This window comes from Paenibacillus wenxiniae, from assembly GCF_039822605.1.
In the GTDB taxonomy this organism is placed as follows: Bacteria; Bacillota; Bacilli; order Paenibacillales; family Paenibacillaceae; genus Saccharibacillus; species Saccharibacillus wenxiniae.
In genome coordinates this window covers 230,686-288,356 of record NZ_JBCGUH010000006.1, presented here as the reverse complement: position 1 = coordinate 288,356, position 57,671 = coordinate 230,686, and the positions used below count along the sequence as shown (strand labels likewise).

The 57,671-nt window shown below is 45.7% G+C and carries 46 protein-coding genes (2 of these 46 only partly in view); 11 read left to right on the top strand and 35 right to left on the bottom strand.

Translation table 11 applies throughout. The features are described 5' to 3' along the window. Positions 1-225: the 5' portion of a ribonuclease PH gene (gene rph / locus AAHF22_RS13555; protein WP_347325552.1), read on the bottom strand. Its footprint begins 534 nt before the window's first position; only the first 225 of its 759 coding nucleotides appear in the window; the start codon lies at positions 223-225; its stop codon lies beyond the left edge, outside the window. 189 nt (positions 226-414) lie between these two features. Between rph and AAHF22_RS13550 the strand changes: the two genes are divergently transcribed. After that, positions 415-993 (top strand): phosphatidylglycerophosphatase A family protein, encoded by a 579-nt coding sequence (locus AAHF22_RS13550; RefSeq protein WP_347325551.1) that lies wholly within the window; start codon positions 415-417, stop codon positions 991-993. 473 nt (positions 994-1,466) lie between these two features. Here AAHF22_RS13550 and AAHF22_RS13545 read toward each other — a convergent pair whose 3' ends face one another. From AAHF22_RS13545 to AAHF22_RS13535, 3 genes are all read right to left on the bottom strand, one after another. Next, positions 1,467-2,120 carry a hypothetical protein gene (locus AAHF22_RS13545; protein WP_347325550.1) on the bottom strand — a complete coding sequence of 218 codons (654 nt, stop codon included), beginning with the start codon at positions 2,118-2,120 and terminating at the stop codon, positions 1,467-1,469. A 407-nt stretch (positions 2,121-2,527) separates the two neighbouring features. Next, positions 2,528-3,520 carry an MBL fold metallo-hydrolase gene (locus AAHF22_RS13540; RefSeq protein WP_347325549.1) on the bottom strand — a complete coding sequence of 331 codons (993 nt, stop codon included), beginning with the start codon at positions 3,518-3,520 and terminating at the stop codon, positions 2,528-2,530. Positions 3,521-3,728: 208 nt separating this feature from the next. After that, positions 3,729-4,160: a hypothetical protein gene (locus AAHF22_RS13535; RefSeq protein WP_347325548.1), complete on the bottom strand. Its 432-nt coding sequence runs from the start codon at positions 4,158-4,160 to the stop codon at positions 3,729-3,731. Positions 4,161-5,240: 1,080 nt separating this feature from the next. On the opposite strand from AAHF22_RS13535, the gene AAHF22_RS13530 reads away from it, so the two are divergent. Next, positions 5,241-5,993, top strand: coding sequence for a DeoR/GlpR family DNA-binding transcription regulator (locus tag AAHF22_RS13530; RefSeq protein WP_347325547.1), 753 nt, complete (start codon positions 5,241-5,243; stop codon positions 5,991-5,993). A 486-nt stretch (positions 5,994-6,479) separates the two neighbouring features. Here the strand turns inward: AAHF22_RS13530 and AAHF22_RS13525 are convergent, their stop codons facing one another. The 6 genes from AAHF22_RS13525 to iolA all read right to left on the bottom strand — a co-directional run bounded on the left by AAHF22_RS13525 (position 6,480) and on the right by iolA (position 15,299). Further along, positions 6,480-8,462, bottom strand: coding sequence for a DUF2961 domain-containing protein (locus AAHF22_RS13525; RefSeq protein WP_347325546.1), 1,983 nt, complete (start codon positions 8,460-8,462; stop codon positions 6,480-6,482). A 254-nt stretch (positions 8,463-8,716) separates the two neighbouring features. Beyond that, positions 8,717-9,598 carry a class II fructose-1,6-bisphosphate aldolase gene (gene fba, locus AAHF22_RS13520; protein ID WP_347325545.1) on the bottom strand — a complete coding sequence of 294 codons (882 nt, stop codon included), beginning with the start codon at positions 9,596-9,598 and terminating at the stop codon, positions 8,717-8,719. A 324-nt stretch (positions 9,599-9,922) separates the two neighbouring features. Continuing rightward, positions 9,923-11,836, bottom strand: a complete 1,914-nt coding sequence (gene iolD / locus AAHF22_RS13515; protein ID WP_347325544.1) for a 3D-(3,5/4)-trihydroxycyclohexane-1,2-dione acylhydrolase (decyclizing) — start codon at positions 11,834-11,836, stop codon at positions 9,923-9,925. A gap of 37 nt (positions 11,837-11,873) precedes the next feature. Beyond that, positions 11,874-12,863, bottom strand: coding sequence for a 5-dehydro-2-deoxygluconokinase (gene iolC, locus AAHF22_RS13510; protein ID WP_371834066.1), 990 nt, complete (start codon positions 12,861-12,863; stop codon positions 11,874-11,876). A gap of 93 nt (positions 12,864-12,956) precedes the next feature. Next, the gene (gene iolB, locus AAHF22_RS13505; RefSeq protein WP_347325543.1) at positions 12,957-13,778 is read right to left on the bottom strand and encodes a 5-deoxy-glucuronate isomerase; all 822 of its coding nucleotides are present in this window, start codon (positions 13,776-13,778) and stop codon (positions 12,957-12,959) included. 45 nt (positions 13,779-13,823) lie between these two features. Further along, a complete protein-coding gene (gene iolA, locus AAHF22_RS13500; RefSeq protein WP_347325542.1) occupies positions 13,824-15,299 on the bottom strand; it encodes a methylmalonate-semialdehyde dehydrogenase in 1,476 nt (491 codons plus the stop codon). Between the two features lie 365 nt (positions 15,300-15,664). On the opposite strand from iolA, the gene AAHF22_RS13495 reads away from it, so the two are divergent. Beyond that, entirely contained in the window at positions 15,665-16,414 is a 750-nt protein-coding gene (locus AAHF22_RS13495; protein WP_347325541.1) for a DeoR/GlpR family DNA-binding transcription regulator, read from the top strand. 778 nt (positions 16,415-17,192) lie between these two features. Here the strand turns inward: AAHF22_RS13495 and iolG are convergent. From iolG to AAHF22_RS13475, 4 genes are all read right to left on the bottom strand, one after another. After that, positions 17,193-18,230 carry a bifunctional inositol 2-dehydrogenase/D-chiro-inositol 1-dehydrogenase gene (iolG, locus tag AAHF22_RS13490; RefSeq protein WP_347325540.1) on the bottom strand — a complete coding sequence of 346 codons (1,038 nt, stop codon included), beginning with the start codon at positions 18,228-18,230 and terminating at the stop codon, positions 17,193-17,195. A 269-nt stretch (positions 18,231-18,499) separates the two neighbouring features. Then, positions 18,500-19,405, bottom strand: coding sequence for a myo-inosose-2 dehydratase (iolE, locus tag AAHF22_RS13485; RefSeq protein WP_347325539.1), 906 nt, complete (start codon positions 19,403-19,405; stop codon positions 18,500-18,502). Positions 19,406-19,868: 463 nt separating this feature from the next. Next, a complete protein-coding gene (locus AAHF22_RS13480) occupies positions 19,869-21,239 on the bottom strand; it encodes an Nramp family divalent metal transporter (protein WP_347325538.1) in 1,371 nt (456 codons plus the stop codon). 860 nt (positions 21,240-22,099) lie between these two features. Next, the gene (locus tag AAHF22_RS13475; protein ID WP_347325537.1) at positions 22,100-23,227 is read right to left on the bottom strand and encodes an NAD(P)/FAD-dependent oxidoreductase; all 1,128 of its coding nucleotides are present in this window, start codon (positions 23,225-23,227) and stop codon (positions 22,100-22,102) included. Positions 23,228-23,695: 468 nt separating this feature from the next. On the opposite strand from AAHF22_RS13475, the gene psiE reads away from it, so the two are divergent. Next, entirely contained in the window at positions 23,696-24,121 is a 426-nt protein-coding gene (gene psiE, locus AAHF22_RS13470) for a phosphate-starvation-inducible protein PsiE (protein WP_347325536.1), read from the top strand. A 91-nt stretch (positions 24,122-24,212) separates the two neighbouring features. Here the strand turns inward: psiE and AAHF22_RS13465 are convergent, their stop codons facing one another. Continuing rightward, positions 24,213-25,097: a fumarylacetoacetate hydrolase family protein gene (locus tag AAHF22_RS13465; RefSeq protein WP_347325535.1), complete on the bottom strand. Its 885-nt coding sequence runs from the start codon at positions 25,095-25,097 to the stop codon at positions 24,213-24,215. 698 nt (positions 25,098-25,795) lie between these two features. Between AAHF22_RS13465 and AAHF22_RS13460 the strand changes: the two genes are divergently transcribed. After that, positions 25,796-27,160: a dipeptidase gene (locus AAHF22_RS13460; RefSeq protein ID WP_347325534.1), complete on the top strand. Its 1,365-nt coding sequence runs from the start codon at positions 25,796-25,798 to the stop codon at positions 27,158-27,160. 475 nt (positions 27,161-27,635) lie between these two features. Here the strand turns inward: AAHF22_RS13460 and AAHF22_RS13455 are convergent, their stop codons facing one another. From AAHF22_RS13455 to AAHF22_RS13445, 3 genes are all read right to left on the bottom strand, one after another. Further along, on the bottom strand, positions 27,636-28,862 hold the full coding sequence (locus tag AAHF22_RS13455) for a MalY/PatB family protein (protein WP_347325533.1): 1,227 nt from the start codon (positions 28,860-28,862) through the stop codon (positions 27,636-27,638). A gap of 620 nt (positions 28,863-29,482) precedes the next feature. Continuing rightward, positions 29,483-30,121: a beta-phosphoglucomutase gene (gene pgmB, locus AAHF22_RS13450; RefSeq protein WP_347325532.1), complete on the bottom strand. Its 639-nt coding sequence runs from the start codon at positions 30,119-30,121 to the stop codon at positions 29,483-29,485. A gap of 393 nt (positions 30,122-30,514) precedes the next feature. After that, positions 30,515-31,357, bottom strand: coding sequence for an IucA/IucC family C-terminal-domain containing protein (locus AAHF22_RS13445; RefSeq protein ID WP_347325531.1), 843 nt, complete (start codon positions 31,355-31,357; stop codon positions 30,515-30,517). Between the two features lie 205 nt (positions 31,358-31,562). On the opposite strand from AAHF22_RS13445, the gene efeO reads away from it, so the two are divergent. The 6 genes from efeO to nagA all read left to right on the top strand — a co-directional run bounded on the left by efeO (position 31,563) and on the right by nagA (position 39,879). Beyond that, positions 31,563-32,483, top strand: a complete 921-nt coding sequence (gene efeO, locus AAHF22_RS13440) for an iron uptake system protein EfeO (RefSeq protein ID WP_347325530.1) — start codon at positions 31,563-31,565, stop codon at positions 32,481-32,483. Positions 32,484-32,487: 4 nt separating this feature from the next. Further along, positions 32,488-33,855 (top strand): iron uptake transporter deferrochelatase/peroxidase subunit, encoded by a 1,368-nt coding sequence (efeB, locus tag AAHF22_RS13435; RefSeq protein WP_347325529.1) that lies wholly within the window; start codon positions 32,488-32,490, stop codon positions 33,853-33,855. Between the two features lie 159 nt (positions 33,856-34,014). Continuing rightward, positions 34,015-35,958 (top strand): FTR1 family iron permease, encoded by a 1,944-nt coding sequence (locus AAHF22_RS13430; protein WP_347325528.1) that lies wholly within the window; start codon positions 34,015-34,017, stop codon positions 35,956-35,958. An 895-nt stretch (positions 35,959-36,853) separates the two neighbouring features. Further along, positions 36,854-37,714, top strand: a complete 861-nt coding sequence (locus AAHF22_RS13425; protein WP_347325527.1) for a MurR/RpiR family transcriptional regulator — start codon at positions 36,854-36,856, stop codon at positions 37,712-37,714. A gap of 3 nt (positions 37,715-37,717) precedes the next feature. Further along, entirely contained in the window at positions 37,718-38,449 is a 732-nt protein-coding gene (gene nagB / locus AAHF22_RS13420; protein WP_347325526.1) for a glucosamine-6-phosphate deaminase, read from the top strand. Next, on the top strand, positions 38,446-39,879 hold the full coding sequence (gene nagA, locus AAHF22_RS13415) for an N-acetylglucosamine-6-phosphate deacetylase (protein WP_347325525.1): 1,434 nt from the start codon (positions 38,446-38,448) through the stop codon (positions 39,877-39,879). Before nagB ends, nagA begins: the two co-directional genes overlap by 4 nt. A 438-nt stretch (positions 39,880-40,317) precedes the next feature. Here nagA and AAHF22_RS23890 read toward each other — a convergent pair whose 3' ends face one another. The 17 genes from AAHF22_RS23890 to AAHF22_RS13335 form a co-directional block, all read right to left on the bottom strand. Then, positions 40,318-40,767, bottom strand: a complete 450-nt coding sequence (locus tag AAHF22_RS23890) for a CPCC family cysteine-rich protein (protein WP_371834065.1) — start codon at positions 40,765-40,767, stop codon at positions 40,318-40,320. Between the two features lie 83 nt (positions 40,768-40,850). Then, positions 40,851-41,189 (bottom strand): hypothetical protein, encoded by a 339-nt coding sequence (locus AAHF22_RS23885; protein ID WP_371834064.1) that lies wholly within the window; start codon positions 41,187-41,189, stop codon positions 40,851-40,853. A 60-nt stretch (positions 41,190-41,249) separates the two neighbouring features. Then, positions 41,250-41,648 (bottom strand): Imm7 family immunity protein, encoded by a 399-nt coding sequence (locus tag AAHF22_RS13405; RefSeq protein WP_347325524.1) that lies wholly within the window; start codon positions 41,646-41,648, stop codon positions 41,250-41,252. An 85-nt stretch (positions 41,649-41,733) separates the two neighbouring features. Beyond that, on the bottom strand, positions 41,734-42,099 hold the full coding sequence (locus AAHF22_RS13400) for a hypothetical protein (protein WP_347325523.1): 366 nt from the start codon (positions 42,097-42,099) through the stop codon (positions 41,734-41,736). A gap of 199 nt (positions 42,100-42,298) precedes the next feature. Next, entirely contained in the window at positions 42,299-43,117 is an 819-nt protein-coding gene (locus AAHF22_RS13395) for a hypothetical protein (protein WP_347325522.1), read from the bottom strand. 183 nt (positions 43,118-43,300) lie between these two features. Further along, positions 43,301-43,630: a contact-dependent growth inhibition system immunity protein gene (locus AAHF22_RS13390; protein ID WP_347325521.1), complete on the bottom strand. Its 330-nt coding sequence runs from the start codon at positions 43,628-43,630 to the stop codon at positions 43,301-43,303. 163 nt (positions 43,631-43,793) lie between these two features. Beyond that, positions 43,794-44,066 carry a hypothetical protein gene (locus AAHF22_RS13385; protein WP_347325520.1) on the bottom strand — a complete coding sequence of 91 codons (273 nt, stop codon included), beginning with the start codon at positions 44,064-44,066 and terminating at the stop codon, positions 43,794-43,796. Between the two features lie 86 nt (positions 44,067-44,152). Beyond that, entirely contained in the window at positions 44,153-44,605 is a 453-nt protein-coding gene (locus AAHF22_RS13380) for a PIM7 family immunity protein (protein ID WP_347325519.1), read from the bottom strand. Between the two features lie 131 nt (positions 44,606-44,736). Next, a complete protein-coding gene (locus AAHF22_RS13375) occupies positions 44,737-45,204 on the bottom strand; it encodes a contact-dependent growth inhibition system immunity protein (RefSeq protein ID WP_347325518.1) in 468 nt (155 codons plus the stop codon). A 232-nt stretch (positions 45,205-45,436) separates the two neighbouring features. Then, positions 45,437-45,757, bottom strand: a complete 321-nt coding sequence (locus AAHF22_RS13370; RefSeq protein WP_347325517.1) for a hypothetical protein — start codon at positions 45,755-45,757, stop codon at positions 45,437-45,439. Between the two features lie 228 nt (positions 45,758-45,985). Continuing rightward, positions 45,986-46,408: a hypothetical protein gene (locus AAHF22_RS13365; RefSeq protein ID WP_347325516.1), complete on the bottom strand. Its 423-nt coding sequence runs from the start codon at positions 46,406-46,408 to the stop codon at positions 45,986-45,988. 2 nt (positions 46,409-46,410) lie between these two features. After that, positions 46,411-51,942, bottom strand: a complete 5,532-nt coding sequence (locus tag AAHF22_RS13360) for an RHS repeat domain-containing protein (RefSeq protein ID WP_347325515.1) — start codon at positions 51,940-51,942, stop codon at positions 46,411-46,413. Between the two features lie 57 nt (positions 51,943-51,999). Then, positions 52,000-52,614 carry a hypothetical protein gene (locus tag AAHF22_RS13355; RefSeq protein WP_347325514.1) on the bottom strand — a complete coding sequence of 205 codons (615 nt, stop codon included), beginning with the start codon at positions 52,612-52,614 and terminating at the stop codon, positions 52,000-52,002. Positions 52,615-53,329: 715 nt separating this feature from the next. Then, entirely contained in the window at positions 53,330-54,514 is a 1,185-nt protein-coding gene (locus AAHF22_RS13350) for a DUF4340 domain-containing protein (protein WP_347325513.1), read from the bottom strand. Positions 54,515-54,570: 56 nt separating this feature from the next. Then, complete coding sequence (locus AAHF22_RS13345) at positions 54,571-55,980, bottom strand: GldG family protein (protein ID WP_347325512.1); 1,410 nt, start codon at positions 55,978-55,980, stop codon at positions 54,571-54,573. Positions 55,981-55,985: 5 nt separating this feature from the next. Beyond that, complete coding sequence (locus tag AAHF22_RS13340; RefSeq protein WP_347325511.1) at positions 55,986-56,705, bottom strand: ABC transporter permease subunit; 720 nt, start codon at positions 56,703-56,705, stop codon at positions 55,986-55,988. Next, positions 56,705-57,671: the 3' portion of an ABC transporter ATP-binding protein gene (locus AAHF22_RS13335; protein WP_347325510.1), read on the bottom strand. Its footprint extends 269 nt past the window's final position; 967 of the gene's 1,236 nt are visible here — the last part of the coding sequence; its start codon lies beyond the right edge, outside the window; its stop codon occupies positions 56,705-56,707. Before AAHF22_RS13335 ends, AAHF22_RS13340 begins: the two co-directional genes overlap by 1 nt.

Below are 57,671 nucleotides of genomic sequence, written 5' to 3'. Positions count from 1 at the left end.
CTGATTACGTGTCTGCGTCGCACGCGGAAGCATCGAGTATTCGGCTGTTACCCAGCCTTTACCCTGTCCTTTCATAAAATGCGGAACCCGTTCTTCGACCGATACGGTACACATTACTTTCGTGTCACCGACTTCGATATAGACAGAGCCTTCCGCATATTTATTAACATTTGGGGTTATTTTCAAGGGGCGCAGCTCATTCGTCTGCCGTCCGTTGATTCTCATGATTGTATGCCTCCTGCTTCGTATTCGCATTCTTATTCTAACAAACCTCTCCTGCAAAAGCACTCTAAACCGCAAAATGGCTTGCTGCGGCTTGATAAGCGGTACGGTTGTCGGGTTAAATAAGAGTACGGCTGTATCCAGCCACTTTACCTAGCGTTAGCAGTTTATCCGAAAAAGAGGTGTTCAACTATGGAGCATAATCAACCGGAAAAAGTGCCTTACAGTCTAAGCAGTTTAAATGTAGAACAAGCGACACGGGAATGGCTTGAAAAACGCGGGGTAACGATTCGTGAAATTGCTGAGCTGGTCTTATTTTTACAGCAGAGCTATTTCCCTGATCTAACCATTGAAGAATGCGAAGCAAGCGTCGAAAAAGTGCTGATGAAGCGCGAGGTACAAAATGCCCTGCTGACCGGTGTACAGCTTGATATTCTTGCCGAACAGCGCCAATTGATTTCTCCGCTTCAGGAAATGATCGAAAATGACGAAGGATTGTATGGTGTCGATGAAATTCTCGCGTTTGCAATCGTAAACGTGTACGGCAGTATCGGCTTTACGAATTACGGATATATCGATAAACTCAAACCGGGCGTGCTCGGTCGACTCAATGATAAAAGTCTGGGACCGATTCATACCTTTTTCGATGACATTGTCGGTGCCATCGCCGCTGCTGCCAGCAGCCGTATCGCACACGGACGCAGACTGGATCAAGAACAGCAAGCAGATCGCTCGCATAGGGAGCTACCGGAAGATGATGAAGCTCAGTGATCATCAATTATCGTAATGGTGAAGCACAGCAATACGATATGGGTCACGATCTATTAATTATGATGCGATAGTTATAATAGGTCAGTTATTCAGCCATACTATGTAAACAATGATAGATTCAATCCTGATAGGTTTAATCATAATCGAGATGAATGATGATCTTGTTATGAAGCAATGATGCTTGAGCAGACAAGCAGAACATGACCCATCAACGTATCGCTTGTCGCTATGCTTCAATTTACGCTCCAATTGGTGTTCCAAGCGACTTTAATACAATAAGCCCGATTATGTCGCGATCAAGTGGACAGGATCGGGCTTTTCCATGTTCATTAATGTTCATTAACGTTCATTAATACTCATCAACATTCGGCAACATTCTGCAACAATGTTCATCAACGAAAAAAAGATGTACCGAACATCGTTCGATACATCCTTCATTCTCACTTTATGCTTACCGTCCTCTATCATTTTCCTTAACGAGGCAATGGACGCGACTCTTCCTCATGCGTCTCACGTTCCTCATTTTCAAGACCGGTCAGGCGGATATCTGGACTACGCAAATTAAAGCGACTGCGATGACGTTCACGTTCTTTATCATCACTTGCCAACCAGCGCAGCACCGTCAGCCACACAAGACATACACCGGTAAACACATAAATAAGCAACAAGGGTAGCAGACCCTCATAACTGCGCGTCAACAATCCAGACAGAAGCAATAGACCGAGTGTCGGAAACAGCAGCGCGGATAAAATGCGTGGCGACAAACCTGTACGATTACGGCTAAACAGTAACGTCGGTACAATATAAGCAATCGTTGTATAAAAAGCAATCAGGGCAAAGCCATTACTTAGCCTTCCTGCATAGGTAGTGAACGGAATAAGCGCCGCCGACCACCCCTGATAATAGGCAATATTAAGTACGCTAACCATCCCCTGAAGTACAGTAAGCATCACACCACCGTACACCAGAAGTGTACGTGTTCGATACCACGAAGAACGCCGGTTTTCATGCAGCATCGCCAGTCCACCAAACAGGCCAATAATGGCACTGACTAACAGTGACAGGTAAGCGATCAGACGGACGCCTTGTATTGTAATATCGATCCATGTGCTGTCTGCATTGTTCATGATGAAGGCCCCTTTCATCCTCGGGCTAAAATAAAACAAACGTTGGCTACGAATTAATTGCATTATAAATGCGTTAGCTTAATATCTGATGAAATTGTTGTTAATTCCAGTTAAATCTCGTATGCCTTGTTCCAACATTCGTTAGTGAAACAAGCACTGTTTGCAGTCTATCATTCGACAGACTGAAATTCAACTTGTCACTACTACGCTTCATAGTGACAACATCAGCACAGATATGATAAAGAGCATAATGACAGCATGGATCATTGAGGCTTGATGTTGTACCGGCACATATGGATCATTCAGACTTGGTGTTATACCAGCTCATATGGATCATTCAGGCTTGGTGTTGTATCGGCTCCTATGGATCATTCAGGCTTGGTGTTGTATCGGCTCCTATGGATCATTCAGGCTTGGTGTTGTATCGGCTCATAATATAGCAGTCCGTCACGTTCAGTCGCTATAGCGCGCCCCGTCCGCTCCAGTTCTACCAGATGTGCCAGCGTCTCCGACATCGCAAACCGCAGCTGATGCAGCGTAAGCTTACTACTGAATATGCTGGTGCAGATGTCATATCCGGTACGCGGCTGTTCTTCCAATCTTTGCAACATCGCATGCAAACGTTCCTCATGATGCTCCAACAGCTTGACCGTACGTTCGCGAAACCCACCAAATGGGCGGCGATGACCTGGAAGCGCGTGCTCTACTTCATACGTCCCCAGCTTGCTCAAGCCATCCAAATACGAAGCAAGCGGCTGCGGATCACTGCCAGGCACCAGACTAATATTCGGCGAAATTTGTGGTAAAACCGCATCTCCACATAGCATCACTTGATGCTGCGGATCATATAACGATACATGTCCAGCAGCATGACCTGACGTTTCAATCGTCTGCCAGCTTCTTCCGCCCATTATGACCGGCTGTCCGGGCATAATAAATGAAGGCAACGGCGGTGGCGTCACCTGTGCCACAAAGCTGTCCAGATGCTCTGGCAACTGATCGGTAATCTCATCTGGCATACCATGCTTGCTAAACAGAGTCACCAGATCCGTTGCCGCTGTATTGCCAGTCCCCCATGAACGTACAAATTCACTCCAGGCGATTTCCGATATCCAGACAGGCACACCGGTACGCTCTTGAAACCAGCCTGATAAACCGGAATGATCCGGGTGATGGTGAGTCAGGACAACCGATTCCAGTGTCGACCACGGAATGTCCAGTTGTTGTAGCACCTGTTCCCAGGCAAGCTCATTTTCTGGGTTACGTGGTCCTGGATCGACCACGCTCCATCCAGCTGCTCCACCAATTAAATAGCTATTCACCCAGCGTAGCGGGTAGGACATCGCGATTTTCACCTGAATAACATCATCATCTAGCTTTGTGATTTCGGGTAATTGCATTTCATCCAGCCTCCATATAGTCAAATGGTCAATTTCATTATGTAGATTGATTGTTCATTTCACCTTTTCATTTTAGATGGCATGCTTATTATATGCATACATGCCGTATGTTACACAAAAACCCTCCCGTTGCACAGTCTACAGATGCAGACTACCGCAACGAAAGGGCTTGTTGTCGTTCAAGTACGGATGTATCCGTAACGATCAATCAATAGCTTTCTTCCCAGGGATTGAACATTTCGTGCTTGAAGTACGTCGTGTCTGCGGATTTGTCTTCCCAGCTCCACATTTTTTGGCTTGCTTTTTCCATCTCTTCGCTTTTGATTTCGCGAATTTGATCGAGGATGGTGTATTGTTTGCCCATCTCTTTTTGGTGCTCCCAGATGACGAACATCATGCCATCCAGGTTTTCACCATAACCAACCAGAGATACACGGCCAGCCGGATCATTCAGTCCTACATTCAGAAAGTCATTGGTTACGATGTACTTATCATTCTCTTTATGATAAATAGCAGCCCATTGTTCTGGCTCATTGGAATTTTTAGTCGTTTCAGTGCTTTCTACAAATCGGAACCAACCACCAGAAACCGGTTTTGCTTTCTCCATAATTTTCACGTCAGTCAATTGATTATAATTCATAAGGTTAGCCCCCTTGATTGGCATCATTTTATATTATTGATAGTCAGGTGTTCACTTTACTTGTCTCGTCATGTGCTTGTTACTATCTTTATCGGAAAAAATTGCATATTCTTTATAGCTTCTTCCTCTTTTTCGTCTTTTTCCGACATTTTATTTGGCGAATCGTGTTTTTGTTTGTGACTTAAGTATGCCTCCAGAACCATAGTTTCTACAATAGGAAATGGTTCTTAATACTTAATAGTAATTAAATGGCTTTATCCTACCTTTTTCCTTTGCAGCGCGTTTGCGTTATTACTATATTTATAACCAGCATGAGTGAAATCAATCGATTTCAGCGCTTTTCACGCTGTAAACAGGCTTATTTCACGTATAATTAAAGCTATACATCAGCCAATATGAAGGGGATTTATGAGTATTTTCGCATTTTTTTCAAATTAGGTTCACTTTTAAAGGTGGAATCATGTCGACATTTTACATCCTATTTGCATTGTTGGGGTACTACTTACTTTCTCCCTTTTTCGACATTTCGCAAAAAAGCTATTATTTTTATGCGAATGACGAGGAATCGCTATCTATATTTTTTGCTAAAAAAGTGGATTAGAGCGTGTTTATTGGGGGGGACGGGTAACAACTAGCGATATAAGCTGAAAATGAAAGGCGAAGTAGGACAGAAATGGCGTTTAAAGCGATGAAGTAGGAAGGGAGCACACCGTTAGCAGACCATCGGCGACTCAAACTGTCTATTGCAGGTCCTATTGCGAGATAGGATACTAAAGAGAGATGAAGTGGATAGAGTGAGACGCTATGAAGGAAGAGGAAAATGCAGCATTATATCACGTAATGGTACGTTTTTAGAGCATAGCAATGTGTATGCTCCTTCTATCCAACGTTTCCTATACGATATCTTTGATTTCCTATATTAAAATATACATATATTTAATGTCATATAGATAGAGAGCCTGTGCACTCACCTGTAGGATAGATAGGATAGTCTTTGCCATTTGTCCAATAACGTTTACAATAATAGCGGACAGCATTACGCATTCCATTTCGTCACATTGACCATAGGAGAATCAACACATGATCAAATCACAACGTATTAATCAGATCAAAGAGTATGTATTCGAGCATGAGTCCGTTTCATTGGAAGAGCTAGTAGCGCATTTTGGTGTGTCGAAAAACACGATTCGCCGTGATGTGCGTACTCTGGTCGATTCGGGCATTTTAAATAAAGTATATGGCGGTGTATCCGTCAATCATTCGACCCTTGTCGGCTTTAACGAGCGTAAAGATCGCAATCTGACTAAAAAGCAGAAGATTGGACAGCTGGCTGCACACTTTGTCGAGGATGGCGATGTGATTTTTGTCGATTCCGGCACGACGACGCTGGAGCTATTGCCTTATATTTGTGAGCGCCAGGTTACGATTGTAACGAACAATTTTGATTTTATTCATGGGGCGAAGCCTTATGCAAATCTGACCATCTTCTCGACAGGCGGCATGTTTGAGCGTCGTACCGACTCTTTTGTAGGATTCCAGAGCATTGAGTTGCTGAGCAAATACAATATTAATAAAGCGTTTCTCGCTTCAACAGGCATCTCAATTACAAATGGAGTGACCAATTCATCACCGCTGGAAACGGATATTAAGAGCACGGTAGTGAAAAAGAGTTCCAATGTGCTGCTTATGGTCGATGACAGCAAATTCGATAAATATGCGCTAACGACGTATTGTGCGCTCAGTGATATCGATTATTTGATTACAAATAGCGAGCCTGGTGAGGAATATCGGCAGTATGCAGGACAACACGGTATTCGTATCGTTACGCCTTGAGATAGTGCGTTAAGGTAGTGCGTTGAGGTAGTGCGTTGAGGTAGTGCGTTGAGGTAGTGCGTTGAGGTAGTGCGTTGAGGTAGTGCCTTAATGTGGTACGTTAATGTGATTATCGCTTATCTTTTGGGTATGGTATCCAGTTCAATAGCTATATCTGCTTAAGGTGCTGTCATGACTTCTCTGGATTCAGTGTTAAGAAGACTTTATTATATAGAGGATTGTGTTGATAGCACTTCGTTGTGGATATTTCTTCAGCGTAAAGTAGCTATAGAGGAATAAGAGCACAAACTTCGTGGAACCCACAATGTTAAACCACTTTGATCCAAATAAGAGATTGCAGCTACGATCATCTATCACAGAGAAGTCTATCTATCGATGATCGTAGCTGCCAATAGCGCCAACCTTTGATGTACTATTGAGAATGATTGCTGTTCAAGCACTTATCGTTGCATTATTCCGCTCATCCTAGATTAGCCTGCCAATCAATCATTTCAGACTATAGATCCAATAGTAAAATTCATTCCAAACCCGTGTCTCGCCTTCCTGCACGTATTCCAACCGAATCGTCAACTGCTCTTTATCTGCCGTATACGTAACCGGAATTTCAAACTCATCCTCCAGCCAGCGTTTATATGGGTTGCGGTCAGCGACATACCAGCTCCGCTCTTTTACCTGCTGATCATCCACATATACGATTGCCCGTTGCCGTCCGGTGATCTGATCGGAACGCCGACGCAGTCGCACACCGGCATTATCCGGCGAGATCGATACGACGAATTGACTCCACCCTTCTGTTTCATGTCCTTTATCCGTAATGAGTACATCGTCGGCATCGCCTTCGTAGCTCGATTCCAGCGCATAATATCCCCGACTGCCTGCCGTATGATACTCATGAATACTTTCAGATGCCGGATTACCCACATCCAACTCATCGGTCAGCGTCATGCCCTCTCCATCCTGCCCGTAATAAAACAAAATGCCGGAATGCCGCAAATACTGATTGTTATATTCGCCCGATTCGATGCCAAATATCAATTGCTGCCGAAACGGATAACAATCGCCACTGCATAGCCGTACCATCGACCACGGATTGTCTGGCAAACCATCATAAGCCGTAGCTGGATTCATCTCCGGCGGTGTCGGAAAGCCCCAGCCGTAATTAACCCAGCTCTCTGATCCATCGCTTTCCACCTGCGGTGTCGCATTGCCATCAATATACACACGCACATCACCTTCACAGCTAATGATGCCCACTGTACGCGCAAATGCCGTCACCTGCCCTGCTACCAGATGCCCACGCCCGCTAATCTGTCCGATAATACTATCCTGCCCATGACGAGCTTGCAGCGGATAATAGGCAGACGTGCGGAAATAGCCGGTGTCATGCTGCGGATACAGATGTTTATTGGCTGTTGTATAACGAATCTCCCACTGTGCAAAATCGACATCCTCGGTTCCTCGATTGTGCAGCCTGATATGCGCTCCATTCCAATACGGCATTGGGAAATACTGATACCATTGCCCATCTTCACGCTGTCCATGCGACAAAATCCCGATTCGATTATAGCCGAGTTCATTGCCAAAAAAAGCGCCCAGTGGACATTCCACATCCGGCTGCTGATGATCATCCCAGTGTGCCACAATCCAGATGTCATGTAGCAAGGAACGGGGAATGTCCATTGCTGGATCATCATGCCAGCGTGCTTTGATCGATACGATATTGCCCGATCCGGTCTGCTCTAGTAGCATTATAGCCTGCCCAGCAGGAAGATGTAGCTGTGCCAATGATACCGTTTCGCTTTCCGTCTGTGGCTTCGGATCATTGCCCACATCATTCCACTGGTGTAGCAGCTCGCTCCAATTCTCTGTTCCAGTAAACGTTTCAACGCCCTGTGCATCGGCATATGTATGGTACATCACATGCCCCCAGCCGCCATCGCCTTTGGCAGCGCCTTTTAAACGAATATCGGTCGTAATCCGGCATGACCGGGCAAACGGCATCGGTACAAAGCTACGCACGACTCGAATCGGCCCTCTACCGTTATCATTCGGTCCCATATACTGATCCGCTAGCGGCGCAGTAAACGGAGCTTTCTGCCCAAACTCCGAATGCCGAATCTGAAAACGAGGTTCTGTTTCCCCGTCAAAATAAAAGAAAAACGTCGGCTCCTCACTATCTGGATACCGATGCTGCACCAGATTGTAAATGCACCCCGGCCCATCCACATCAAAAATGACCCATTCCCTGCCTTCCTTATACAGCCACCAATCCCAATCCGCATTAAAGCCCTGCTTGTCGATACTGCCTTCATAACGCACCTGTACATCATTGCGCAGGCGAGGCAGCAGATCAAAGCGCAGCAGGCTATCGATACCTGCTGCTACGGTTGGAAATTGATGCAAAATAGACGGATTTTCCTTGAATGGCTGGCTGATTTGTTCATTTATATTCTGTAAAGGTTCCTTCATCATTCATCACCGCTTTTCTTCATATAAACGCAACATCGCCGCAGAGCACATCCGCAGCCAGTGGAATGGCAGCGAATCGCTGGGCGGCGATGGCTTTATCGCTCATTATAAAGAAGGAAGCGATGAGCGGGATTGAACGATTTTCAGATTAAATTGAAAATTCTGCTGGTTTTGCACGATATGTCGATTGCTCAGCCGTGCAATCATTCACATTCATAATGATGAATTACTATTGTTTCATCTGTTCGTTTCCATCAATCCACCAGCTGGGTGAATACCGCAGCAGCTTTGCCGGTGGAGCGAAATTCGCGAATTTTGGCGCGAACGCTATCCTCAATCGCCTGACGTGCTGGTGTGAGGATGATGCGTGGTTCAGTTGTTTCCGGATGATCTGCCAGCGTTTGGCGCAACTGGAGCGACCAGGCGGTAACGCTCTCGGTGTTAATGTTCACTTTGGCGTGACCTAGTTCGATCGCGCGGGTGAGCTGATTTAATGGAATGCCGGATGCGCCATGCAGCACGAGCGGGATGCCGATTGCCTGTGAGATCAGTTCCATTTCGGCAAACCCAAGCTTTGGCTCGCCGATGTATTTGCCATGCACCGAACCGAGTGCAGCGGCAAGCGCATCGATGCCAGTTTCCTCGACGATGCGTACACATTCGTGCAGATCGGCGTATTGGATACCGCCCACCAGTCCGTCTTCTACACCGCCTACGGTGCCAACTTCAGCTTCAACGGAAATGCCATGTGGTGCCGCATATTCGACAACCTGACGGGTGTGCTCGATATTTTGCTCAATCGGTCCGTGAGAGCCGTCGAACATGACGGACGTGAAGCCCGCATCGATCGCGCGTAGACAGCTTTCAACCGATTTGCCATGATCCAGATGCAGGGCGACCGGTACGGTGATACCCTTTTCCTCAACCAGTACACGAACGAGTGTAGCAATCGTACGATAACCACCGAGAAAGTCGATCAGGCGATCTGATGCTGCTACAATGACTGGCGCCTGTTCCGACTGCGCCGCATCCAGTATCGCATGGACCCACGACAATCCGTTGACGTTAAATTGACCAACTGCATACTGTTGCTCGCGTGCCTGTTGCAACATTTCTTTCATGGATACCAGCGTCATGCATGAGCCTCCTCTGTACAGCACAGGCGCAGGTAATGTTTACCATGCGCCTGTCTGTATACAATGAATTTGTCGCTTTTCCTCAGTAATACTTAAATGATCAATAGCACAAATCGTTAAACCGCACTGAAAGGACTGCCGTTCACGCTTAGCGTTATATAGCCATTCGACATGTCATGTATAGTATAGGGTTTAACTTTCAATGAAAGACACGCTTCTATGATCATGCTTGCCGCTATCATTGTATACGATCGTTGATCGCGTCACTGTATGCAGCCAACATGTATAGGATCGTTTGCTCCTATAATAAGGTTGTTCGTCCGCTTAGTACTGCTTCGCCTTTTCCAGCATGTGCTGCTTGCTGGCATGCGCCGCTTGAATACTTTCACGCTCGGAAACGGCAGCTACACCGACATGCCACCAGCTTTCATAGCCATCGGTCATCGTTTTTGGCAAAACTTTCATTTCGATCAGCGTGCAGCCATCATGACCTTTCGCATCCTCGATCGCAGCACGAATCTCGTCTGGCGTATTGGCGCGATATACTTTCGCTCCATAGCCTTCCGCCACTTTCGCATAATCGATATTCATAATGCGATTGCTCGTATCGCGGAATTCGCAATAGAAGCTACCGCCACCGTTACCCATTTGCAAATTGTTAATACAGCCAAAGCCGGAATTGTCGAACAGCACAATATTGATTTTGTAATCGTACTGCATCGCTGTAATTAGCTCGGTATGCAGCATCAGGAAGCTACCGTCGCCAACGAGCGCATACACTTCGCGGTCGGGATGAGCGATTTTGGCACCGAGTGCACCGGCAATTTCATAACCCATACATGAATACCCGTATTCCAAATGATACGTATTCGGTGTATCCGCCTGCCACATCCGCTGCATATCGCCTGGCAATGAACCTGCGGCTGCAATGACGATGCTATCGCTGTCGACCGCTTCATTCACCATAGCAAGTGCAGTTGTTTGCGTCAGCTCCGTTTGCAATGCGTCAGCATACTCGTTTAACTGTTCCTGTGTAAAATGTCCCTTAATCTCCGGATCAAAGCCTTCGCGCTGGAAGCTAATTTCCGCCAGACGTTGACGCTCAGCAGCCCACTCCTGGCGCCACTCGCCAATCTGACTGCCCCATGCGCTACTATATCCAGTCAGACGTTCCTGCAAACGCTGAATCGCCTGCTTCGCATCTGCAACGACGGTAACGGCATCCAGCTTGTACGCCTGTGCTCGGCTTACATTAATGTTGAGAAAGCGCGTATGTTCTGGATCAAATGCGGTCTTCGATGAAGTCGCAAAGTCGGTATATCGTGTGCCAATTCCGATGATCAGATCGGCTTCACGTGCCGCTTTGTTAGCAGACAATGTGCCAGTCACACCTAAGCCGCCCAGATTATGTGGAAAGCTAGATTCGACTGTCGATTTACCTGCCTGCGTCTCCACAAGCGGAATACCATACGTTTCGGAAATATGAATCAGCTCTTCACGCGCGCCCGAATACTTCGCACCGCCACCCACAACGATCAGCGGCTTTGTGCTACTACGGATCAATTGCTCTGCCGCAACTAGCTCACGTTCGTTCGGCTCGGCACGATCCAAATAATGAACACGCTTCTGGAAAAAGACTTCATCATACTCGTATGCTTCGCCTTCTGTATCCTGACAAATGCAAAGTGTCACCGGACCGCCTTTGGCTGGATCGGTCAGCACTTCAAACGCACGAATCAGACTGCTCATCAACTGCTCTGGACGAGTAATACGATCCCAGTAACGTGATACCGGCTTGAGCGCATCATTCGTCGTCACAGCTGGACTGTAATCCTGTTCAATCTGCTGTAACACCGGATCAGGCTGACGGCTAGCAAATGTATCCGCTGGCAGCAATAGCACTGGAATATTGTTCGCTAGCGCGGTACCAGCAGCGGTCACCAGATTGGCAGAGCCAGGACCTGACGATGAAGTGACAGCGAAAATTTTGCGGCGCAGCTTTTCCTTACTATAGGCGATAGCGGCGTGCGCCATCCCCTGCTCATTTTTACCCTGAAAAATTTTCAAATGTCCTGCGTCCTGCTCCAGCGCCTGTCCGATTCCGAGCACATTGCCATGACCGAATACGCTGAAAATACCTTCAACAAACGGTGTTTCTACACCGTCAACTTCGATATATTGCTGATTCAAAAAGCGGATCAGCGCCTGTGCGGTTGTGAGTCTGATTTTATTTCCCATTAGGAGTCTCCACCTTCGATTCAAATGTATAGGCTACTCAGGACGGAATGACGGGTTGCTGGGCGATGAGCGTCTCAATTTCATCGACAGTCGGCATCGCATCAGAGGAACTATGTTTGCTCACGACGATCGAAGCGGCAGCGCTCCCATATTGCAGTGCTGTGCCGATATCTTTGCCCCGAATCGTTGCATACAGAAATGCTGCTGCATACGAATCGCCAGCACCGAATGTTTTCAGCACTTTGGTTTTGTAGGCATGTCCACGATACGTCTCGCCTGTGTTGGTATACGCATAAGAGCCTTCTACGCCATGTTTGATCACGACCAGACTGGCACCGGATGCAAACAATGTTGAGATCGTTTGTTCGTTTGAGCCGTGACTGCGGTTTTCCATCACATCGTATTCATCGCGTGTACCGATAACGATATCGCACTGTGCGGCGACGAGTGAATAATAGACGGATGTTTCCGCAGGTGATGTCCACGTATACGGACGATAGTCCAGTTCAAACGCAATTTTCACACCATGACGACGTGCATACTGAATCGCCTGTACTGCCGCTTCACGGGATGGACTTTGCGCAAGCGCCGTACCGGAAATGAGCAACAGACCGGCATCGCGTATATAGCTTTCTTCGATCTCTTCGGGACGTAAGTACAGATCGGCAACATCGTCGCGATACATCAAAATGCTGCATTCCTCCGGGCTTTTAATTTCCGTAAAGGCCAGGCCTGTTTTATGCCCTTCCGTATCGACAACAAAATGAGCTGCATCCACACCTGCATGCTCCATATAGCTACGAATGAAGCGTCCATGCTGATCATCGGCAATTTTACCGATAAAGCCGGTTGTCAGTCCAAGACGTGCGGCTCCAATCGCGATATTAGCAGGCGATCCACCTACATATTTGGAAAAGGTCATCGTCTCTTCCATCGGTCGGTTGTATTCTACTGCATTCAGATCAATACAGGCACGGCCCAGTGTTACCAGTTCAAAACGCGGGGTGCTGCTCGGTATATCCATCATTCGCTTCAACGCTCCTTTATCGATTGGCAATCTGACAGGCGAATAGCGGTGCTGCGACTATCCAGCCACGCTCGCACCGCTTTCCGCTATGGCTCAGTCGCGGTTCAAAATCCACTCGTGATCCGGTTCATTATAAAATTTCCATATCCGCTTTGGCCCAGCCATCACATTCAAATAGTACGATGTGTAGCCATCTGGCACACCGACCGGATGATATCCCGCTGGCACGATAACGACATTGCGATGCTCCACCGCCATCGTCTCGTCGATGCTACGATCATCCGTATACACACGCTGGAACACAAAGCCCTGCTTCGGTGCCAGCTCATGATAATACGTTTCTTCCAGCAGCGATTCCTCTGGCAACAGATCACGATCATGCTTGTGCGGTGGATAGCTGGAGAAATTACCACCTTCTGTATACACTTCGACTACGAGTAAACTGCTAGCAGACGGATCACTATCCGGTAAAATATCATGCACCATGCGCTGATTGTTATATTTCCCACGATGAACGACACCGACACCGGAAGCTGGAAGCAGCTTGGTCGGCCTTGGCTCTAATGCTGGAGAATAGCATAATGCTACTGTCGCAGGCGTCATCGCTTCGACCGTAAAGGAAGCACCACCAGACACAAATACACTGTCAGTCGGCTTTTTCTCAAATACGCTCTCACGTGTACCGATGTTCTCGAAACGATGTTCGCCTTCGCTCACGGTAATTTTGCCAGTTAGTGCAACAATACAACATTCATCCTGCTCTACTGTCTGTTCGTATACAGCACCAACAGCCAGATCGATCAACTTGAAGCCTACATATTCCAGCGGCGAATTAGCGGTCAACACTTCCTGAATTAATGTGATGCCTTCGCCGATGGATTGAGATTGGGGTTTGCGCAGCAGATGACTGGTCACTTCAGTTCCTCCTGTATCGTTCCCGTAGGATGATGGCCTATAGGATTATTGAAAATCGGGTTCTGGATAACGTGCGGTTACAACCTTTTTGCGTGTATAGAAGTCGACGCTGTCTTTGCCGTTTGCATGCAGTGTGCCATAAAAGGACGATTTCCAACCGGAAAACGGGAAGAATGCCATCGGGGCAGGCACGCCCAGATTGATGCCGAGCATACCCGCATCGATATGTTCACGGAAGTATCGGATCGCATTCGCATTGGAGGTGAACAGACATGCACCGTTAGCAAATTCCGATTGGTTGGCAATCTCGATCGCTTCTTTCAAGTTTTTCACACGAATGACCGATAATACCGGTGCGAAAATCTCATCTTTCCAGATCGTCATGTCCGGTGTGACATCTTCAAAGATCGTTGGACCGATAAAGTAGCCATCATCAGACATGCGCTCACGTCCATCCAGCAGCAGACTTGCCCCTTCTTCGATGCCTTTTTCAATATATTGTACGGTACGCTTTTTGTTGTCTTCGCGAATAACCGGACCGAGGAATACACCGTCATCTAGACCGTTACCAATCTGCACCTGTACCGATTTTTCTTTGAGACGAGCGATAAATTCGTCAGCGATCCCCTCTTCGACCGTAACGACTGCACATGCCATACAGCGTTCTCCAGCAGAGCCGAAAGCTGCGGAGACGACGTTTGTTAATGTATCTTCCATATGTGCATCATTTAGCACGATCGTATGGTTTTTCGCACCGGTTAGCGCCTGTACGCGTTTCAGGTTCTCGCTACCTTTTTTGAATACATATTCGCCCACTGGCTTGGAGCCGACAAACGAAATGGCTTTAATTTCGGGATGCTCCAAAATGCCGTTTACGACATCATGTGCACCATATACCATATTGAACACACCGTCCGGCAAACCTGCTTCAGAGAACAGCTGTACCAGTTTCTCTGTCAATAGCGGTGTACGCTCGGATGGCTTGAGGATAAATGTATTACCGAGTGCAATCGCCATCGGGAACATCCAGCATGGCACCATCATCGGGAAGTTAAATGGAGCGATGCCGCCCACCACCCCGATCGGATAACGATAGTTCGCTGCTTCCACATCGGTTGCGATCGATGCAAGCGAATCGCCCATCATTAGCGTTGGCGCGCCGGCTGCAAACTCGACATTTTCAATGCCGCGTCCTACTTCGCCCAGCGCTTCGGTTAGGTTTTTACCGTTTTCCATCGTAATCAGACGTGCCAGCTCTTGACGGTGCTGACTGAGCAATTGCTGAAAGTTAAACAGGATACGTGCGCGTCTTGGCACGGCAACTTGCTTCCATTTTTCAAAAGCTGCCTTTGCTACCTCGGCTGCATGATCGAGATCTTCACGAGTCGAGATCGGTACCTGGCAAATCAATTCTTTCGTCGCCGGATTGTAAACGTCTTCATATACGGTAGTATTGCTCTCTACCCATTTGCCGCCGATATAGTTTTTCAGCTTTCTCGCCGTGCCTGTCAGTGTACTCATACTTCCTGGCTCCTCTCAACATTGCAAATTTGAAATGTTACCGTGCATCGCTGCTTCGGCTTCACGAATCATCATTTGGTTATATTTTGGTTATATTCGTATGATATATAATAAACATTTTATCGTCAACCCTGTTCTATTCGCAAAATAACTCCATTCGTTGACTTTTGAATGAAAATCGCTGAAAAGTATTGCTATACAAGCAAATAAATGACGTTCAATCCGGCAAAATTATCGTTTATTTTCATCTTTTCATTGTTTTAAAGGTGTTCAGTTAACCATCATGTCCATATTTTTAATCATATATTGATTATATTTTGGTTATATTTTATATTATAGTCATCAAAAGTTATAGGAGAATGTGTATGAAAGCGAGACGGCTACAGGATATCGAGGCGTATATTCATACTCGGAAAAATGTGACACTGGATGAGCTGTGTGACTATTTTGAGGTATCCAAAAATACGATCCGCCGCGATATTAATCAAATCGCAGGCAAAGGTTCGATCGAAAAGGTATACGGCGGTGTAACTTCGACAAGCGAACTGGTACCCTTTGAAAATCGGACGACTCGCAACCAGATCAAAAAGAACGATATCGCTCGTCTGGCTGCTGCCTGTATCGATGAGGATGATCTGGTGTATATCGATTCCGGAACGACTACGCGCCATATTGCCGAGCATCTGAACCCGGAGCTGCGGCTGACGGTTTTGACGAATAGTCTGGATGTGATTAATTCAGTTGCCGATATGCCGAATGTGAGTTTGCTTGTGATCGGCAATACGTACAAGGCGAATACGCGATCTTTTGTCGGGATGGATAATCCGCTATCGTTACAAAAATACAATGTGACCAAAGCGTTTATGGCGGCTACCGGTGTGAGCATTAGCCACGGGTTGACCAACTCGGACTTGCTGGAATATGAAATCAAAAAGGCGATTGCCAGCAAAGCGCAACAGCTAATTGCACTGGCAGACAGCAGTAAGTTTGGCAAATCGACATTGCTCACGTATGCGGCGTTGGAGGATGTGGATATTTTGATCTCGTCGGAGGCGCTGGATGAGCAGTATGCTGAGTTTTGTGCGCGGCATGCAATTGATCTACGCTACCCTTAGGAGGGGGCGCGCAAACTGGGTTGCTGGGATGGCAATCCGCTCTGGGAAGGAATAAGGGGACGGGACTCCGGTGGAGCCGCGGGAATCTTTTGGAATGGGAAGGAATGAAGATTCCCGCCCCTCCAAAGTCGCCCTTTCCCCTTATTTCCTTCCCTCCGCTCCGTGCCTATCGCAACAATAGTGTTGACGCGCCTAAGGGCGCGTAGTGGCAGGAAGGTCTTTTATTACTTTTTACTTTGACTGCAATTATTGCTTTCATTGTAAGTAGTACTTTAACTGCAAGTTAGGATGGATTTCCGTCTCGCACAGAAATCTATGGAGTAGGAGTTCATGGTAGATTGCTGTACTCAAAAGCAGTGTGATATTTTACTTCGCAAAACTCCCTTTTTATTGAACCATGTGCTAGGAGATCAATCACACTGTAAGTCGTCCTTTCCCCTTATTTCCTTACTTTCGCTCCGTGCCCATCGCAACAATAGTGTTAACGTGCTCAAGGGCGCGTAGCGGTAGGAAGGTCTTTTATTGCTTCGACTACTTCTATTTACTTCAACTTCAATTAATGCTTTAAATGCGATGGTTACTTTAACTGCATGTTTTTTTTATTTTGAATGGGGTTTTAAAACCTTTTACGGTAAACAAACAGCCTATCTGAGCTAACGGGAATTTCCCTGCTCGACAGGCTGTTTGTTGTCTTTGTTTTTATTTTTTCTTTGTCTTTTATCTTCTCTATGCTTATACTACTCATTTGGCGGCGCACTTAGTGTGTGGTTACTCTACTTTACACACTACGCAGCGCGATGCCGCCGTAAAATTCCGGTTTTTCATCTAGCTCGATCGCTTCCTCTTGACCGGATTCCTGGGCACGTACACAGGCGTCGGCGGTGACGGCTGCGACGTAGCCGTCCCATGAGGTTGGGCCTTGTAGTGTGCGGTTCTGGTTGATGCAGTCGATGAAATCTTGCAGTTCGCGGTCGTAGGAGTCGATGAAGCGATCTTTCCAGTCCATGAGCAGGTTCATGCCCAGCTGAGCGTCTTTGCGGTAGGTGATGCCGGCTACTTCGGGTAGGCGCACGATGCCTTCTTCGCCGATAATTTCGCATTGGATATCGTAACCGTATTTACAGTTGACGAAAATTTCGGTCGTGATCAGGATGCCGCCGCGTGTTTCCAGTGTAATCACCTGTGGATCGCGCAGATGGGGCAGGGCGTTACGTGTTTTTTTCGGGAAAGCGACGCGTGCGGATACGTAATCGTCATTGACGAGCCAGTGCAGGACATCGATCTCATGGATAAACGTATCGGTAACCGCCATATCGGTCGTATACAGGTCTGCTGAGGACGGGTTGCGGTGGGCGCAGCGAATCATAAGCGGTTCACCGATAAAACCGGATTCTACCGCCTCTTTGAGCTGAATATAGCCGCTATCGTAACGGCGCATAAAGCCGACTTGCACGAGTCGTGTACCATGCTTTATCTCAGCTTCCACAATCTCGCGGCAGCCTGCTGCTGTCGTTGCCAGCGGTTTTTCACAAAACACGTATTTGCCTGCGGCAATACCTGCCAGCACACTTTGCTGATGAGCAGGACCCCAGCTTGCGACGAGAATGGCATCCACTTCCGGTGCCGCGATAAGCGACAGGTCATCTGGATAAATCTTCGCACCGCTCAAGCCATAGCTTTCAATCGCCAGCGCTGCTGCGTCTGCATTCACATCCGTCACCGCCACAATCTCAGCCCCGCTCAAATTGCATGTAATCCGGCGAATATGGTCCCGTCCGATCGCACCTGTTCCGATAACTCCAATACGTAATGTCATTTTGCTGGCCTCCTGAATAAAATGGGCTTACGAGTTGTATACCTTTATGTCTGTCTGTCGAAGCAGCGTTACGCTGTTACAGTCTATCGGTATCCTAAAATGAATATTGTCTGCATCCTACATTTTGTCTATACTGTACATTCCATCTATATCCATCCCCTACTAATTTGGAGCGTGACGTTCCAATACATGTGCTTTAACTTGCGTCCAGCGTCTTTCAATCCACACTCTTGTACGGTTAACTTTACCCCATGATTAGTAATCTGTAGTCATTCATGATGTGCTGCCGAGCGTAACAGCTGCTCATCAATATATCGACGCGCAATCAGCGCATATTCCAGCGGATGCGCTACATCCGGGTCTTGCTCAGCCTCGATCACAATCCAGCCGCTATACCCTTGTGCGATTAAAAAGTCATACGCTTCACTGAAATCAATGCACCCATCTCCAGGCACAGTGAACATGCCGCTCAAAAAGCAATCGCGGAACGATCTGCCCTGCTCACGGCAATCGGATAGCACCTGCAAACGTGCATCTTTAAAATGCACATGACGCACCCGGTCGATATGCTGGCGCAGCACAGACATATATTCTCCATCCGACACATAGATATGTCCGGTATCATATAACAGATGCACATGGGCTGCATCCGTACCTGCCATTAGGCGCTCAATCTCTTCCGCCGTCTGTACACCGGTCCCCATATGATGGTGATATACAAGCTTCAGTCCATACTCCTCGGCTACTTTGCCAAGCTCATTCAGACCGCCACAAAGCACATCCCACTCCTCATCGTTAAAATAAGGCTTCTGGGCGAACACATCGCGATCCAGTCCCTGCACACTGTACGTCTGCTCAGAAATGACGATCACACTAGCTTCCACGTCCTGCAAATACAGGCATTGTGCACGAAAATGAGGCAGTACCTGCTCCAATCCATCCCGAATCAAATAACTGCTAAACCATTGACCGGCAATGCGTAACTTACGCAGTTGTAGCTCTCGTTTCAAAATATCAGCTGACGGGAAAAAGCCACCTACCTCTGTCCCCTCAAATCCGGCAACTACAATATCGCTCAGCAAATGCGATAATGTATTGCCTGCCCCAATCTCAGGTACATCATCATTACGCCAGCCAATCGGCGCAATGCCCCAGTGAATGCTCTGTGCGGTCATATCCGTCCCCCTTGCCCTCTATAAATGAGTATATTGGTGAAATAATGATCAACTTTTGATTATAATATGATTAAATATTATTACTAAAAGCGCTTACAGTCAATTGCATTTTATATTTTTTATACGTGTATCCGTCATCACTAATGATAGATAGAAAAAAGACCGCTCTGCATCGATAACAGAGCGGTCTTGGAACGTTATGGAGATGGGTTAGAGATGGGTTAGAGATGGGTTAGAAATAAGTTAGAGATAAGTTAGAAATGGGTTAGATATAGGTTGGAAATGAGTTGGCGACACATTCGATCACACACATTGGATAGGATCTCGATAAGACTTCGATAAGATTTAAAGATGATCTTGATACGGGTTAGAGTTGCTACAGAGATCCATGCTTTCTTGTCTCATCGACAACTTAGATTGTCATTAAGTATTCTATCTCGAAGTATCCTCTCCCGATAATGATTTACCCTAATTGCTCACCGGTCAGGAACAGATAACCAATCAAGAACAAGTTTAGCGCCACGATCACGCCAGTCGCTGTCCATGCTAGCCATTTGGTTGTATGCGAGTTGGCGAAGCTTCCCATTTTCCGCTTATCACTCGTAAAGCGCACGAGCGGAATAATCGCAAATGGAAGCTGTAAACTGAGTACAACCTGACTCCATAACAGCAAATTACCAGTACCGCTTGAACCATACAACCAGGTCACGATAAAAGCAGGCACGACCGCCAGCAATCGCGTAATGATCCGGCGCAGCACTGGCGATATCCGTAGCTGTACAAAGCCTTCCATAACGATCTGCCCTGCCAATGTACCCGTAATGGTCGAGTTTTGACCGGATGCGAGCAGTGCCACAGCGAATAATGTGCTGGCAATGCCGACTCCAACGGATGGGCTGAGCAACTGGTACGCTGCTTCGATTTCGGTCACTTGCAGTCCACTACCGTAAAAAGCAGCTGCACCGAGAATCAAAATAGCCGAGTTAATCATAAACGCCACGGTTAACGACGTAATCGAATCGAGACGGGCAAACTTAACGGCTTCTTTTTTGCCTTCTAATGTACGTTTGTATTGACGCGATTGGATAATTGAAGAATGCAAATACAGATTATGCGGCATTACCGTTGCACCGAGAATACCGAGTGCGACGAACAGCATCGATGAGTTGGTCACCACTTCAAGCTTGGGTATATAGCCGCCAAACAGTACAGCCACATCTGGACGCGCAGCGATCATTTCAAAACCAAAAATAACGAAGATCGTTGCCATGAGCACGATAACGATTGATTCAATAATCCGAAAACCTTTTTTCTGCAATAATAGCAACAGTAATACATCAAACGTTGTGATCAAAATGCCCCACAGCAGTGGAATGCCAAATAACAAATTTAGCGCAATCGCAGAACCGATCACTTCTGCCAGATCGGTAGCGATGATTGCAAGCTCTGTTAATATCCATAAAAAGACGGCGGTCTTTGGCCCGGTCGCATCCCGTGTCGCCTGCGCCAGATCTTTCCCTGTCACGATTCCAAGCTTGGCAGCGAGTGTTTGCAGTAACATCGCGACCAGACTGGAAATCAGTACGACGGATAGCAGCGTGTAACCGAACCTCGAACCGCCCGCAATCGATGTTGCCCAGTTACCCGGGTCGACATAACCGACCGCAACAAGTGCCCCAGGGCCAGCAAACGCAAAAAATTTACGCCAAAATCCAGCATTGTGTGGAATTTTGACCGTATTATTCACTTCCTCCAGACTGATCGATGAACTGCTACGCAGCCAACCATTCTTTTTCAGACCGGATGTTGGTTCCAATTCGACTTCTGAATTCATGTTCTCTCCCTCATTTCTATCTCTGTGTATAATGCTATTTATGTCGATTCATCATCATAATTTAGATCAAAATATACATAAAATTGTTTCTGCCCATATTTTGCATCAGGGAAACTTATTTGTCAACGGGTAATTTTTATGGTGGTTGGCAATTTATAGAGCACTATGTTTAGAGCACGATGTATAAGTGCGTAGGAATGATTCTCTAGTTTGTTTAACCGTTATTACAGATTTTGTATATGTAAGTTAAAAATATAGCTACATTTTATCGATACATCGATACAAATGATCGATCCGAAGTCAATCCAACTCCCCTACCAGCCAGTGTAAAACTGAATAGATTTCCAAATAAATATCGATAAAATACAATAATGCAAGCAAATGATAACCAGCTGAAAATAGATCGTACTTATAGAGTAAGATGCTAAATATGGATACGTTAACCTTTACGATTCGTTATGATCTATTTTCAAAATAAAAAAGACGCTTCCTGATCCATATCAGAAAACGCCTTATCGGCATATAAGAGCATAGCAGAGATGGTTAACACATTTGTTGATTCTATAATCTATTGAGGTCGACGTGCGTAGTCGATTCAAGACGATTAATAACATATTTGGTAATCTATAGTTCTCATGATTGACTTTGTTTACAAGATTATTTGCACTCATTCACAGTTACGCATAGCCTGTATTTAAGCATTCATGGAGCCGCTATATATTCTACGATCATATCATTCTAATATCCTGTCGCTGAATCAGCTATTCATAACATACAAGCCACACGATTTGCGGTCAGATCACGTATGACTCAGGCAGACATACTCATCCATCAAGCAAACAGACCGATCATCAGCATCATCAGACAAGCGCCTTCGCCACCGTATAATCCTCTACCGGCAGCTCTGGCTGCTCGCCAAGTACGAGCTGGGCAAGCAAATAACCGATATACGGTCCCATCGTCAGACCAGAAGCACCTAATCCGTTCGCAATGAACAGTCCCTTCCAGTCTGGCATGGCACCAAATACCGGTAAAAAATCCGCCGTAAACGGTCGAAAGCCGACTCGCATCTCCATAAAGGTGCTATCTACAAGTGCCGGTGCCAGCTCCAATCCTTTGTTCAGCACCTCCTGCATACCGCCCGGTGTCACCCTTGTATCATAGCCAGGCACATCATTTTCATGCGTGGCTCCAATGACGATACGCTGCTGTTCAAAGGCAAGCACATACTGGTCGGTCGGCGGCATTACCACAGGCCAGCTTCCTGTATCGTCTTCACTTTCCAGTTGCACATGCATAATTTGCGCTTTCTGATAATGCATATGAAATGGGATTCCAATACGCTCAAGCAGCTCCGCTGCCCACGCTCCAGCACAGACGACGACCTCATCTGCCGGATGGAATTGCCCAGCTACCTGCACACCTGTAATGCATTGTCCATTGTGCTGTAATTCAGCTTCGCTATGCAGCAGTATCGCTCCATTATGCGTTGCCGCACGAAGTAGCGCATCTCGCAATAATCGCCCATCGATTCGCGCTGCACCACTCACATGCACCGCCTCATAGCCCTTATCCAGTAACGGAAATTGTTCACGTACCTGATCTTCACGAAGCAATGTAATCTCACCGATCTCCGGTGCAGCCTCCAGTCGCTGGAGCGCACGCTTTTGCATGCCAAGTATTTTGTCATGATCACGATGCAAACTGAGTGCACCTACACGCGCATAGCCTGTGTTGTGCTCGCCATGCTGCTCTGCCAGTTCATTGATTAAACCAGGGTAAAAGCGTGCGCCTCCACTTGCTAATCGATACCATGTCTGATTACGACGCTGGGACAGCCACGGGCAGATGATTCCTGCTGCCGCATCGGTTGCCTGCCCATCATGTTGCCGATCGATTACAATCACATCGACATCTCGTTTACTTAATTGATACGCAGTTGAAGCGCCTAGAATACCGCCTCCAACTACAATGATCGTTTTGCGCATACCTGTATTCCTTTCCGTACTGTGCCCTGTCACATTTGCTACACAATCCTAATTGATCTTCAGTAGCATAAATTCATAAATCGCTACCTCTCATTCCATACTTTGTAGCGTTTCAATATCAATATACGTTGTATTTATTGAAAGATGTAGTACAACTCCCCGTCTACTTGGATCAATCATCTTTACCATTATACAGCATGAAGCGTTAAAACTACCGCTTGGCCGAAGCATAACATCCAATTCGCCAGAGATACTTGGAAAAGAAAACCAGGACACACGAGCGACAAATGGCTAAGCTACACTAGCTCTATTCACCAGCAAGCGACCGAGATGTTCACCCTGGCTACATCACGGTTCGTCTGCTAACAGCCGTTTCTCCGCTTGTTAAGCTAACCGCGAAATGGCGTGTAATAGCAAAAAGTTGCACAGCGATGCTAGGCTCATTTTCAACAGTAAAGAGGGATTACAATGACAATCAAAGATTTATCCACTAAAATGCGTATGCACCATGTACCGGTTGTTTTGCAAATGGTATTGAATGTATGTCTGGTCGGAATGGCACTTGTGCTCAGTGTATTACTTATTTATGAAACATGGTCGATCTTTTCGCTTATTTTCCTGACCGATACGACGACCAGTTATTATCAGTTTACCGATGAGTTGTTAGTGTTCTTTTTATACTTTGAGTTTCTAGCGTTGATTATTAAATATTTTGAAGCGAAGTTCCACTTTCCGTTGCGTTATTTTATTTATATTGGCATTACCGCCATTATTCGCCTAATTATCGTCGATCATGATGATGCGATGCATACACTGGGCTGGTCGCTCGCAATTCTGGTGCTGATCGGTGCATTGTTCTTATCAAATTTGCGGCAAACGAAAGAAAGTCACTGACCCGCATACTTTCACTTGTGGCAGCATCTTTCTACTTCTATAGATGAAATAATTACTTTAGATGAACGAACTAATAGACGTGTACTCACGATTAAGCTTGTAAACGAACTCGATTACGGACAGTCTCTACTAAGGGCTGTCCTTTTTTATCCAAAATTGAGCAACCGACCGTATCTCCATCACGGATGACGACTGCACCCGGTGTTCCCGTCATAATAATATCGCCGGGCAGCAGCGTCATCACCTGCGATAGAAAAGATACGATATACCACGGACGAAACTTCATATAATAGGTGCGATTATGATGTGCTAGCTGTTCATTATGATGCGTTTCTACCGTAAGTTCTAATAGATCGGGCACCTCATCCAACGTAATGAGCTGCGAACCTAATCCAAAAAACGTATCAAAGCTTTTCGCCCGTGCCAGAAAACGAGGATGGCGTGCATGAATATCTGCTGCTGTCACATCCAGTGTGGCGGTTAATCCTGCTACATAAGCAGATGCTTCCTGTTCGGTTACATGACGACAGGTTTGACCGATAATAAGTGCCAATTCGCCTTCTGCGGTCACCTTTTCAGACTGTGGTGGCAACTCAATGTGATCTTCTGGCCCGATGATCGTCGTATCTGGCTTCATAAAGCTGACGGGTTCTTCATTGTCATCCGCTGCAACCAGTTCGGCTTCATCGGCTACATAGTTCATACCAATACCCCAAATTTTGCGTGGATGACGATACAATGGTGCATGCACGATTTCTTCCGCAGGTAGTGCTGACAACTGCTCAAGCTGCTGCGATGTGATTGTGCTGACACGCTGTGCCAGTTGTTCTAGCTGCGTACTGGTAATCAGTGTGAACATATCGGTGGCCCACTGTTCTCCCCAGATCGTATTTATATCTTCCAGCAATATGTATTTCCCCTCTAGTACGACGGCGACTTGCTCCCTGCCATAAGCGTTAACGGTTGCCAGTTTCATTGGATCTCCTCCTAATTTGTTCGTTCAAATTGTTAGTTCACATAATGTAGCGGCGTGTACGAAGCGATTAGGCGTGTATGTTTTAATGCTGACGTACTAAAGCGCACGCTCATTTAATTGAACTGCGAACGGGTGACCAGCGTAAACATATTGGTTATACATTATTTTTGCCGCCCTGTATTTCTTCCAGCAGTATGTATTCCCGTTCAGCATGAGGGCAATTCGCTCCCTCCCGTGAGCGTTAACGATTGACAGTTTCACTTGATCTTCAATGCCACCCTTATTAAACATCGCCTTATACTCCAAGCCAGCCACATAAATTGGAACTATTATAGTACAGCACCGGAGCACAAATATAGCTGCTTCCTCCATTCCCCTTATCCGGCATGATTACCGTCCCATTATTCATGCACGATGACAGTGTAACTCTCTTATATGCTGGAGTGAATAGCATGTTATCAATGGAACAGCTCCGCCAAGCAAGTCGAGATCACTACCAAATAAATCCATCTCCAACCGATGAGTATAAACGAGTTTTTCGCTACGATAGCGGCTTACCTGGATAGGAAAGTCGCTATTTTTGTGTTCTTATTTTCGTCCAGTGGTTAAAAGGTGTACAATGGAATCCATAACGTTTCAAGCGATACTTATCGTCTTGCATGGATTATTGCCATGATCAGTTGAGGAGGAATGAGTAGATGACTAACTATGCTACATATTTTCAGGAGAACCGCGAGCAACAACTCGCTGAGTTGAAAGAATGGCTATCCATTCCGAGTATTTCCGCACTTTCCGAGCACAAGCCGGATATGCAGCGTGCGGCAGAGTGGCTTGCAGATCAATTAACTGCGGCTGGACTGGAAAATGTCAAAATCAATCCGACGAACGGACATCCGATCGTAACCGCAGATCATCTGCATGCGCCAGGCAAACCAACTGTGCTCGTGTACGGTCATTATGATGTACAACCGGTCGATCCGCTGCATCTGTGGCAATCGCCGCCTTTTGAACCGGAAGTACGCGGCGACAAGCTGTTCGCTCGTGGTGCAACCGATGATAAAGGTCAGGTATTTCTGCATGTGAAAGCCGTTGAAGCGATCCTTAAGCAGGAAGGCAAATTGCCGGTTAATATTAAATTTTGCATCGAAGGCGAAGAGGAAATTTCCAGCGCGCATCTGCCTGCATTCCTGGAAGAAAATCGTGAGCAGCTCGCTGCGGATGCAGTTCTCGTTTCCGATACTTCATTGTTAGAGCGCGGCAAGCCAGCGATCAGCACCGGTCTACGTGGTCTGTGCTCACTGGAAGTGGCGATCCATACCGCAAATACCGATCTACACTCCGGTTCATTTGGCGGCGGTGTACCCAATGCGCTGCACGCGATGGTGGAGCTGCTGGCAACGCTGCATGACCGCGATGGCAAAGTACTCGTCGAAGGTTTCTACGATGATGTATTACCACTGTCCGACGAAATGCGTGCTGAATTCCAAAAGCAAGGCTTTAACGAGCAGAAACTGCAACAGGATCTGGAACTGACTGCATTGCACGGCGAAGAAGGCTACTCCTTCGTTGAGCGCATCGGTGCACGTCCAACACTGGAACTAAACGGCGTATACGGCGGCTTCCAGGGCGAAGGCAGCAAAACGGTGATTCCAAAAGAAGCGCATGCCAAAATCACCTGCCGCCTCGTGGCTGACCAGAATCCACAGGATGTACTGGATAAAATCATCACCCATCTGGAAGCGGTCAAACCGAACGGTGCCAAGCTAACGATCACACCGGGCGAGAAAGCACGCGCCTTTAATATCGATCCATCTGAAAATGAACTGCTGCAAAAAGCAGCGGATGCGTACACTTCCGTTTACGGCACACGCGCCCTGTTCACTAAAGACGGCGGTTCGATCCCCATCGTGGAAGAATTTTCCCGTGTGATCGCTCCAACCGTCGTACTGATGGGCTTCGGCTTGCCGGATGAAAATCTGCATGCACCGAACGAGCATTTCAATCTGGAGAACTTCGATAAAGGTCTGCTGACGATTGTCGAGTTCTTGAACAGCATTGACTGAGTATCGGGCAAGTAGGATGATTTTATTGATTCATACACCAATTGCATAAATTAAGTTACTAGTACGTATAGTGACTATATGAACTATAGGTTTGGATGATATGCCAATATCGCTAATGTGCACAACTTCAATGATCTTCAACACTTAAAGGGATCATGGTCAGGGAAGTAAGCAATATCACTCGTATGCTTAAGTATGCACAGTGCACCAGTCACTCTATTAGTCACTCTACTTCTCACGTCACGACTTATTTGTGACTTATTAAAACAAAAGTGCCCTTCGTTCCACGATCTGTGGATCAAGGGCACTTTTTCATTTTAAAGAGGGGGGAGTGTGAATGGGCATGCCAATTTCGGTCATTCTGCATGCCAACTTTATTTACACTTCATATAGCTCTATGGAATAGATCTTTTACCGTTTGACTACAGCAAAATGAATAGATCCGTTACTCTCTCAGGCAACATAGTAAAACACATTAGTTCGATACCGTTTCTACCAGTTCAGCGCCATTGTCATGCTGACGACGCGCAGCAATGGCACGCTGCATCCGATTCATCGCTTCTTCCAACAACTTACGCGAGCAAGCAACGTTCATACGCAGGAAACCTTCTCCCATTGTACCGAAGGCGCGACCGTCATTGAGTGCAACTTTGGCTTCATGCAACATAAAATGAACCAGATCCTTTTGCTCCATCCCGAGACGGCTACAGTCGATCCAGAGCAGATAAGTCGCTTCTGGCATCCATACCGACAGTTCTGGCAAATGCTCTGCAATATACTGCTGCACATAGTCCATATTGCTGCGTGTATACGCAAGACACTGTTCCAGCCACTCTTTACCTCCATTATAAGCTGCCTGCGTAGCGACCACACCAAACTGACTAATATGGCCGGTGCCGAATTTGTTCACTTGCAGAGCAAACGCATTGCGCAGTTCTTCGTTCGGAATAATAATATTGGACGTGTTCAAGCCCGCAATATTAAACGTTTTGCTCGGTGCTGTACAGACAATGCTACGATTACGTGCACGTTCAGATAGCATGGCAAACGGAATATGCGGCTCCTCTCCGTACACCAGATCACCATGAATCTCATCGGAGACGACCAGAATATCGTGCTTCGCACAAAGTTCTTCCAATCGCTCCAGCTCTGCACGTGTCCATACCCGTCCAATCGGATTGTGCGGACTACACAAAATGAACATTTTGATGCTATCATCCAGCGTGCGTTCCAGATGCTCAAAATCCATCGTATAACGACCATCTGCATCGCGTTGCAGCGGATTTTCCACCACTTCACGTCCGTGTCCGGTAATTACGCTATAAAAGGGCGGATATACCGGCGTCTGAATCATCACGCGATCACCTGGCTCCGTAAACGTATGCACCGCAAAATTAAGCGATGCAACGACGCCCGGTGTGAATACGACCCAATCTTTCTTAATATCCCAGCCATGTTTGCTACGCATCCAGCTTTGCAGCGCTTCATAATAAGCGTCCGTTTGGAATGAATAGCCAACTACGCCATGTTCAGCACTTTGCTTGAGTGCATCCTGTACAGGCTTAGGTACAGCAAAGTCCATATCGGCTACCCATAACGGCAGTGCCTCTTCTGTCCCAAATAAATATTGCAGCTTGTCCCATTTCTCCGAATTGGTGCCTGTCCGCTGCGGCGGGTGATCAAATTGTTCTGTATAGTCCATTGTATGGCCTCCACTTCTTTTATGCGTATGTGACGCGAGCAGGTGTCGCGATTTGCGCATCGTTCTGTCATTTGGATACGTTAGGGTTGGATCGTACACGTTGGTATCGCAGTCATGTGGCGTTGTGCGTTGAGATTTCATTGGCAAGCGGTGGATGTTGTATGGTGTTTTTCATCGATGTCGTAAGGCGCTTAATCCCAAAATGAAATCAAGAATATACCCATCATAACATGTTTATGAGATGGGGCAAGTGGCTTAATTCCGGTAGGAATAGTCAACTGTACGGGGATATTGGGCGTAAAATAGTGGACATTAAGATACACCGCTATAGCAAGGAATAGGGAAACCTCTATACCAGTCATCATATTTAAGCAGCCTAAACATCTGTCGATGTTTCGCATCATTTTTACGTACCTATGTACTGCATCAACGCATTCATACATGATGCACTGCTTTTTGCATATACCTCATCATAAGCTGAAATAAAACATATGGCCTGCTACAAAATAACGCAAGCGTACCATAATACATAAATACACAAAAGCCCCTCTCCACCATACATGGCGGTAGAAGGGCTTTAGCAAATATCTCTACATTATATTCGTAGCCGATCAGATCGATTAGATCAAATCCAGAATCTCATCTACACGCTCCAGACGATAGTCGGCGTCCTGGGAGTGCAGACCAGCATCGCCGACAGCGGCGACATTCATACCGCCTGCGATGGCTGCCTGAACGCCGGCTTCGGCATCTTCCACGACCAGACATTCTTCAGGTGGGATGCCCAGCTTGGAAGCGGCTAACAGGAATACTTCGGGATCGGGTTTGCTGTGGGTAATATCGTTACCGTCTGCTACCGCATCAAATGCGTCCGCCAGACCGATTTGTTTTAAAATGGTCGGTGTATTTTTACTGGAGGAACCGATGGCGATTTTAACTTTGCGCCGTTTTAGTTCGTCGATTGTGTCCTTCGCACCAGGCAACAGATCGTCCGGGGTCAGGTTGACGAGTGATTGTTTATAATATTCGTTTTTGCGTTCGGCAAGTGCCTGCTTTTCTTCAGCCGTATACTCGCGCTCGGCACGCTCCAAAATAATGTTTAAACTTTCCATACGGCTTACGCCGCGTAAGCGATTGTTAATCGTGTGATTGAACGAAATGCCCTCTTCATCACTCATCTTTTTCCATGCCTGATAGTGAAACTCATCCGTCGATACAATAACGCCATCCAGATCGAAAATTACTGCTTTGATTGCCATCATTGCTTCCTCCTCTGTATCGGTTATCGCCAAAGCGACCGTTCGTTCATTGAGCCACATCGCTGCGGATCAGGGCATCACCTGCATGACACAGGCATACCGGAAGTCTCTCAGCTATTTATAAACCGAAACGGCAGCTTCTGCATCCGGTAATTGCAAAAAAGTATTTCGCTTGCTCCTAGACAGACCGTTATACAAGTGATATGCCATGCCATTCAAAGCTGTAAGCGTAACTTTAAAAAATGGTTTCGCCTGCTTCCAGACAAATTATTATACAAGCGATGCGTCATGCTATAAGAAGCTGTAAGCGTAACAACAATTCATTATACGTACAAACAATATAGCGGCTTTATTCTGTACAAATACTAGCTTTATACGACTATAACGCGCTGCTCACGCTTCCCGCTTCGGGCAAACCGAGCAATATCCGGCATCTTCACCTGACAAATAGTACAAACAGCACGTTTTACGAATACGTTTGGGTATGTCTGAGCCGGGTGACCGACGTTTTGGCGTGTTGAAGCGTGCCAGCGGATTCCATTTTTCCCCGAATACAGAAGGGGGGGCTTGCTCGGTCAAATAGGCAAAATCCGCTTCAATCCGCGCTCGATACGTATCGTGGATCGGATCAGCCAGTAAGGTCTCATACACATAATAGACATAGACGGCTGCATTCTCCCATAGGATCGCACGCGATACACCTGCGGCTCGCGCCAGACTATGCCATACCGGTTGCAAATGTCCGGCAAAGATCGTAGTCAGGTACTGCTGACGTTGATGCTGAGCTGCCTCGTGATTTGCACATTCGCATTGTTGCTCGGATAATGCTGGCTGGGCTTCTGGCTCCAAGTGTAGCGCTATCGCTTCCGGCTTGTCCAGTCTCACCTGTGGCAACCAGATATCTCCTTTAAAATGGGATTCCAGTGTGCACTGCTCTGGTGCCCAATGCAGACCTTTACCATATACTGTCATCGCATACAGCGCAGGCGCTACGATCATATAGCTGTAGCGTTTGGCCAGCATCGAGGTGATAAATGGCAAATCATCACTCTCATAAAGATCGCGTAGTTGCTCGATATAATGTAGCGCGCCCTGTTCGTTGAGCAACTGTGAAACCGGCACACTGTGCTGCGGATCATTGGATGGTACGGTCGTCAATCGTAGCTGTTCCGTTAATACTTGCCACTGCTCTACTGTCCAGCCATGAGGTGGCTGTTGATTATGTATCTCATTCATTGCATCACCCTCCTTCATTCCCTGCAAACGTATACTTGTGAGCAAGTATAGCGGCTATCACCGGAACTGTCTAATTTAGAGGCTCATATGAACGCTGTGATACAGTCGCTTTTGACATAAAATAATGATTGACGGGATGCAGGTTCGCCCGTATTATATATACATTATTGAGAACGATTATCATTATTAAGGAGTGTCCCTATTCATGAAAGCACGTTATACATTACCGGCTACATTATTGTTATCTTCTGTACTGTTCGCTGCCTGTGGCAACCAGCAGCCAGCTGCTACGGCTACCGATGGAGCAGCAACTTCTGAATCGGCTGCATCCAGCACGTCTGCCGCTCCCACTGCGGAAACGACAACATCGAACGAAGCTGCATCTACAGCGACCAAAGCGGATTTCTCCGCTGAGGTCGAGCAATATCGCACGTATGCGATATCGGAAATTGATGCTTTTGTTACGCAAACGGAAAAGTTCACCGATGCGGTTAAAGCAGGCAAGCTGGACGAAGCGAAAAAGCTATATGCACCAGCACGGATGCATTATGAGCGGATCGAGCCGATCGCTGAAGCACTTGGCACACTCGACCCGGATATCGACGCTCGTCAGGGCGACGTAGCCGATGCCGACTGGCGCGGATTCCACCGGATCGAACAAGGACTATGGGAAAAGAAATCGACAGACGGCATGAGCGAATATGCAGATCGCCTGTTACAGGATGCCAAGCTGCTGCGTGCTAAAGTTGAAACCGTTAATATCGATGCTAGCCTGCTCGTTACTGGTGCAGTCGAGCTGCTGAATGAAGTTTCTTCCTCTAAAGTTACAGGTGAAGAAGAGCGTTATTCCCATACCGATCTGTATGATTTTGTAGCAAATGTGGAAGGCGCACAGAAAATCTATGAAATTTTGAAGCCAAGTCTGGCAGCCAAAGACCCATCACTGGAAAAACAAATCGGTGAGAAATTCGATGCTTTAAATAAAGAACTCGCTCCGTTTGCAACGAAAGATGGCGGATACGTGACGTATGACAAGCTGTCCAAGCAAGATATCCGCACACTGAGTCAAAATCTGGATGCACTCGCTGAGCCATTGTCACAAATGGGAACGATTCTGGGAGTGTGAGACGATGAGTAAGGATAAATTAACACCCCCTTCTTCCAAACCATCGTCGACGGAACAGCAGACTTCCGAGCAATCTCCATCCGTATTTACAAAACCTGTAAGCCGCCGCGATATGCTGCGGCTTGCTGGCGCGTCTGGCGCTGGATTGCTGCTGGGCGGAACAGGTGTATTTGGCTTGATGAAAGCGACAGGTCATTCGCTACAGCCTGCCTATGACAAACCGGGTAGTGAGGCGAATGTGACGACAGGTGCCGAAGGGTCTGCGAATGATCGGTATGACTTTTACGGACAGCATCAGGCAGGCATTGTGACGCCGAATCAAAATTTTATGTGCTTCGCTTCTTTCGATGTGACCGCTACCGATGCAGGTAGTCTCAAGCGTATGCTACAGGCTTGGACGGTAGCCGCGGCAGCACTCACCTCCGGACAGTTGCTAGATGGACAAAATGAAAATGTAAATTTGCCGCCTGCCGATACAGGCGAAGCAGCTGGCTTATCTCCGTCGCGGATGACGATTACATTTGGCGCGGGACCGAGCCTGTTTGACAGCCGCTTTGGACTGGGCAGTAAACGACCGGCTGGTTTTACCGATCTCCCTCCTTTTAACGGCGACAATTTACAGCCCGAATGGTGTGGTGGCGATCTGGCGGTGCAAGTATGTGCGGATGATATGCAGGTTGCTTTTCATGCACTGCGCAATCTGATTCGGATTGCTCGTGGTACAGCCGTGCTGCGCTGGAGTCAGGAAGGCTTTCAACGCAGCACGGCGGCGGACCCAAACAATGCGACACCGCGTAACTTGATGGGCTTCAAAGATGGTACAGCAAATCCAAGCGTTAAAGATGGAGCGATGATGAACGAGGTCGTCTGGGTACAGCCACAGGATGGAGCCGGCTGGATGACAGGCGGCAGCTATATGGCGGTACGTCGTATTCGGATGCGGATCGAAGTATGGGATCGTTCCAGTCTGGGTGATCAGGAAAATACATTTGGACGTTATCGGGTGAGCGGCGCACCGCTCGGATCACAGCATGAGTTTGATCGTGGCGATATGCAAGCGAAAGACGCATCCGGCAAGCCGGTCATTCCGATGAATGCCCATATGCGAGTCGCTCGCGGCGATGGCAAAATGCAGATTTTACGCCGTCCGTACTCCTATTCCAGCGGTATGGACAATGTGACTGGACAACTGGATGCAGGACTATTTTTCATCAGCTATCAACGCAGTTTGCAAAATCAGTTTATCCCGATGCAAAAACGTCTCTCTGAGATGGATGCGTTGAATGAATATATTCAGCATATCGGCAGTGCCGTATTCGCCTGCTTCCCTGGTGTGCGTCAGGGTGGGTATATTGGGGATACGCTGCTGTAGATCGGAGATACACTGCTATAAAAGCAATAGACGTATCACACAAGTACGAGGCATAAAGCGATATGACTTATAGCGCGATTGAAATTCGAGATTAAAGTCGCTGTAATTCGACTTTGATAGTTACCTTTTATTTATTGAGTGAAATGAGGAATGCGGGTCATGTGGAACAATGTCCTGAATATACGTACATTAAGCCAGGCTACCGGTATTGCCGCCATCAGTGGTGCACTGTTGCTGGGCGTGTTTGGATGGCATAGTAATACGGCTGAATATTTACAGCAGCAACAACCATCAAGTAAGCAGATCCAGCAGATCGCCCAGTCTAATCCTTTTGTAGAACTATGGTCGATTCCTGTGGCTTCGGCTGCCTCTGCTCAGCCAGATGTAAATCAGCTGTTGACGATCGTCGGTAGTGCACTCGTAGATGCCGGACAGCAGAAATGGACGGATGCTAATGCAGAGCTAAACCAATTTGCCAGCGGTTGGGCACAGGTCGACACGTCTGCATTGCCACAGCAGGCAGCAGATGTGAACACAGCCCTTGCGAGCGCACAGCAAGCTTTACAAGCAGCTGGATCACAACCCGCTGCGGTCACCAGCGCACTTGGCAAACTGGCGCGTGCCGTCAACACGTATGCAGAAGCAGAGCAGACAGGTTCCAGTGCTTCGGCTTCATCCAGCACAAGCACGAGTGGTCAACCTTCGGTAGAAGGACAAAAAGCGGTACAGACGATTCTGCCGCTCGCTAACGACACTTTGCAAAAGATCAACACCGCCGATTGGTCTGGCGCACAAACTAGCTATAAAGGGATCGTTGCCGCATGGCCGAATGTAGAAAATGCGATTCGTGCGGATAATTTCACCGTGTATAGCCAGCTGGAAACGACGATGAGTATGATTCGCGTTGCGCTACAAGCCGAGCCACCACGTGCGGATCAGGCGAAGCAACAAACGCAAAAGCTAATCGATCTGTTCCATGAATATACATCCGGACAGATCGCCAATAGCGCTCCCGCACAGGGTAATGTACATTTGAGCGATGCGGTTGCTCTGCTCCAGCAGGCACAGACATCGATTGGACAGCAGCAAGCGGAACAAGCAAGTACACAGATGCAGCAATTTATTACGATGTGGCCGCTCGTTGAGGGCGAAGTACAGATTTCCTCCTCCTCTACGTATACGGCTGTAGAAAATGAAATGGCTGAGGCGCAGGGCTATCTCGTCTCCACGCCGCCCAACTGGAATGCAGCGAATACGACCGTGCAGACGATGCTAGATCAGCTCATACCGATCACGTCCAAAACATCGTATACGTTCTGGGATGCAGCTGTCATTTTACTACGGGAAGGTCTGGAAGCGATTCTTGTGCTAGCTGCCCTGCTCGCCTATGCAAAACGAAGCGGCAGCCGTCAGGCCGGTGCATGGATCTGGGGTGGTGCGTTTGTTGGTCTGGCGCTGAGCGGTATGATCGCAGCCATTTTCGTCTATGCCTTTGCTCAGATGGCAACGAGCGGTAGCACGCGCGAGTTGATCGAAGGCATTACCGGTCTGGTCGCCGTTGTACTCATGCTCAGTGTAGGCAACTGGCTGCATCAAAAAGCGAATTTGAAAAACTGGAACCATTATATCGAAGGTCAGATTAGCGGTGCACTTGCACGCGGTAGTTTGATTTCGCTGGCAGCGGTGTCGGGATTGGCGATTTTACGGGAAGGTGCAGAAACAGCGATTTTCTACGTCGGTATGGCGCCAGCGATTGCGTTATCACAGCTATTACTTGGGATCGGACTGGCGCTGGTCATTTTGATCGTGATCGCCGTGCTTATTATCCGGTTTAGCGTGAAGCTGCCAGTACGTCCATTTTTCCTGACAGCGACCGTACTGATTTACTATCTCGTCTTCCGTTTCCTCGGCGAAAGTATTCATGCGCTTCAGGTGTCCGGTTATGTGCCTGCTCATACCATTTCAGGTATGCCATCTGTAAGCTGGCTCGGCATTTATCCAACCTGGGAAACATTGATTCCGCAGATGGTTGTACTTGTATTTTTATTGTGGCGTCTAGTGCTACCGCAGTATCAGAGCAAGCGTAAACAGACGGCTTCGTGAACATACGTTTAGGGCACTCTGCCGATGGTAGAGTGTCTTTTTGTTGTTTATTTTTATTATTTTAGTTCTTGAGTTCTTAGGTTCTTGAGTTCTTGAGTTCTTGAGTTCTTGAGTTCTTGGGTTCTTGGGTTCTTGAGTTCCTGGGTTCTTGAGTTCCTGGGTTGTTGCATTTCTGGGTTCTTCAATAGTTGAATCTGTTCTAACGCTGCTGGCTTTTCACTCTTTATTGTGATTACATAGGCTTTATTTTAAGGATGACTACCATCTGTTTATTGTCGAGACCGTATAGTATATAGTCTCACCAGGTAGGCAAATTACTAAGTTTCACCAAGCAGGCAAGTATGTATGATGCATCATACTTCGATCATTCACTAAGCTATATTTTTGCCTGTTACGCACATGCATTTCAGTTTTTTTTCGTCTGCCTATGTATAACCAATGGTATGACCAATGCATGACCAAACGAAGCACTTCCACACGCCGTCCTCTTGATATTCACCTCACCACCTTTATTTGTTAAACGCCTTTACAAAATTTTCGCTTTTTGTCGAATGGCTATTGCAATTGTGTATACCGTGAATTAGTATATTCTCAAGAAAAAGATTTTCTTTCGCTTGGATCAATTTCCATTGTACTTGAATGATGCAACGTTTTATTTTCACCGCTCGATTTCTTTGTAAATATAAGGTAAAGAAGCATGTAAACTGTTGCGGTTACGTTATAGTCGTCTTGTATTTAAGATGGGGAATTAAAATTTCCACCAAGTCTTTTCTTAAATCTGCAATAAATAAATGAAATTAATTTTCATAAAATAACAATATATATTTAGTAAACGTATCTGTTGCCATATATATTGATCGTTACCCTTCAACTCATCCGAAAGGAGTGATTGCGATTGTCGCCGATTCTTCATGTGCTGGAGCAAGGATTAGATAAATTGTCTCCACAGGAGCGCAGACTCGCTAACTATATTTTACAGCAGCCCTCCTCCATTAGTCGGATGGGCATTACACAGCTTGCTACACAGTGCGGGATCAGTCCGGCTACTGTCACGCGCTTTTGCAAAACATTTCATTTTGAAGGCTTTCCTGATTTTAAAATGAAGCTGGCAGCCGAGCTTGCGCAGCAGTCGATCCCCGGCTCGTATCAGGATATTATCGCAGGCAATCCGCTTGCCGAGATCGTCAAAGCGATTGAAGCGAATCATGTTAGTTCGATCAATGATACGACCCGGCTGCTTAGCCTACCACGTCTGGAGCAAGCGATCGGCTATCTCATCCGTGCACGCCGTATCGATCTGTATGGTATCGCTACATCTTCTATCGTTGCGCAGGACTTCTACCAGAAGCTGATTCGCATCGGCAAAAATTGCACCGCTTTTGCCGACTCCCATATGCAGATTACGTCGGCATCCACGCTATCCTCGGAAGATGTCGCCATCGCGATCTCCTACTCAGGCGAAACGAAAGAAACGATCGATGCACTCCACTGTGCAAAGGAAAATGGTGCCACTACGCTCTCACTCACGCAATACAGCTCCAATCCACTGGCAGATAGCGCGGATATCGCCCTCTTTTCCTCATCGCTGGAAAAAGGAATTCGCCGCGGGGATATGGCATCTCGCATCGCCCAGCTTCATATTATCGATATTTTGTTCACCGGTATGATCAGCGCACAGTTCAATGATTCCGTTAAAAAGCTGGAGCTGTCCTATAAAAACGTGCGGCGTTACCGCAAAGACTCAGGAGGGTTATGATTCATGGTAAATTTGGTCAAGGTAGGAAATGAAAAAGATTTTGGCAAGGTTGCCGCGTACATTGTGTCCAGTCTTGTGCAGACGTCTCCGCGCTGCGTGCTCGGACTCGCGACAGGCGGAACACCGGTCGGCTTGTACAAAGAACTGATTGAAATTTACAATCAGGGCGTGATCACCTTTGAAAAGGTAAAAACATACAATCTCGATGAGTATGTTGGACTTCCAAGCGATCATCCGGCATCGTATCGTACTTTTATGAATGAGCATCTGTTTAACCATATCGATATTTTGCCGGAAAATACACATGTACCGGACGGTCAGGCAGCCGATCCAGATCAGGAATGTCAGCGCTATGACGAAATGTTATCTGAGGCGGTGATCGATCTACAGGTACTCGGTATCGGACATAATGGACATATCGGCTTTAACGAGCCGGACGATCAATTGACACCAGGTACACATGTTGTGGATTTGTTGCCACAGACACGCGAAGCGAACGCACGCTACTTTAACTCTATCGATGAAGTGCCCCAGCGCGCGATCACGATGGGCGTCGGTAGCATTATGAAGGCGCGTCAAATTCTGCTCATGGTACGCGGCGCAGATAAAGCAGACATTATCCACCGTGCGCTAACCGGCCCGATCACCACGCTCTGTCCGGCATCCCTGCTGCAACTGCATCCAAATGTAACCGTGCTGATGGACGCGGAGGCTGGGAGGTTGTTTCAGCAATGACACATCGAACAGAAGGTACACCTGCGTCATTCCGCATCATAAACGGACGCATCGTGACACCGGAAGGAATAATAGAGCAAGGTACGCTGATTGTAAAAAATGGCGTGATTCAGTATATCGGATCGGATGATGGTTCAGGTTCAGGTTCAGGTTCAGGTTCAGGTTCAGGTTCAGGTTCAGGTTCAGGTTCAGGTTCAGGTTCAGGTTCAGGTTCAGGTTCAGGTTCAGGTTCAGACAATTATACGGGCGCTGATTTTACAGTCAATGAAAAAACCGAAGATTCTGCTTTCCACCGTGATGATACGCCCAATGCTGCAACTATAACTCGCGAGCAGAATCCAGCATCGTCCCCTGGCAGCGTTCCATCTGCATTTTCCCAACAGGATGCACAATATGATGCTGGGGGCGGACTCGTTATTCCAGGTTTTATCGATATTCATGTACATGGCGGCATGGGACAGGACTTTATGGATGCAAGCCCGGAGGTGCTGGATACGATCACTCGTTTTCATGCAAGTCAGGGTACGACCTCGATCCTCGCCACAACGATGACCGCCCCACGCGCGAATATTGATCATGTGCTGGAACAGGTTCACGCTTATGTAGAAAAAGGCGATATGCCTGGCGCACAGGTCGTTGGTGTACATCTGGAAGGCCCATTCATTAGCCCTAAATGGCCTGGCGCGCAAAATCCAGAACATATCGTGCCACCTACTGTAGAATGGCTGGAACAGTGGCATGCCGCTTATCCAGGGCTGATCAAGCAACTCACACTGGCACCAGAACGTGAAGGTGCACTGGAAGTCATTCGCTGGCTGCGTGCTCATCATATTACCGCTGCTGCCGGACATACCGATGCAACGTATGAGCAGATCATGGAAGCGGTCGAAGCTGGGCTGAATCATGCGGTGCATACATTTAATGCGATGACACCGCTGCATCATCGGAAGCCCGGAACGGCTGGCGCGGTGCTGAGTACGCCTTCGATCTGTGCGGAAATTATTGCGGACGGCGTTCACGTGCATCCTGCTGCGGTGGCACTGCTGGCCCAGCTCAAACAGGAACATAATCTGGTTCTGATCACCGATGCGATGTCCGCTGCCGGACTCGGTGATGGCGATTATATGCTGGGTGATCAGCCCGTAAAGGTGATCGATGGTGTAGCCACATTGCCGGAGGATAGCGGTACGCTGGCAGGGAGTCGCTTGACGATGATTGAAGGGTTCCGTTTCTTAATTGATAAGGCTGGCTTATCGATTGAGCGTGCTTCGGAAGCTGCCAGTGGAAATCCAGCGCGTCAGCTTGGATTGTATGAGCAGACGGGGAGTTTGGAAGTTGGGAAGCAGGCGGATGTGCTGGTGTTGGATGGAGCGATGGGGTTGAAGGAGATTTTTGTTAGAGGGGTTCGGTTTGAGAGTTCCAATGCTTAAAAATCACCTTAGATGTATAGGGTATATAACAGTTAAAGCTCTTGTTACAGTTATACTTTAATCAAATGCCTTTTGAAAGATTTTGAGTCTTTCAAAGGGCATTTGAATTAGTCTTTCTATTTTCTAGTAAATACGGTTTAAAGACAACTTGTTTGATCAAACTGCTGAGATCACCTTGATACGAAACAAATTCTTCGCAATTTTCGCAACCTACAGATTCGTATAATTGCTTTTCCAGACAATAGTTTAATGCAAAATCAATACAGCCTTCATACACGATCAACTCGGTTTCGGATAGTTTTAAATCAATAATAGGACATCCGCAATTTCTTCTTTTTTAAAAATTCCATTTCACAATTCACTCTCTTGTAGAACTCACCTTCTTCTATAACTCACTTTTTTCTATATCATCTATGTAGCATGCAACGATAAAAATAATTATTCCTTTTCTGTTTTTATCCATTTGCTCGTATCATATTTATTAGGATTCCTGTACATTTCGTTACGGTAATCGATCATGCTTCCTTTGTTGATAGACCTGTAGGCATGTGGATCTACAGTTCCATCATCTTCCCATGTACAATAAGAACAAATCTCATAACCAGTTCCTGCATTTTTATCATAACGCTCAGTTAATGTTTTAAAACCACAGCAAGGACATGGAAATAAATTTTCCACTTCACCGATAACTTCAACTTTACGGCCGGTCATAAAATAAATAATTTCTGACAAAAATCCATTGCTCACACCTTTAAAGTCATCTTCATCCATTTCCAAATCCTTTTCTGGAAAACCTTGAATGTACGTTGATACTTCCATTTCTTTCTCGACCAGATTGCGCAATGAACTTATGAATTGTACAGCATGTTCTCTGGATATATTCTTCATTCCATAGTTCCATTCCTTATCAACGGATTTTGTTTTTTGTTACATTACTGTGCAATTCATTTCAAATCTCAGTAACGTTCATATTAATCGGATATCGGTGACACTTCCAGTATGCCACATACTACTGTAATACTAATTTCACTGCCTAATGTTTGTAGCTGGTAACACTCACCTGACTTGCTCGTAGCATGAACAGCATCCAACTGCTCTACAACGACATCGCATACAAAGCATGGAAAAATGACCTCATTAGTATCATCCAACGTTGTCTTCATTTGAAATAAAGAGACCTGTTTGCATATGATGTCGCCCACACGTCTGTGACGATTATAGATGGAATCGATGAACTCGAATGTAATGTCAGGACTGTCGTCCATAAAATGAATTCGATTTAAATTAACATTAGAGAATAGAATACTCACAACTTATTCCTTCCTGTATTTAATTTGGGGAGAAACTACGCTGTTGATTTAAAGCAAGCGCTACTCTACATCTGTAACAACTGGAACAAACGGTGATAAAAATGAATCTTCTTTTTGTGTTAGCTGTCCACGAGTAAGAACGAATACTTTAAATCTATTCTCACACCCTTCGGTATCTTCATCATCGAGAGTATATAGCAACCCATATGAACCTGGAGCTTGATCTGCAATAAATTGATATAGTTCCATAATCTCGGTGGCTTCAACAGTTTTCCGATTTAAAAATCCGCCCAGACTAACATAATAATTACCGTTAGCAGGATATAGCTTTAAAAGACCATTACTCCAATTTAAGTTAGAAATATAACTTTGTATATTTTCAACGATTACGCTCAAATGACATTCATCTATTTCAGTAACGCTCTCGTGAACAACAGTCCATCCATGAAATTCATACATTGATATTACCTTCCTTATATGTAATAGTGCTATTAAATACAAATGAATGATCAACCTGTACATAAATGATAAATTATTCAAAAATCTAACTATATTCCACCCACACGTCCTGGTTAATTAATTTTGCCTGATGCAGTAATTCGTATAGATTGCGATAGACGAGCAATGCCTTATGATCTAGCTGGGTTGTGTCTACATTTTGAATATCCTGTAATGCATCATCAAGGTCAGGTATTCTCCAGGGTCTCTTCTCAAACCAACCGGTGTCCAGATGATAATAATAGGAGAGTCCGTTCCATCCATTTTGAGTAGCAGCTATAGCCGCCATGATCGCATCAAAATATCCCATCCAGGCTTTAAGCTGAACAATTTCGCCTTCTAAATTTTCAAAATAGAATATGATTTCTGGCTCACCTTCATAACTGCTATAAAAGTCTGTTATTTTTCTCATTAGAACACCCCATTATCTGATGAACTAGATCACCTTTTCACGAAAATGATTTGTCTGTTTGTTGGGGAGCCTTCATAACAAAACATGCCTCATTTTGATGATTAATAACGAGTTCTTAGTCGTATTTTCACATTATACACATAGCATTCAGCTGATTGAAAAACCTTGTAAGTAATACCCCTTGTTTAAATAAAAAATATTACCTTTTTCGTTTGAGAATTTGTGGCTCTACTATAGGTTTGGACGGATCATACAGCACTTCAGAAAAATCAAATGCTGGAACCAAACCTACTTGATGACGACGTATTCCTTTACCTTCTTCGACAAATGCTTCTTCACCAAGATGCTTTTTCACTGCGGATCGAACTTCAAAAGAGAGGTCATCACAAATGGATTCCGTCAGTTGAAGTCCAATGATATTTTCGCCAAATTCATGCACTTTGTAACAAGGAGCCGATAATAATTGATCACGCCCGAACAATTCGATATACGGCTTTCCAAATATCGAAATCCAATTTAGTTCAGGATATCTAACTCTTAAATTAATAGGATTATTTTTATGATTATTACTGTGTTCAATACCAATTTCACCATAGACGGGATCAACTGCGTTCATAAAATTTGTACACACTAACATAAATTCATCAAAAAGTTCTTGTTCGATTATTTCATCTATATGTAATGTTATTGATAAAAGATTAAAATTAACTTGCTGATTCTTTATCCAAGATGCAAAATAATCAATCTTACATTTCCTCTTTCCTCTAGCAATAAAATCACCAGAAGCATAATTTTGATCAATCGACCGATTATTCCTCTCTATATTCATCCAAGTGTCCACCATATCCGGCATATTGGTCATAGCAAATATGTTCTTTAATGGCGTAACCGAATCATAGAGTGTAGGCACAAAATAGGGATGTTGATTCATCATACTAATTATTTTTTTAGCGAATTGTGGGTCCTGAAAATTCCTTGTTGCTAATAAAAACATGCTAATAAAGGATTCCGTTTCCATCGATCTCACCTCAATTCGAAGTATCTGTCACTTTTTTATTCATCGCTTCATTTAGCTTCTCAAGCGTATGTTGCAACGATTGTTCTAAATCTATTTTATCCACTTCATCAAATCTTTCGGTTTGATAAGGAATATTTAATTCGAATTCCTGTAATTGTAAAAGAAGTTTTCCGAAAAATCGGTTTACATTTTTGCATAATTCGCTGTTCTGCATTTCCCATGTTTGAGCTTCAACGCAACGTAATTAAATGCTTCTACAAGTTCGCCATCTCCTAATGAACCTGCTAAGGGATCTATTTGTATTCTTTGTAAAGCTTCCGGGATAATATACTCTAAAAAAATCTCTTGACGAATCAACTTAGCAATATTGCCATCTGTTAAGTTTTTTATTTTATAATTTTTAATATACTCCATCCAAATTGAAAGAGGTATTCTTTCGTCTGGTACATCATCTGCAATGCCCAGTAGTGCAGAAATTTTAGACACACTTAAATCACGATAGTCAGTATCCATAGTATAATACACTCCATTCATAGCTAAGGTATTTCAAAATTATTGAGGTTCTTTTAAAATCCCTCTTTGTTCATTCCTATCGTTTGTGTACTTTCGCTTCTGTAAAATCCTTTTGTGAGAAGGTATACCGTTAATCAAAATTTAAATACATGCTAGCCGCCAGTTATACTAATGTGTTAGTGATTTCTTCGCGCATCTTAAAAATCAATTCTACTTCATCCATTGTTATATGATGTAAATCACCATCTTCAAACAGATTCTTATAAGCTTCGTCATAACTATCGGCATATTCAATAACATATGACTGTAACTTATGAATAAAAGTTAATTTGAGATACTTTCCTGCATATCTATAAACAATAGCATTATTAATCACTTCTTGCTTAGCATTTAGTTCTTTAAATAGTGCGATAATTTTATTCTCAATTGTATTCATGTTCCACCTCTGCTTTTCTGCCCAAAGATAACTCCTGTATAGACACATGAAAAACTACAAACGATCTACAACGTCATATGATCTGTCTATAAATTCTTTAGGCGTATCGTCCTGATTAAAAACAATAGAAACTTTCTTCTAAAAAGAGAATCATTGAAAAACATTATGGCAATCAGAATAAATCCCCTATATTTTTTCGATTGAAATTGAAGTGCAAAGTATTTCTGTATGGAGAGGGGCATTGAAATTTTGCATTTTAGTAAAGAATATCCTTCACTTTGCATATCTGTTATTTCAATATGTTGAAGAAAGTAAGGAATTTGCGATCTGGTCAATTCTCTTAAAGGTTTTAATCTGCCATCCTTACTTGCAACTAAGGAAAAACTAGAACATCCTATAAAGGACAACTTGACGTTAAAGTCGGTGTCTTCAAATACAAGGGTGATCTCATCACCAAAAAAACTTGAATCCAGCTGTAATACTCTAGCATCCCAATAGTGCATTGCCTCTATTTCAGATAGCGTTTTTTCAGCATTCATATTAATCACCTCACTTTTTATAGGAGATATGAGTGCTGCTACCACAATGACATCTTTATCTTCTACCTGATCCAGGCTACTTTATTACTTTATTGGATGTAGGGCTAATTCGCTCGGTTCCTTCTTTATTCTCACCCACCTATCCGTTTCAAAACTTCTTCTAAGGTAGATATCATTTTCTTCAAATCGCTAAAGTAATCCTGCTTTTCTTCTTCCAATTCCCATTGGAAATGAACAAGTAATGGATGGCTTTTGAGACGTTTAAAAAACTCACACGATTCTTTAGTACATATTACATTTCGAGTCCAAAATTCACATTTTATATGGTTGAATGAGTTCATCAATTCACCCACATAAATTTTTCCAGCCGTCGGCAATTGATTTAAGCGTCGGATGGACTCTGGGATAGCAAACTCTAAAATAAGGTTTTGCCTAATTAATTTTGCTACATCTCCATCATCCAGATTTAACAATTGTATATTTTGGATTCCTGCATACCAAACAGATAGTGGGGAAATTTCGTCCGAAATAACCTCGCCCATATCTCCATTTAATTCTCTTAGTTTTCTGATGGTCAGATCGTTTTTATTAAAGTTCAAGCTTACACCTTCTATCTAATTGCTTCTTTCTTACTCATTACAGATCTTTGTTCATTCAAAATTACCACTTCTAATTCATAGTAACTGAGTAAGTGTATCACTAGCAGCACTTTCATTAATTACGGATTTGAACAGCCGTCTTTATAAGTTTCCTTTTTCCTATACTTAAAAATATGATACAATCCATCTTCACTTAATAATCAAGTAGCGAATATCCTATTTAATTCTTAAGCTATCCCATCCATAACCTAGTATCATCTGTTTTGAACGCTACTGGCAGCTCTTGAATGAGCAACTCAATTCTGGAAATCATATAATTCAGGTCTTTATGTTGTAAGTTAGATTCCGCCCAATTCCTTAATTGTTCTAGCTCGTAAAGTGTAGATTGTACATGCTCTTTTCTTAGTTCCACTCCATTTCTTATTCGTGTTATCCCTAATTCATCAATTGCAGGTTGCCAAAACTTTGTGAAAAATTCTTCGCGTGCCACGGGGATTTCAAATCCCAATTCAAATGAATCATTTTCATTCATCCTAAATACACTTACCGACATTATGAACCTCCAAATTGAGTTGGGATATTGCTTATTTCTTTTATATTTCCATTCCTATTTTCGGTTCCACCTCTAGCACCGATATTAGATTCTTCGCTTGGCTCTGGATCAGCAGCGTGTCCGCTTGGATCGTGAGGGTAGACGAGCAGTTTGAAAGTAGGAGCTAGACAAAGTAGCCTTGGGAAGGCTAACCCAAGTCTACTTCAATATAAATGATTGAATTTAATATTACTTATATTTTTCCATACTATAATAAGGATTAGAAATATGATCTCCTACTTCATTTATAGTTTCCAATATCTCATCTAAGATAACCTTGTCTATTTTATTATTTTTAGATACTGATTGCTTGATAATGTCGAAACAACTCTCAAGACCCAGATTCACAACAATGGAAAGTATAAGATCTACATCTTCATAAGAATCAGTATTCCACAACGTGCATAAAACTTCATCTATCCTTTTTCTAATACTACTTTTTAATAATTCATAGGTCATTCCTTGTCGATCTGCTAGTTCACTAAGAATCAATAAAAATTCTTTTTTAGTTATACTTTCAGATCCAAATTCATTTAATACAGTTTGAAATAAAAATTCTAAAGTTTCTGTATTGAGTATATCAGGTAATTTCTCAATCTCTTCAAGATTCATCTTTATTTCCCCTTTATTGGAATATGAGACTCATTTAGAGAATGATTTTTGGTCCAAGTACCATCGCTTTTCAATTGTTTATTTCCAATCTTTATTTGTGCAGTCCAACGACTCCCTGAAGCAGATCCGGGATATTTAATTTCCGCATTAGAATCTGGTGAATGCCATCGAATAGTAACCCTTTGGCCATCTTCTAGAGAATACTGATACTTTGCTCCATCTGTAATAGAATCAGTACTAACAAAAGTATTCGGAACACCTTCTGGAATAAGAGATTCTAAATCAGATAAACTTATCTCTCCATCCTTTAATAAATTTGAAGCAATTTGTCTTGCTTCATCCCTAGTAAGTTTTTCAATAGAATCTTTTATACGCTTCTCATTATGCTGATCCAACTGCTGTTTCTGCAACTCATTCGAATTTGTCGCACTATCCGCTGCTTCTGCAACCGCATCACTTTTTTCTACTTTGTCCTCTGCTACCTTGTTGCTTTCATTAGATGTAGTAGCAGCTTTCCCATTTCCTTCTCCAAAACCTTCGCCATTCCCTACACCTCTAGCACCACTAACATTAGCGTCTCCAATAGGTGAACCACCAATATTGGATTCCTCACTCGGTCCGGGATCAACAGAATGTCCGCTTGGATCAGTATAGACGAGCGGATTATCAATCTGTCCCTCATACGTATCCTCATTCAAAAACCGTCCCACATTCGGATCATAATACCGCGCCTTCAGATAATACAATCCGGTTTCCGCATCATACGTCTCACCCGCATACTTGAACTCATTCGCGACCGCTTCTTTCTGCTGCGTCAGATTCCCCCACTCATCATACTGGTAGCTATTCACCAGACTACCGTCCGTGCCTACCATCTGCACGACATCGCCATGTCCATTGTACAGGTAATAGTAATCCTTCTGATTCGTCAGATCCTTTTTCACCAGTACACGGTCACCACGAATATAGCTGGAGATTGTGCCATTACTCGTCTGATCTCCAATCACCTGATTGGCTCCATTGTAGCTATATTGCGTCACCTTACTGCCATTCGTTTTCTTCCAGCGCAGACCATCGGGCAAGTAATCGAGTACCGTCTTCACACTATCTTTCGTTACCGAGATCAGTGTATTTTGCAGATCATAGCGGTAATTCGCTGCTTTCTCATCGGGCAGGTCACGTGTATCGTTTTGCGTCAGGCGATTACCGCGCAGGTCGTAGCTATATGACGTTTCAGTACCGTCCGCACGCTTCACACCTGCCAAGCGACTGAGCTTGTCATAGCTGTACGTCGAGGTTTGCGGTGTACCGTCTTTGACCTGTTCGGTGACCGAAGTAATATTACCGTTGTTGTCGTACTGGTAGCTGTATACGGACAACGTACTCTCGCCTTTCGTATTGCTCACACGAGTCAAGCGATTCATCGGATCATACGTCATGTTTTCTTGCAGCGTCGTTCCATCAGACAAGGTAGGAAAGGTAATTCGCTGTACCTGACCCAATGACGTATAGGCATAATTTACATTCGCGGTGGCTGCTGTCGTTCTTGCCTGTGCTCCATTGGTTTGGATCTGGGTCAGACGAGATTGGTCATAGCCATAGTTTGTCAGGAAGCTCGTTCCATTGAGCGTGCTGGTCTGGCTGGCTACACGATCTAATGGATCATAGCTGGCATCCAGACGGGCAGCATAGTCGGTAGCGCTGGACGACAAACTTGTGACGCGATCCAGTTTATCACTTGTGCTCGTCTGTGTCGCGACTTTGGCATCATTGATGTACAGCTCGTGACGATCCGTTAGGATATTACCACCGGAACCGAAAATACTTTTGACTTGCATCGTGCCACTGGTGAGTGTGTTACTGCTGGCTGCCTTCAACGTCGCGCTGGTCTGTTGTCCGCGCTCGTCGTAAGTGTAGGTTGCACTTGTTCCGTTGCGATCTATCGTTTGCTCTGTGAGACCGCGTGCATTGTAGTTCATTTGCGTGTGATTACTAGTACTGTCGGCTTTGTCGGTCAGTAGACCTTGTTCATTGTAATTCTTGGTGTACAGCGTCTCACTCTTACCGCTTGCATTGCTGATGATGACGCTGGTCAGTCCGCCGCCACCGTCATACGTGTAACTGCTCGTCTGGTCAAGGGCATCTTGTACACCGGTTAGACGATTCAGTGCATCATAGGTGTAAGCGGTAGTGACCCCTTTCCCATTCTGGTTGCCATTTGGATCGGTATACGTCAGCACGTTGCCGACCAGATCATACGTGTAGCTTTCCTGAATCGGTTGGCTGTGACTGGCTGCGCCGTCTTTGTACGCGACCACTTTGATCTTGTGACCATAAGCGTCAAAGTTTTGTTCCAGCAGATTCAAGCGAATGCTCGTATTGTCTGGATTCGAGCGATACGAACCTACGTTTGCAGCCGCAATCGTATAATTCTGTGTCTGCTGCTGGGTGAGCAGCGGCTTCGTGATGTATAGATTGCCTTCCGCATCGGTAAATTCGGTTTGCTGATCCCAGGCGTTGTAGGCTGCCGTTTGCGTGTTACCGAGTGTATCAACCGCATAGACGGCGCGTCCCAAATCGTCGGGATGGTACTGAGAGCGTGTCCAGCCGTTGGTGTCGTTGTACGTTTCCATCACACGCAGGAAGCCGAAGCCATCGTAATACGCAGCTTGACGGTTGAGAACGGTAACGGCACCGGTGGCTTTGTTTGTGTATTGGCGGATGCTGTCTACACGTAATGTGAGTATGCCTGCATTGGTGGGATCCGCTCCGGTACTGTAGACACGGTTCGTGTAGGCGTATTGATCTTCGATGCCGTAAACCGTGCCGTCCAGATTCGTCATGGAAGGCTGCGTCACTTTGATGGGGCGACCGAGTGCATCGTACGATGTGGTGGTCTTGTTGCCATCGCTGTCGGTTTGGCTCGTGAGCAGACCCGTGCCGGGATCATAGGTCATCGTTTGGCGAACGGTACGTTTGCTTTGATCCGCATTCGTAAACGTGCTCGTTTGCTCGGTAGGATAGGCATAGCTGTAATCGGCTCCATAGGTGGTCGTTACGCTGGAGGTGACTCCACTGCGTATTGATTTTTGCTCGGTCATGCGTTGGATCTGGTTGCTATTCGATGGTGAGGCATCATAGGTGTAGGTGGTCGTTTCGCCTAAAGCGTTGGTGAAGCTTTGCAGGCGTCCATTACCGTTATACACATACTTTTCCGTTACCGCAGGACCTCCATTTCGATACCAATCTTTGTCCGTCACTTGATGATACGTGGAGTCATAGGCGTAAGAAACCGTATGTCTTGCTTTCGTATCGGCGTTATTATAATCATCCGTGATCAGATCATCGGTTTCTTTCTGGGTGCCTCCCCAGTCGGCATAGGCGATATCTTTGTAACGGGTCACAGTACCGTTACTATCTTGGGTAATGCTCTGGATTTTTGTCGGATTATAAAAGTACACTTTGTCAAAACTCTGATTGTTCGTTGTACTAACTTCACCACTGGCTGTGCGAGTTTCTGTACTCAGTACCTGATGTAAGCCGTTATACAGATGCGTGATCGTTTTCTCACCGGACGCCGTGGTGCTTTTAATATGGGCGGTTTGAGAATAACGGTACACTTCAGGTGTAGGTGTACCGACATTATTGTAAACGATCGAGGCTTTGGTATAATCGCCATCATACGTATAATCCACTCGGTTCATGATTGCGCCTATGCTATTATCTGCAAGCAATGGTGTATCATAACGCGAATGAATACGGTATTCTTTACCGTCTCCACCTCGTCCTTCGATACGGTCAGTTTGTTCATAGTCGTAATGTGTTGCTGAACGTGTCGAGGTGACGGTAGTTAATAAGAAACCCGGATCTGAGATATAGTTATCTGCGCTTTTGTATCGCAGCTGCGCTTGTACGGGATCGTAGTCAAACGTTTGGGTTTCCTGTGCATTGTTCGTAATGCTATGTAAGAGCGGAATATAGCCTTGATCCTGTCCATTTTGCAGGAGTTTGACACGGCTTTTGGTGTAGACGACTTTTTGCTGCGGTTGTCCTTGTGGATTCAGGACGGTGACGGTAATGCGTTCGCCTTGGAACTCGTCTCCTTGATTCAAGGTCGTTTCGTAATCAAATGTGACTTTACGTCCTAATGTATCCGTGATATACGATGGTACGAAAGCGCCCCAGCCCGCAGTCACATCCGAGTTTACTTTACGTTCCTGGTAATGGTAGGTCAGTGTATTACCATAGCGATCCACTTTTCCGATCATCAAACCAAACGAAGAGAAGTATTCTTTTTCTCCATCTGGATGCTTCATCATAAAACAAGCGTTAACGTCACCGTTGCTAAACTGTTGATCTTGTGGAATGGCTCGGACAAAAGTGAGCTGTATGCCACTTTCCTTTTGAACGATGAAGTCATTGGCGTTCCCGCCTGTATTAACGTTATAGCTCTGTCCGGTGCCCGAATGATACACCGTGGGGTTGACGTTACAATTTATACCGCCACCTTCAACGGATGGGATTTGGAACGACCAGCCCATCCCTAAATCATTGCGCTCGTACATGTAGCTACGCTTAAGCAGATATGCCGTTCGTTTAGGTGTAGACTTGCGCATATACGGGGAAGTGTCGGAAGAATCATACGTGATCCCAATATCCAAATCCATGCCATCTCGTCCGGGCAAGTGGATTTGATTCGCACTCCAGGATAAGCTACCCGTGGAGCTACTAATATTTTCAGTATTGCCGGTTCGTTCGGCATATTCTTGCTTGCCCAGATCGCTAATTTTTTGAGCATAATCGCTATCGTCTAAGGCACTGCTCAGTGAAGCAGACAGCGAGGCGGATTTACTGCCGTTCAATTTCGCTGCTGAAAAGGTCGCTTGATACAGTGAATGTTCCACTGCCGATCTAGCGTTCAGCAGATGTTCGTTCTGGTGAGTAGCAGGGAGATACACATCCCCCGTTACCGAAGCGGGAGATGCGATGTATTTCTTTTCGAGATCCTTCCATTTCGTGTGGCTCTGCTGATGTTCCTGCCACAGTTCGTCCCCAGTCTGTCCACTCAGGCGCATTAAATATTCGATCCAGTAAATATCCAGTGGCTCGGCGCCTTGTTGGAGGAGCCGATAGATGCCTTGCTCGCCCAATTGGGTGGTCGCTTCTTCATCCGAATTTGTAGGTGGAACTTCTTCGTCCTCTTGAGCGAATGTAGAAAATACGGACGGACTTGGATCCGAATGAGACTGATCCAAATCCACGATCTTATCCTCCAGTAGTTGCATCTGAGGATCGGGTGCTTCGTAGACGTCTTTATAGACACTTTTGGCAACGGTTGTCCATGCGTCAGGCTCGACATCTGGAGCAGGTGCACCTTTACTTGGTGGTTGAATCGAGCTTAGTGTTTCTTTGGTCTGACTCTTAGAAGGCTGCGCTGCGGCTGAAATAGGTGCTATACTCATATTGAGTACAAGCAGAACTGCTAAACTCCACAGCAATAATGTACGTGCTAAACGTTTTGGATATGAAGACACGTGGATATCCCCTTTAAGTAGAATCTCTTTCATGCTTGCATTAGTAGATGATGTTTTTTAGCTTCCTCGAATAATGGTGATCGTGTTATACAGCGAAGTAGCTACATTCGCTTTATTCGTAATTCGTATTTCTAGTCCGTATACATATTGACCGGGTACAATCTCTTTTCTGCCCTTTCGATTCTTTTCCCTGCGCGGTACACCTGGTGTCGTTAACTCTATTGAATTTGTATAAAAACCTGCCACATGATTGTTGTAGGCTGGATATACTTTATACACATCTTCTCGGGAACCGCCCATAACAGCACGTCCAAGATAAGTACCGTCGACGTAAACTTCAACTTTTTGAATACCGGCCGGATCTAAATACCATCCCGAAAAGGTAAAGTTCCCATATCCCGATTGATTATAGTTCCCATTTACTTGATCAAGGGTATAACGGATTGGCAAACCGGATTCGGTGGGTATCGGTGTAGGTGGCGGAACCAGTGTAGGATCAGGTGCTGGTTCAGGAGTTGGAGTCGGCTCTGGTGTCGGCGTAGGTTCGGGAGCTGGCGGCGGTGGCGCATTGAGGTTCACTACACTGTTATAATCCCCCTGCTCCACCTGTTTGCTAACCAGATTACCGTTTTTATCATACGCATACGTTGTTTTTTGTGTCGCGATATACATGATCATCAAGCGCCCATTTTCGTTATACTGATAGACACGCTGCGTAGCTGCTGCGGCTGATATAGTTGGCATAACTATAAGCAATAAGCATAAAATGAAGATGATTTTTTGAAAAATAGTCGCTTTGATGTACGAGTTTCTTATTTTCATCAATTTACAGATTCCTCTTGTCTAAATTCGTACTCAATTAGCAAGCAAAAACAGAGAAATTTCTAACAGTTCTTAAAATCTATGTAGTCTTAAACTGCTAAAATTCACCGCCGATATCATAAATTCGTTGTTGTGCGAATTATAAATGTGATAATATGGCTATTTTTTCTTAATGTGTATTGTTATATAGACATATTATTAATAATATGATTATATCGGGTGTTTTCAAAAATGAAAGTAATTAATTTACCTAACTAAAATTTATTATTTTGCTCAGATTATACCTTTCGATTATGATCGTTCACTTCATTTTCATATGCACAAATCCACAAAAGAAAAATCCCCTCCAGCGCTCAGTGTCGAGTTACCATTGCCAAATGATAGCTTCTCCACTGTTTGCTACAAAGGGGATCCTCAAAACACAATCGTTACTGCAAATCGAACTACTTTATTCGCTATCCTTACTCGTTCAAAACATCCATAAATAATAAACAATTTGTCTATTTAACATGCGAATCGACACGCTTTAAATCCCCTGTCGATTCTTTTCCACCATCTACTTCCATCAATCTTTCCCACTCCAAACTTCTGTCGCTGTCTTCGCTGCCGTGCGAATACTATCCGCCGGCAACCGATACGCCCATTTTCCAGTCGGCTCAACAATCCAGATATAGGTTTTGTCATCCGGTGCTTGCCAGCCGGTATATTGTAATTGGCTGGATGTGCTGCCTGAGCCTTTGTCGTGACCGCTCTTGTCCATCAGTTGCATCTCCAGTGTCAGCACTTGCTTGTAGCCTTTAACCTGGTCTGCGGCTACAGGTACTTCATCGGTAGGGATGTTTTTGATTGCATCGGTGATCGAACCTGCTTGTGATGGGGTGATCGTATGATCGTTCAGGCTCCATTTATCCTGGTTCGGATCGCCCCCGCTCGATAGTTGATGGGTCAGTGTCCATTCGGCTGTCGGTGTGCTGCCCTTCCAGACGAGCTTACTCAGCTGCTGATCGTCCCAGCCGAATGGTGTCGTATCGATAAAATGGAATGCGGTCGCATCGGACAGATCATTGATCGTCTGTGCGGCAATTTGCACAATAGGGCCATCGTTCACTCGGGCGTAATTGTAATCACGCTCCGGCGTTTCGCTGCCGAGTGAGATCGAGAACTTTTGACCGTTCGTTGTCGTTAATACGATACTCGGCTGATTCGCCTGTATGCCGTATTTGGATACATCTGTCGGCGAAGCATCGATGGTGCTGTGGATAGTTGCGGACTGCAACGTATCCAACCAGTCTGCGATCATATACGTATTTGCCGGATACGCCGCTGGCTCGGTGATCTGCCACTCGTTATTTTGACGCACAAGTGTGACGGGATCTGTTTCATCGGCACTTGCATCAGCAGTGCCTGATTTACCATCTTGTTCACTTGCTTTACTGTCGGTATGGGCAGAACCTTTACTATTACTAGCACTAATAGAACTTTTATTATTGCCGGTACTAGCAGAACCTGTACTGTTGTTAGTATCTGCTGACTCTTCACCCGTACTAGCAACCGCAGCCTCCCGATCTGTATCCGTTGTAGACGGACGAATCGCAATCTGCTGTAGCTCGTCTGTGTTGAGCGTCAACAGTTTAGCTTCCACCGGTGCAGCCTCATCTTTTTTCTGAAAAAAGTGTTGCGAATACGCATAACCGACACCACCTGCCAGCACCAGCAGCAGGATGATCGAAGGCAGTAGCTTTTTAACCATTCCGCTCTCTCCTTTCAAGCGCTCCGCATGCATAAAGCACATGATCTATCCACATTTTACGCACGGCGGCGTCTCCACCATAGGAATATTCCTGCGGCTACAAACAGCAATGGGAAGACGATCACGGTGGAGATGAGAATTGCACGCGCCTGTGGCAGCGTCAGTGTTGCGGTCTGGTATTGATCTTCCATTTTCGGACGAATTGTGACCTGACTGTCGTTACCGACCAGATAATTGATGCTATTCACAGCAAAGTCCAGATTGCCCTGCTGCTGGATCGACTGATTCATCATAAAGGTGGAACCGCCCAGCACAACGGCTTTCGGCTTGCCATCTGAACTGCCTACGGCAAAGCCTAGATCAAATGGTCCTGCCAGATCGTTATTATCCCGTTCGGTCTTCGATTCAAGCAGACCGCTTAGATTCATTTCACCATAGCTATTCGCTGTTGTCGTTAATAGCGGCGTCACGGTCAATCCCTGCTTCGCTTCCTGCTTGAGTGCAATCGAGAGAGACATGATCGTATACAGATGGCTTGCTGCCAGCTTATCTGTAATTTCATGGCTTCCATATTCCGGCACGATTGTCAGCGGATCATACAGCGATTGTCCTTTTGGCTCGACGGCTACAGCATGGGTATCGGTAATCCCGTAGTCGCTCATTAGCAAGTCAAGGTTTTTCCAGGCCGTCTTTGCCTTTTCGTTAAAGCCAAGTGACAGGAACAGCTTGCCGCCCTTGTCCATATACTGGCGAATGACCTTTGTCTCGGCATCGCTCAGATCGGTCTGCGGGGCGACGATCATTAGCACGCTTGCATCTGCCGGAACAGCCCCTTGCTGTGCGAGTGATAGTTCGGACACATTGATATTTTCCTCACCTAATTGCTGCGCCAGTAAGCTCAGCGTGGACACATCGAATTCGTTATGTCCATTGAGCAAATACGCTTTGTATGTCTTACTCGATGTGAGCGACAACAAACCAGACGTTAACTTCTGTTCACCGCTAAACTGATACGAGCTGGCAGCGGTGGACGCATCCTGTCCGTCCTGTTGATCCGGGCTGGTGAACATATTGTAAATCTGGATCGCTTTAGTGCGTTCACCTTGTTTGAGTACGACCGTACTCTCGGTTACGCCATATTGGCGCGCCAGTTCGGGATTTTGCAGCAGATCGTATTGTTTGACCTCCAGCTTGTTGTTAATTTTATGATATTCCTGTAGCAGGTCGGTCACTTCGCGTGTGTACACCTGTGCATCCTGCGGATTGATGAATACCATTGCTTCTACCGGTTCGTTGATCGCTTTCAGTGTACTAATCGTCTGATCGGACAATGTATTTTGCCGATTTTTCGTCAGATCGACTTGAAAGGAACCGAGTGAATTGAGAAATAGCGTCAATACGATAAAAATGCCAATCGCCGCAATCGAGATGACGGTGGCGTTTGTACGAGAAATCCATTTGCCCATTTTCATTACCTCCACCGCTTCCGTTCCACAATCTGGATGCTAAGGACGAGAAATAACGCAGCCAGTGTGATGTAATACAACAGATCTGGGCCATGCAGCACGCCTTTGATCAGATTGTTCAGGCGACCGGATAATGAAAATGGAGATAGCCATTGCTGTAAGCTGGAACCCGTTGCACCGGAGGCGAATGAATCCATTAGCCATAACATCAGCAAAATGACAAAGGCGATTACTGCCGACACCATCTGGTGCTGCGATAAGCTTGATGCGAACAGTCCAATCGCCATCATCGCGGCACCGAGTAGAAATACACCCAGCACAGATAAGAGCAATAACGTCACATCCAGCTTGCCAAAAAAGGACATGGTTAGCGGATATACCATATTACATAACAGCAATACGACCAATAGTCCGAGTGAAGCGAGATATTTGCCCAGCACGATCTCGGTTGCAGTCACTGGTGAGGTGAGCAATAGCTCATCTGTGCCCTGGCGAAATTCCTCTGACATGAGTCGCATCGTGAGCAGTGGAATGACGATCAGCAGCATGAACATCGTATCGCCGAGTACAAGGCGATAGTCGATAATGCTCGGCTGGTACACAACAAAGCTCACATAAAACATAATGCTGGATAACAGGACATACACCGCTATCGCAAAATAAGAGGTCGGATTAAAAAAGTACAATTGTAGCTCTTTGGAGCAAATCGCCCACATTCGTTTCATCAGGCGCGATCCTCCTTATCTTTCATTTTGGTAGAAGTCGTATCGGAGCCAGGCGTTGTCGTGGTATTCGATAGGTCAGACGAGGCTGAGGATACCGTTTCCTTCGTTTCTTTTGTCGCATCTACATTGGACTTGGCGTTGGTATTCGCTTTTGCTTTGCTGTTTGCACCTGCTTCTTGCTCTGTGATGATCACTGAATGGAGCGTTTCGTCTGTTGCGGAGGATATCGCTGCTTCTTGCTTCAACGCTAGTTGGTCAGACGAAGATACATCGACGCTCGTAGGCTCTGCCACGGATTCGCTCGTCAATTTCAAGAACACATCTTCCAGACTCATGCTCTCTCTGCGCAGTTCCAATATTGGAATGCGCGCTTCACCAAGTGCTAATGACAGACGTTCGCGGAAGTCTGTCCCATCTTCGCCTTGCAGACGCACACGAATCAATTGCTCCTGCTGCTCATCCGGCTCAGCCAGTACGTAATTCGTTTCCGCCCAGCTCCACGAATCGAGCAGCGTATGCAATGCAGCGGGACGTGCTTTAACTTCCAGCGCAACCTGGAACTTATCGTTCAAGCTACGATCAAGCTGCTGAGATGGTCCATCCGCAACGAGCTTGCCTTCATTAATAATGAGCACACGACTGCATAATGTACTCACTTCCTGCAAAATGTGTGTGCTTAGCAGCACGGTATGCTGTTCGCCCAGCTCACGGATCAATTGCCGAATCTCTACGATCTGACTCGGATCAAGTCCAGATGTCGGCTCATCCAGCACGAGCAGATCTGGCTTATGAATAATCGCCTGTGCCAGACCGAGCCGCTGCTTGTATCCTTTGGACAGCGAACGGACAATTTGTCGCTCGCGTCCCTGTAAACCGAGGCGGTCGATCATTTCGCTCATACGCAGCTTTTGCTGACGTGCCGGCACATCGCGTAAATCTGCAACAAAGCGCAAATAGGACATGACG

Excerpts from the sequence above, each read along its gene's own strand:
- AAHF22_RS13550 (WP_347325551.1), top strand. The coding sequence starts at position 415 with ATGGAGCATAATCAACCGGAAAAAGTGCCTTACAGTCTAAGCAGTTTA.
- AAHF22_RS13545 (WP_347325550.1), bottom strand. The coding sequence starts at position 2,120 with ATGAACAATGCAGACAGCACATGGATCGATATTACAATACAAGGCGTC.
- AAHF22_RS13540 (WP_347325549.1), bottom strand. The coding sequence starts at position 3,520 with ATGCAATTACCCGAAATCACAAAGCTAGATGATGATGTTATTCAGGTG.
- AAHF22_RS13535 (WP_347325548.1), bottom strand. The coding sequence starts at position 4,160 with ATGAATTATAATCAATTGACTGACGTGAAAATTATGGAGAAAGCAAAA.
- AAHF22_RS13530 (WP_347325547.1), top strand. The coding sequence starts at position 5,241 with ATGATCAAATCACAACGTATTAATCAGATCAAAGAGTATGTATTCGAG.
- AAHF22_RS13525 (WP_347325546.1), bottom strand. The coding sequence starts at position 8,462 with ATGAAGGAACCTTTACAGAATATAAATGAACAAATCAGCCAGCCATTC.
- fba (WP_347325545.1), bottom strand. The coding sequence starts at position 9,598 with ATGACGCTGGTATCCATGAAAGAAATGTTGCAACAGGCACGCGAGCAA.
- iolD (WP_347325544.1), bottom strand. The coding sequence starts at position 11,836 with ATGGGAAATAAAATCAGACTCACAACCGCACAGGCGCTGATCCGCTTT.
- iolC (WP_371834066.1), bottom strand. The coding sequence starts at position 12,863 with ATGATGGATATACCGAGCAGCACCCCGCGTTTTGAACTGGTAACACTG.
- iolA (WP_347325542.1), bottom strand. The coding sequence starts at position 15,299 with ATGAGTACACTGACAGGCACGGCGAGAAAGCTGAAAAACTATATCGGC.
- AAHF22_RS13495 (WP_347325541.1), top strand. The coding sequence starts at position 15,665 with ATGAAAGCGAGACGGCTACAGGATATCGAGGCGTATATTCATACTCGG.
- iolG (WP_347325540.1), bottom strand. The coding sequence starts at position 18,230 with ATGACATTACGTATTGGAGTTATCGGAACAGGTGCGATCGGACGGGAC.
- iolE (WP_347325539.1), bottom strand. The coding sequence starts at position 19,405 with ATGACCGCACAGAGCATTCACTGGGGCATTGCGCCGATTGGCTGGCGT.
- AAHF22_RS13480 (WP_347325538.1), bottom strand. The coding sequence starts at position 21,239 with ATGAATTCAGAAGTCGAATTGGAACCAACATCCGGTCTGAAAAAGAAT.
- AAHF22_RS13475 (WP_347325537.1), bottom strand. The coding sequence starts at position 23,227 with ATGCGCAAAACGATCATTGTAGTTGGAGGCGGTATTCTAGGCGCTTCA.
- psiE (WP_347325536.1), top strand. The coding sequence starts at position 23,696 with ATGACAATCAAAGATTTATCCACTAAAATGCGTATGCACCATGTACCG.
- AAHF22_RS13465 (WP_347325535.1), bottom strand. The coding sequence starts at position 25,097 with ATGAAACTGGCAACCGTTAACGCTTATGGCAGGGAGCAAGTCGCCGTC.
- AAHF22_RS13460 (WP_347325534.1), top strand. The coding sequence starts at position 25,796 with ATGACTAACTATGCTACATATTTTCAGGAGAACCGCGAGCAACAACTC.
- AAHF22_RS13455 (WP_347325533.1), bottom strand. The coding sequence starts at position 28,862 with ATGGACTATACAGAACAATTTGATCACCCGCCGCAGCGGACAGGCACC.
- pgmB (WP_347325532.1), bottom strand. The coding sequence starts at position 30,121 with ATGGCAATCAAAGCAGTAATTTTCGATCTGGATGGCGTTATTGTATCG.
- AAHF22_RS13445 (WP_347325531.1), bottom strand. The coding sequence starts at position 31,357 with ATGAATGAGATACATAATCAACAGCCACCTCATGGCTGGACAGTAGAG.
- efeO (WP_347325530.1), top strand. The coding sequence starts at position 31,563 with ATGAAAGCACGTTATACATTACCGGCTACATTATTGTTATCTTCTGTA.
- efeB (WP_347325529.1), top strand. The coding sequence starts at position 32,488 with ATGAGTAAGGATAAATTAACACCCCCTTCTTCCAAACCATCGTCGACG.
- AAHF22_RS13430 (WP_347325528.1), top strand. The coding sequence starts at position 34,015 with ATGTGGAACAATGTCCTGAATATACGTACATTAAGCCAGGCTACCGGT.
- nagB (WP_347325526.1), top strand. The coding sequence starts at position 37,718 with ATGGTAAATTTGGTCAAGGTAGGAAATGAAAAAGATTTTGGCAAGGTT.
- nagA (WP_347325525.1), top strand. The coding sequence starts at position 38,446 with ATGACACATCGAACAGAAGGTACACCTGCGTCATTCCGCATCATAAAC.
- AAHF22_RS23890 (WP_371834065.1), bottom strand. The coding sequence starts at position 40,767 with ATGAAGAATATATCCAGAGAACATGCTGTACAATTCATAAGTTCATTG.
- AAHF22_RS13405 (WP_347325524.1), bottom strand. The coding sequence starts at position 41,648 with ATGTATGAATTTCATGGATGGACTGTTGTTCACGAGAGCGTTACTGAA.
- AAHF22_RS13400 (WP_347325523.1), bottom strand. The coding sequence starts at position 42,099 with ATGAGAAAAATAACAGACTTTTATAGCAGTTATGAAGGTGAGCCAGAA.
- AAHF22_RS13395 (WP_347325522.1), bottom strand. The coding sequence starts at position 43,117 with ATGGAAACGGAATCCTTTATTAGCATGTTTTTATTAGCAACAAGGAAT.
- AAHF22_RS13390 (WP_347325521.1), bottom strand. The coding sequence starts at position 43,630 with ATGGATACTGACTATCGTGATTTAAGTGTGTCTAAAATTTCTGCACTA.
- AAHF22_RS13385 (WP_347325520.1), bottom strand. The coding sequence starts at position 44,066 with ATGAATACAATTGAGAATAAAATTATCGCACTATTTAAAGAACTAAAT.
- AAHF22_RS13380 (WP_347325519.1), bottom strand. The coding sequence starts at position 44,605 with ATGAATGCTGAAAAAACGCTATCTGAAATAGAGGCAATGCACTATTGG.
- AAHF22_RS13370 (WP_347325517.1), bottom strand. The coding sequence starts at position 45,757 with ATGTCGGTAAGTGTATTTAGGATGAATGAAAATGATTCATTTGAATTG.
- AAHF22_RS13365 (WP_347325516.1), bottom strand. The coding sequence starts at position 46,408 with ATGAATCTTGAAGAGATTGAGAAATTACCTGATATACTCAATACAGAA.
- AAHF22_RS13355 (WP_347325514.1), bottom strand. The coding sequence starts at position 52,614 with ATGTATATCGCGACACAAAAAACAACGTATGCGTATGATAAAAACGGT.
- AAHF22_RS13350 (WP_347325513.1), bottom strand. The coding sequence starts at position 54,514 with ATGGTTAAAAAGCTACTGCCTTCGATCATCCTGCTGCTGGTGCTGGCA.
- AAHF22_RS13345 (WP_347325512.1), bottom strand. The coding sequence starts at position 55,980 with ATGGGCAAATGGATTTCTCGTACAAACGCCACCGTCATCTCGATTGCG.
- AAHF22_RS13340 (WP_347325511.1), bottom strand. The coding sequence starts at position 56,705 with ATGAAACGAATGTGGGCGATTTGCTCCAAAGAGCTACAATTGTACTTT.